Raw genomic sequence first — 56,255 nt, forward strand, 5'->3', positions numbered from 1 at the left:
AAGCGCAAGCAGGTTCTGACGCTGGACGAGGTGATGGAAAAGGCACGCTCGGGCCCATTGATCGCCAAGATGGCCGGGGTTGTGGCCGGAAGGCAGGAGCGTAAATCCGCACGCGGCAACAGATTTGCTTTTGCTCAGCTTTCAGATCCCACCGGGGCCTATGAGGTCACCTTGTTTTCGGAGACGCTGGAGAAAAGCCGCGAGTTTCTGGAAACTGGCGAGCAGGTGGTTCTGACCGCCGAGGCGACGATGGAAGCCGATCAACTGAAACTTTTGGGTCGGTCAGTAGGGCCAGTAGACTCGGTTGTGGCCGAAGCAGGTGCGACCGGATTGCGTATCTTTGTTGACGAGGCTGGCGTCCTGCCCACGGTTGCCAAGGTTTTGGAAGATGCAGCCAATGCCGCCAAAGGGACTTCAAAGGGGCCAATTCAGCTTTGCCTCCTTGACCCGGGGCTGCCCGGAGATGTCGAGATGGATCTGGGGCAGAGCTTTCCCATCAACCCGCAAATCAAAGGTGCCATCAAATCGCTGGACGGCGTTATGTCGGTCGAGGAAATCTGAACAGTCATTGGTTTGTTGCCAGAGGGTTAGCGCACGGTTAGGCTGAACGTATAAGTAATTCATTGGGTCACGTCATAGGAGGGCACCCAGATGACGATTGCTGGTACTGGATTCAGATTTTTCACTATCGCTGCGGCAACCTCGCTGATTTTGGCATCTGCGACCGCAGGATATGCGGACAACAAAAAGAAAAAGAATACAATTGAAGGCGCCCTGATTGGCGCAGGTGTTGGGGCGCTGGTCGGCGATGGCAAAGGTGCAGCGATCGGCGGTGTCGCTGGGGCCATTATCGGACATAACTGGAAGTGATTGCGATGCGGTTAAGTAAACTCAGAATGTCCGCTTTCGCCGTGATCTTTGCGGGTCCCAGTGTGGCAATGGCCGATGATGCAGCAGATCAGATGGTGCAGGATGCATTGCCCCTGATGCACTATACGTGCGCCTCGATTGCTGAAGAGGCGGATGGCGACGAAGAATTTGTAGTGGCGGTTGTTCAGAAGATGACGGCTTTGTCGCTCTACAATCGTCAGGTCAATATCGAAGATCATGCGACCACGGATGAAGAAAAAGCACAGTTGCGTGAAGCATTCATAGCCGCGCTGTCGGATGGATGCGCCGCAGACAAAAATGCCCTGTTGGGTGGAGTGGTCGACAACGCGGTGAAAACAACGCTGGGGTTTTGAACCGTCAGTAGTGAGGCGGGCGTTCGTCTCCGATGACAACGCCGCCTGACCCTTCCTGTGCCCGTTCAGCCTCGCGCTGCAGCAGCATTTCGACGCGACGGGTCAGGCGATCGATTTCGTCTTGTTGGCGTGTGACGACCGTGTTCAGCTCTTCGACCGTGCGGGTCAGATGGGCGATCTGTTCTTCCAGATGCTGCATTCGGGGCTCCTGTATCTGGGCCGGTCATAGCGGCCCTGCAATCTCATGACCAGAGAAACCATGCCCTGCGACAGAGGCTTGGCTTGCCCCGATCAGGGCCATGGGATAGACCGCGCGCGGAACATAAACCTCCCAAGGACGCCCCAAAATGGCCAAGCCCAAGAAACAGCCCCGCCCCAAGGCAATCACGCCGAAAGGGTTCCGCGACTATTTCGGCTCGGAAGTCTCGCAGCGCACTGAGATGCTGCGGACCATTGCTGGCGTCTATCATCGATACGGTTTTGATGCGCTGGAAAGCAGCGCTGTGGAAACCGTCGAAGCGCTGGGCAAGTTCCTTCCAGACGTAGATCGCCCGAATGAGGGGGTCTTTGCATGGCAGGAAGTTGACGAAAACGACAAGGGCGACTGGATGGCCCTGCGCTATGACCTGACCGCACCACTGGCGCGGGTCTATGCGCAGCACCGCAACGATCTGCCGACGCCTTATCGCCGCTATGCGATGGGGCCGGTCTGGCGCAACGAAAAGCCCGGACCAGGTCGCTACCGCCAGTTCTATCAGTGCGATGCCGATACGGTGGGTACGGCCTCGATGGCCGCGGACGCCGAGATTTGCGCGATGCTGTCTGATACGTTGGAGACCGTCGGCATTCCGCGTGGCGACTATCTGGTGCGCGTCAACAACCGCAAAGTTCTGAATGGCGTGCTTGAGGCGATGGGCCTTGGCGATGACCTTGCCGCTCGTGACAATGTCCTGCGCACCATCGACAAGTTCGACAAGGTGGGCGAGCAGGGTGTGCGTGAGTTGCTGACCAAAGGCCGTTTGGACGCATCGGGTGCGTTTATTGACGGAGTTGGCCTAAGCGACGATCAGGCAGAGCCGGTGATTGCTTTCCTGACCTCGAAGGCGGCGGATACCGCTGGAACGCTGGCCAATCTGCGTGCCGCTGTGGGTAATAGCAAGATCGGCGTGGACGGAATTGCCGAGTTGGAGCAGATCGGCGCACTGCTCGATGCAGGTGGGTACGGATCGGACCGGATCGAGATCGATCCATCCGTCGTGCGTGGTCTGGGCTACTATACCGGTCCGGTTTACGAGGCTGAACTGACCTTCGAGATTTTTGACGAGAAAGGCCGCAAGCGGCAGTTTGGGTCAGTCTCGGGCGGTGGACGTTATGACGATCTGGTCAAGCGGTTCACCGGACAGGAAGTTCCAGCGACGGGTATTTCTATCGGCGTCGACCGTCTGCTGGCCGCCCTGCGTGAGAAGGGCAGGATCGCCGCGAAAGCGACCGGTCCGGTGGTCGTTACCGTAATGGATCGCGATCGGATGGCGGATTATCAGGCGATGGTGGCCGAGCTGCGTAACGCGGGTATTCGGGCCGAGGTCTACTTGGGTAACCCCAAGAACTTTGGCAATCAGCTGAAATATGCGGACAAGCGGAACTCTCCGATTGCGGTGATCGAAGGCGGTGATGAAAAGGCCAATGGCATCGTGCAAATCAAGGATCTGATCCTGGGCGCGAAGATTGCCGAAAGCGCCACGCTGGAGGAATGGAAAGAACGCCCCAGCCAGTTCGAAGTGCCACGTGGTAATCTGGTCGCCAAAGTGCGTGAAATTCTGGACAGTCAGGACTGATCCATGGCCAACCGTTCTCAGATACAGGCCCGCGCCGCGATGATGCGTGTCCGGTTCGAGGCTGCTGGCGCGCAGGTTGTCGATACGCCTTTGCTGCAACCGGCGGAAACGCTGCTTGATCTCTACGGCGAGGATATCCGTGCCCGAGCGTATGTGACCTCAGACGCTCTGCGGGGCGAACAGATGCTGCGTCCCGACTTTACGCTGCCCGTTGTGCAGATGCACATGATGGATGGGGCCGAGCCTGCACGATATACCTATTCCGGTGAAGTGTTTCGCCGTCAGGAGCATGATCCGGACCGGGCCAACGAGTACATTCAGGTCGGGTATGAGGTCTTTGACCGCGATGATCCCGCAGGGGCAGACGCTGAGGTCTTTTCTCTCTTTGCTCTGCAATTGCGCGGTTTGCCTTTGCGCGCAGCTACCGGGGACATTGGTATTCTGATCGCTGCGGTACAGGGCCTGCGCACGACTGACCGTCGTAAGTCCGCTCTGATGCGGCACTTGTGGCGACCCCGCCGTTTCCGCATTCTGCTGGATCGATTTGCTGGACGTAAGCCTGAACCGGAATTGCGCAACGAATTGCTGTCGGCGGCTAACCCTATGGCTTTCGAGGCCCCGATGATCGGAAAACGACGTGCATCAGAGATTGAGGCACGCATCGAAGCGTTACGCGAAGATCGGGACACGCCACCCATTTCCGATAACGAACTTGCGGGCCTTGAGTCGCTGTTAACCGTGCGCGAGACAATGCCTTTTGCGCTTGAGCAATTGCGCGATGTGGCCGTCGATCTTCCTCAGATCACACCAGCCCTGGACCGGTTGGAGACGCGGATCGCTTCACTGCAGGCGCGCGGTGTCGATGTAGAAAAGTTGGATTTCGAGGCTGCCTATGGGCGTACATCGATGGAGTACTATGACGGGTTTGTCTTTGGCTTCTACGCCGAGGGTCGACCTGATCTGCCTCCTATCGCCACAGGTGGACGATATGACGCCCTGACCCGGCAACTGGGTAACGGCGCGGAAATACCTGCGGTTGGTGGTGTGCTGAGACCGGACCTGATGCTCGAGATCGAGGAGGCGGCACAATGAGCCTGAAACTGGGTGTGCCCTCGAAGGGCCGGTTGATGGAAAAAACCTTCTCATGGTTTGAAAAACGCGGGATTATTCTGTCCCGCAGCGGGTCTGACCGCGAGTATGCCGGCAAAGTCGAAGGGATAGACGGTGTCTCGCTGATCCTGCTTTCCGCTGGTGAAATCCCGCGCGAGCTAGCGGCGGGGCGCATCCACATGGGTGTAACGGGTACCGATCTGGTGCACGAAAAACTGCCCCGATGGGAGCAGCAAGTCGAAGAAGTATCCCTTTTGGGCTTCGGTCAGGCTGACCTGATCATTGCCACCCCAGCCTGTTGGGTGGATGTCGATACGCTGGATGATCTGGATGGCGCTGCGGCTGCATTTCGTCGAACCCACGGGCACCGGCTGCGCATTGCAACAAAGTATCACAGGCTGGTGCGGGAATTCCTGACCGATGCAGGGGTGGCCGACTACACATTGGTGGATAGTCAGGGGGCAACGGAAGGCACGGTAGTCAACGAAACTGCCGAGGCCATCGCTGACATCACCTCAACCGGTGAAACGTTACGGGCCAATCACCTGAAGATCTTGTCTGATGGTTTGATTCTGAAGTCGCAGGCGACCCTGTGGCGCAGCCGAGAAGCCAGCTATAGCCCGGCTGATAAAGCGATACTGTCTGAGTTGATGGATCGGCTGAGCTGATCTTAAAGGACGCCGATCTCAGCCAGCGCTCGGTTCAGATCTTCGGGCAGAGCATCATCCTGCGACTTGCCTTTGGGCAGGTCTGCGGGGGTATCTTCGGGCTTTAAATAGCGCCAACCCTGAAACGGTCGTTTCTGGGCGTTTTGGGTGCGATGCACTTCGGGTTCCAACACGATAGCGCAACGGCGAATGCCGTCGTCGCCGATAACCTCATCCAGCCTCAGGATACGCTGGCGGCATTGCACGACGCCTTTGATCACCCAATAGATCGACCCGCCCTTCAGAATCTCTGCCTCGCGCTTGGGCCACATACGGGTGACATGGCGGGGCAAGCCGTCCTCGAACCGCTGGCGGTAGGTATCCTGCCACGCGATCAGGGTGTCGACGCTTTCCGATCCGACCGATAGTTTTATGAGATTTACGTACTTATCCACAGCTTTCCCACAGAGTCGTCCCTAGGCCCACCTTTATATTGTAGCTCATGTGCGATTGTCATCAAGCTGTTGTGGTCGGGCGTTGAAATGGTCTAATCTGGGTGCCTCTTTCAAGACAGGGAATCACCAATGAGCCGCTTTGCCGCCCCCATCGCCGAGCAGATCTGGGACATGAAATACCGCTTTAAACAGGCGGATGGCACACCCATTGACCAGACGGTCGAGGATTCGTGGCGTCGCATCGCGCGCGATCTGGCTCAGGTCGAAAATGATCCCGCACATTGGGAGCAGAAGTTTTTCGAGGCTCTGGAAGATTTCAAATATCTTCCTGCAGGGCGTATCACCGCCGGAGCGGGGACCGCCCGGCGCGTTACCCTGTTCAACTGCTTTGTCATGGGGACGGTTCCGGACAGCATGGGCGGCATCTTTGACATGTTGAAAGAGGCCGCATTGACGATGCAGCAGGGCGGCGGAATCGGTTACGATTTCTCAACCATTCGTCCGCGCGGCGCGGATGTGCATGGCGTGGCCGCTGATGCCTCGGGGCCGCTGTCGTTCATGGATGTCTGGGACGCCATGTGCCGCACGATCATGTCGGCTGGTTCGCGCCGAGGTGCGATGATGGCGACCATGCGCTGCGACCACCCGGATATCGAACATTTCATTACCGCCAAATCCGACCCAGCCCGCCTGCGTATGTTCAATATGTCGGTGCTGGTTACCGATGCTTTTATGGAGGCAGTCAAGGCTGACGGCCCATGGGAGCTGGTTTTCGGCGATAAGGTCTATCACACCGTTCAGGCGCGTGATCTTTGGAACAAGATCATGCAGGCAACCTACGATTATGCCGAGCCGGGTGTAATCTTCATTGATCGCATCAATCAGGCCAACAACCTGAGCTATGTCGAGACAATCGCGGCAACAAACCCCTGCGGTGAGCAACCTTTGCCGCCCTATGGTGCCTGCCTGTTGGGTTCGGTTAATCTGGCACGTCTGGTTGCAGATCCGTTCGAAAAAGACGCCCATCTTGATGAGGCGGCTATGCAAGAGCTGGTCGCAACCGCAGTTCGGATGATGGACAACGTCGTGGATGCGTCGAAGTTCCCGCTGCCGGAGCAAGCAGCTGAAGCTCAGGCTAAGCGCCGGATCGGTCTGGGTGTCACCGGGCTGGCAGATGCCTTGCTGATGCTGGGCCTGCGCTATGGCTCGGACGAAGCGGCGCAACAGACCGAGCGCTGGCTGCACGCAATCGCCCGCGCCGCTTATCTGGCGTCAGTAGATTTGGCCAAGGAAAAGGGCGCCTTCCCCCTGTTTGACGCTGAGAAGTATCTGGACAGCGGCACGATGCTGCAGATGGATGACGACGTGCGCGATGCGATCCGCAAGCAGGGCATTCGCAACGCCTTGCTAACATCAATCGCGCCAACCGGGACGATCTCGCTCTATGCCGGGAACGTGTCGTCTGGGATCGAACCTGTCTTTGCTTATGCCTATACCCGCAAGGTTCTGCAGAAAGATGGCTCACGTACCGAAGAAGAGGTCGTGGATTATGCGGTTCAGATGTGGCGTGACAAGTTTGGGGATGTCGAACTGCCGGACTACTTCGTCAACGCGCAAACGCTGTCTCCATCTGATCACGTCAAGATGCAGGCCGCTGCACAGAAGTGGATCGACAGTTCGATCTCCAAGACCATCAACTGCCCTGAAGATATCAGCTTTGACGCGTTCAAAGACGTTTACATGCAAGCATGGGATCTGGGCTGCAAGGGTTGCACCACCTATCGACCAAATGATGTGACGGGTTCTGTTCTGACGGTTTCTGAAAGCTCGGACAAAGTGCCCGGCGAAAGCGCGGATGCGCCTCAAGAAGTTGATGGTGGCGATGTCATCTACATGTCCGAGCCACTGGATCGACCACAATCGCTTGAGGGGTCGACATATAAACTGAAATGGCCCGATAGCGAGCATGCGATCTATCTGACCATCAATGACATCGTGATAGGCGGGCGTCGCAGACCATTCGAGGTTTTCATCAACTCGAAGAACATGGAGCACTATGCTTGGACGCTGGCCCTGACGCGTATGATCTCGGCAGTGTTCCGTCGTGGTGGTGACGTGTCATTTGTGGTTGAGGAACTGAAAGCGGTGTTCGACCCGCGTGGTGGTGCCTGGGTTCAGGGCAAGTACATCCCATCAATTCTGGCCGCAATTGGTGGCGTGATTGAACAGCACATGGTCGCCATCGGCTTTCTCGAAGGAGAGGGGATGGGGCTGAAATCCGATCCGCAGGCGCAGGTTGTCAACATGGATGCTCCGCGTGGCAAGGCATGCCCATCCTGCGGACAATACGACATGGTCATGATCGAAGGGTGCATGACTTGCCGAAGCTGTGGTCACTCCAAGTGCGGCTGACCATCAGCCTGATTTGAATGTTGTGGTGCGTCAGGTGACACGGCCATTATGGTCACCAATTGACCTCATACTGCGATCTGGCAATCTGCTGACGGAATCTAGGAAGAGCTGACTGCTAGAATCGCTTGTCCAAAGGTTATTGAGTGGAATTGTCGACCGAAGCGACTCTGACGAGTTGCTTCGGCTTCCTTAGTACGACTTAATTCTTAAAGTTTGTTCCGAACATCTGATTTGGAGTACTGCGTAGTTTTTCAAGCGTTAGGTGCAGGTTCAAACAAAGAATATATTTATAGAACAGAACTTTAAATTCGTTCATCGAAAGGCATCGCGGCTGCGACAGCTTTTAAGAACTGCTCCGGGGAAATGTTGAGTGCACGCGAGAGGATAACAAGTTCTGGTACATCTATGCGCCTTTGACCCGTCTCTATCCTGGCAACAAATGACTGATGACACTTTAGCTTCTCGGCAAGCTTCGCTTGCGAGTAACCTTGGGCCTTGCGGGCAGAGATGAGTGCGGAGATTAGCGCGAGATGCCCTGGCGAGCGGAGAGATTTCGTCACTTTGGTGTCCGTTTAATGCTTCGGACACTTCCAATAATCTCGTTTTCAGATTATCTAAAAATCAGATTAAATATATAAGAGCGGATGATGAGAATTGTTAAACATATAATCAGCGCAGTTTTGCTCCCCTGCACCGCGTTTGCCCAAGAACCCCTCACGCCAACTCCGGACAAATATGTGCCTATCGAGCCCGTCTACTCGATCCTTGGCATTACACCCGGTTGGACCGCCGATGAAGCTAGAGAAGCATTTTTAGCGCATTTAGATCAACCACTTGCCGATGAAGTGGTGGCTCTAAATGTGCGCAGTTCTAATGGACGCGAATTCCAACACGAGTATACCCAGCGATTGCTATCGCCTTGGGTGACGCCGTTTATGCGTATGGGGCAGGAACCATATGAGGAAGTGACCCTGTCTCTGGCAACCGGAGTTCTCGAAGGGCGGCTCTTGGGTGTTCAGAGAGCCATCGTTGAGATTGGAAATGATCGCCCTTCAGCAGAAGCAGTGTTTGCCCAGGTCAAAGAGATTTTCGGTCCACCGTCTTATGAGAAGTTGGACAGCTTTGAATCTCATCTCTTGTATCTGCATAGTTCGGATGGTTTCATTTCAAGTTTAAGGGACCTGGACACTCAGATCGTCGCCCAATCTGGTCAGGGTAATCTTCGCTCGTCGACTGGAGTGGCGGGTGGCCAGTTTGACAACGAAACACCTTGCGTCACAGCGATCGGTCAGCCTGCAATCTACCAGTTCAAGTCACCACGCACAGATGATCCGCTCGCTGGTTGCGATCTCGTGTTCCATGTACAGGTGCAGGCTGCAGACGGAAAAACCACTGTTCGCTTCGAGTTAGTCGACTATGCGCTGGTTCGATTGAACCGCGACGAAACGGATCGCCAAATCCTTGAAATACTCGAACAACCACAGTCGGAAAGCAAAATTAAACTATGACGGAGCGATCAAAGGTTACCGTGCAGGACTTGGAGACTAGGTTTGCACCCGTTTTTGCGCTCAAGGCGGAAAGCAAGGTGTTCGATCCCGATGATCCTGTATTGACAGCTTCGGACCTGCGTGCTGCCTGGAGTGCACTGAACGACGCCGTTCCTGCCGTGGTGGCTCATTGTCAGTGCTTCAGTACGAAGCCAGAAGATGACGAACAATCAAAGATGATTTCATTGTGGGATTTCATGAGCGGTCGCGAAGTGTGGATCAGTGCAAATAAGCGCGGTGGCTACGATCTGCGTGTGTTGGCTGAGCATGGGGAATGGTCTGAAACCCAGCTGTCGTTGGATGTGTTGTTGTTGAAGCTGCTGGCGTTGGACTATTTGCCCGAGCAATTTCGAGCTTTCTCCTGTTAGGCGCTGATGAGGTGGGTCGATGACGATCTGGTACACGGCCGATACTCATTTTGGCCACGATAACATTCTTCGTTTCTGCAGTCGTCCGTTCTCATCCGTCTCCCAGATGGATGCGACCTTATTGGAAAACATGTGGAAACTGGTCAAACCCGACGACCATCTATGGATTTTGGGTGATTTCGCTTTTGGTGCCAAGGCGAAAGACAGCGCTTATGTCGAAACAATCTTCAATCAACTTCCAGGAGCAGAGCGACATCTGGTGGTTGGGAACCATGATTTGGAGCCAACACTCGAATTGCCTTGGGATTCTGTCTCGAACTACAAGGAGCTTCGAGATGGCCCGCAAAACCAGCTAAATACACTTTGCCACTATCCGATGGTCACATGGAACCACGCCCGCAGAGGAGCGTTGCAGTTCTTTGGTCATGTCCACGACAACTGGCATGGCACGCGCAACTCGGTGAATGTCGGCGTTGATGTCTGGGACTTCCAGCCCGTTACGTTCGACAATGTCGCGCGACGGGCGAAAAGACTGCCGCAAAATAAGCATTGGGCGGACGCAGAGCCAAGAAACGCCAGTTCTAGCGTAGTATGTAACAGGCTCTAAAGACCTGTTCGAGGAAGTCCCAGAGAACGTCCGTAGTGAGCCCAAAGCGGATCCATCATTTGGAAACAGATAACATTTCCGTGGCATCAATTAGGAATGCGTTGAAAATCGACTGCGCAAACAACTGTAACTTTGGTTGGAGGTGCTAACTAGGACTCTACTTTGGCCGATATCTACTGAGTGTCTTCAGTATCATATTCCGTGTATTTACGTCGTTGTCGAAAATCCTGTCGGCGAGAAACTCGGACGGAAACTCCGGCCATGTTTTTCGCATTTCAGCAACGAGCTGTCGTGCTTCTTCTGAATTTCCCAACTGATCGTGCGCAACGGCTTGGAATAAGAGCGAAGGAGCACTGACTGGCGCTCCAGCAGCAGGCGCTCCCTGAAAGGCTTCAACAACATTTTCGTAGTTCCCGAGCATAAGTTGCGAAACGCCCCATATGTTTCTCGCGCCAAACCTACCAGATCCTGATTTGGGTCTCTCTGGGTAGCTAACCTCGGCGGCAAGTTCCGGGGCGTTAGCCAAAATGGCGGTGATACCTGCAAGGTCGAGAATATGGCCATCATTCGGCGCTAGTTCGACGGACATTCTTGCGTATTTCAATGCCTCATTTGGCTGATCTTTGACAGCCAGCACCCAACCGTTTGCGCTGTTTGCCCACGCATCGGCCGGGGATAATTGAAGCGCTTTTCCAGACATTTCTGAGGCTTGATTGAAGAAATCATCCCTCTGTGCTTCATCCGGCGACAATACCGCCAGGATCGCCAGGACCTGCGCTGATCCGGCATAGCCGTCAGACAGAGCCGGGTCGAGTTCAATCGCGTGCTGGAACATTCCCAGTGCTATTTTCTGACGTTTGACATCAAAAACGGGAAAAAACATGCCTCGGGCTTGATCCGCAAGGTTCGCCGCCTGGAGTCTTGTCAACGATTGTTCACCAAGCGCCACACGTTCGGCTTGTTCGATGGATCGAGTTGTTGGCACAACCTCCCTGTTATCCTGGCTCATCCAGATGCCGAGCACAGCGACTAATCCAAGAACACCCAATCCGGCTGGCAGCAGTTTCAGCGAACGCCGACGCCCATCAGGCTCATCGCTGTCCCACGCACTTGATGTGCGGTCTTCAATTATAGGTACGTATGAAAACCGCGGCTTGTATCCGCCGGGGTCAACAAAAATGCGAACTCCATTGCCGTCCCAGTGATCTTCATAGAACTGATGCAAAAGACGACGCAGTCGCCTAGCCTCAACGCGGACCAGGTTTTGACCACCAGTACCATCAATGCGCCGCCCATAGACCTCAACAGCGATAGCTTTGCCTCGAATCTGAGTGCTTCGACCCGATAGAGATTCCTCGACTATATAGGTGAGAAATTGCGTGAGTCGGGGTGAAGCTTGAAACCCGTCGCTTGATACAATCCGACTCAGGGCTTCCCGGATGAGCTCCGGGGAAGGCTGTCCAACATGTTGATTTATTGGCAATTCGTTGGATTCGTTCAATTTCAACTCACCCCCAACTCACGGTGACTCACTTGGCCTTTGCGGTCAACCGCACTCATCTTGATTTGAGAATAGATAGTGGGTGTCGGGATTTTTCCAGTGACGGTGGACCTGATTGAAGAAATTCCAGAACTTTCCGATGTGCTGTCGAGGCACATCGAAACGGATGCGTTACTCGGCGAGGTCATAGAAGACCTGAAGAAAGCATCTGCGTTTTCGAAAGACGCATCGATCACAGCCTCAGAGCGCGCCGAGTGGGCCCACATCAAATCTGAACTCATCAACGAGCTTCGCCGGATGTTGAAACGCAACCAGTGAGATACTTCTAACTGAGGACCAATCCATGACCAAGGAAGACAATAGAAAAGACCAGGACGACAAACAGGTTCAGGCGTCAGATCAAATTGAAGACCCGTCGCGGCGGAGTGTTCTTAAAGGCTTGGCGACCGGAGCGGCTGCGACAGGGGCAGCTGGGTTTGCGGCAGGAAGTGCCGAGGCCCACGAAGGAGACGGTCCACTAGGAGAAACACTCAAGAACCCATACGGTGGTCGACCCGCAGGCGGCGTATCTTTGCCGGAGTACTTCCGTCCTACGAAATACATGACTGGTTCAAACGCGAACTATTTTCCACTGAGTGAGGAATTGGGGCCAGATGAGATGCGAATCTCATTCTGTGGTTCAACACCATATCCGCCGCGCGAAGATCAGGCGGGTACTTGCATCATGGTGGAGTTGGGAAATGGAAAACGTTTCTTCTTCGATTTTGGATCTGGTTGTGTCCGCAACATCATTGCCATGCAAGTGCCAGGGCAACTGATCAACGACATCTTCATCTCTCATTTGCATGTCGACCACTACGCCGACATTCCTTATATTTATCCGTTCCGTGCTTGGTCGGGTGGTTACACGCCACTACGCATCCATGGTCCCTCTGGTCGGACACCCGAACTTGGGACAGCTGGAATGGTCAAAGGCATGCAGCAGATGCTCAAGTGGCATCTGGAGGCCTTTGATGTGTTCCCGATTGGTGACGGCTACGAGATCGAAGTCAACGAGTTTGATTTCCGTCAGGAAGGCGGAATCGTTTATGACGAAGATGGCGTGACTGTTCGGTCTTGGCCTCGAAGCCATGCCAAGGACGGTGCGGTTGGCTATCGGCTCGATTGGAACGGGCTGAGCTTTGTATGGACCGGCGATGGTCGCCCGGATGAGCTTTCACGGAAATACGGCGAAGGCGTTGATGTCTTTGTAACCGAAATGTCGGGACAGGATATTGGTCAGCTGATGACCTACAAATACGGTATCCCACAGGATCTCTTTAACTACACTATCGATACGCATCACACCTCCCACTATGCCGTGGGTAAGCTCTTTGCTGACACAAGGCCGCGTTTGGGAATGGTGACACACTATACCCAGGACGAAGACATCGATGCAGAAATGCTGGCTGGTATTCGCGCCCACTACGACGGTCTTTTCCAATGGGGTCTCGATGTAGCCGTTGTGAATGTGACCAAGGATGCGATCTGGTACAGAAAAGCTGCACTGCCCGGAAAATCCGGCACTGTACCACCATTTCGCGAACTGGCTGCGGCAGCCGAGGCCGGGCGTATTGAGCTTCCGGATGAAATAACACTACCGAATCCGAGGCTCACCCGAGCCGATCAGCAAGACCAGAAGTACCGTGATATGGAGATCGATCCACGCGAATACTACCCAACTGACGTTTTCCGAGCACCCGGCGGGGACTGGCCGCAGGACTTTACCATCAAAGTTTCGGATGTAATCGGCTCGCGTGATGAAGATTGAGAGGAGATCGAACAATGATTGAATTTGGTTCGACTTCTGCGATCCCTGTCACGATCCTTACCGGCTTTCTTGGAGCCGGTAAGACAACACTTTTGAACCGGATCCTAACAGGCAATCACGGGTTGCGGGTTGCGGTTCTTGTAAATGACTTTGGATCCATAAACGTCGATGCAGACTTGGTGGTCGGCCTCGAAGATGACGTTATGAGCCTGGCAAATGGGTGCGTTTGCTGCTCGATACGAGATGACTTGATCGAAACGGTGGAAGCCGTTCTCGCCCGGCCCGAGAAACCGGAATACATCGTCCTTGAAGCAAGTGGAGTGTCGGATCCGTCATCAATTGCGATGACATTTACCGATCAGAAGTTTCGGGACATGATCCGCTTGGACAGCCTTATGTGTCTGGTCGATGCGGAACAGCTTTTTGCTGCGCCGGAACAAATGGAACTGAAACTCCGTCAAATCGCATTTTCAGATATGGTTATTTTGAACAAGGTCGATCTTGTCGACAGGGCCGCTGTTCAAAGGGTGCACGATTGGCTCGGGTCTCGCTTCCGTCGCTATCGTTTGGTCGAAGCTGTCAATGCGGACGTTCCACTGGATATACTTCTTTCAGTCGGTCGCTTTGCCGCCGAACAGCTACAAACAGAAATACCCGATCATCACGAACATGGACCGGATTGTGGTTGCCACGCCTCTGATCACTCAGACAGCTTCTCAACAACCATGATGAAAGCTGAACGCCCGATAAGCTTATCTTCGCTCCGGAGCGCAATTCGGAAGCTTCCAGGCGATGTCTATCGCCTCAAGGGTTTTGTTTTTAGTGAGGAGGATCCAGATCACCGTATTCTTGTTCAGGTCGTTGGAAAACGTATGGACATCGCACGGGATGGAGCATGGGGTGACCGCAAGCCCGAAACAAGGCTTGTCGCAATAGGCGCACCGGGGGCGCTCTCCGAGGATGTGCTTTCGGATACGCTTATGGAGACAGTCTGAGAGCCAGATTCGATCAAGTATTTTGGCTATAGGTCAACCGTGCTGGACAATTTCATCCAGTTCGGCGGGGGACGGTTAGTGAGTGGACCGTTCCCCAATTTATGGCATCGGACCTATTGGATGGGCTTAGCTTCAGGGAGCGGCGAAATTGCAAATTAGCACCGAAAATAAACGCCTATCTTGTTTGCATCGCGGTCACTAACACTATTTCTTGGAATAAGTGGGCTGAGCTGGAAGAGGACTTTCAGAATTACTTGAACGAGGCAGTTTCTAGAAGACTGATGGCATCGGGAGAACAGCGATGTGTTTCGAGGCATCTATGCCTTATAGTTCGAGTTTTTTGGCGTTTGTAAATGCGATCGGGAACTGGCGTTGTTTCGGAGGTTAACTGATGCTCATCGTCTTAAGTCTTTACTTCGGCTTGATTTGGTTGGTGTTTTCCAAACTTAAATGGCTCCCGTGGAACGGGTTTTGGAAAACGGTTATCTACGCTGGCGCAGCAGCGATTACTCTTGTCGTAATAGGAGCTCTCAATCACACGACACCCACTGGCCCAGTTTCAGTTCAAGGGATTGAGACAAATATTGCACCTAACGTATCGGGAACAGTTGTCGAGGTAGCTGTTGAGGCCAATCAATCGGTTAGCGAAGGCGATTTACTCTTCAAAATTGACCCTGACGTATTTGCCTCTGAAGTATCACGCCTTGAGGCTTCTCTAGAAACGGCTAAGTCTTCAGCAGACCAATTAGTGACTGACCTCGCCGCAGCCGAGGCAGAAATCGAGTCTTTGAATGTTCAGCTTCTCTTCGGTCAGCAGAGGCGTGATGATATCATTCAATTAGAAGAACGAGGCGCATCGACAACTTTTCAACTTCAAGAAGCTGTCGCAACGATTGATCAACTAACGGCCAATATCCGAGCAGCTGAAGCGCGCAAGCAGGGATTAGAGCGTCGAATTTCTGCTACTATTGATGGGCGAGACGCAGCAATTGTCGAAGCTGAAATGGCGTTGGAACAAGCCAAATGGAATCTTGAAGAGACTGAGGTTCACTCACCAGGAAATGGTGTCGTTTCTGCTGTCACTCTAAGGCCTGGAAACCGCGCCACCACTTTCCAAGGTGCGATAACCTTTGTTGACCCATCGGATTTCGCCATTGTGGCCTCCCTCCCGCAATCCAGTCGTCAAAATGTTAATATCGGAGACGAAATCAGGCTGGCGCTGCGTACGCAGCCCGGCACGGAGCTCTCCGGCATCATTGTTGCCATGCCGGTCGGATCCGCTGAGGGGACACTGGATCTACGTACAGGTCTTCCTTCAATACGCGAGCTAGCCGGTATTTCTAGCTACCCGGTGTTGATCGAGTTAGCTGACGGTTCCGATTTTGAAGCTCTACCTTTTGGTACATCTGGCATAGCATTGGTAATGACTGACAAAGCAGGCGCAATCGGGGTTCTTGCCGAAATCCTATTCTGGGTAACTAAACAAATGAACTATTTGTGACTGGTAGTGGGTGCCATGCTGCAACGAATTGCAGCGTTGTCCGCTGCCCTGCCACCTGAGAAGCGTGTAGGAATGTCCGGTTTGCGCGGTTCGCCGCTTGCTGCATATGCGAAACCATAGATGGGGCGAACGGCTGGTTAGGGCTCGAAGCGGCTGATGTTGTGGCCACATTAGACCCATCCGAGCTAACCGCAGTGAATAGCAGCAGAGAGCCCTTAGCGGTCATTGCCTCGCAATTGGGCTGCTGCAGTTGCATTGGGCAGCTCGCAGCCCAAAACGGACATTCACAATTAGACTTTGCAATTCCCGAGAAGCGTAACAGATCAACCATTTGCTCGCGCTGCTAGTGCTTGCACAGCATCAGTTCGCAGGAGCGGCACGAATGTCTCTGCGTTGCTGCTGATGGCGTCAGGCCAGTCATTCATAGCCACGAGGAAACCTTGATCACGTACCGCTCTTTCGCCGCACCCAGGCCTGACAAGAGCGATGCGGAATAAAGCTGGTATTCGCTGCTGGTCCGGCCTCAAAATCTCTATAACGACAGATTAATGCCAGATAATTTCTTTCGGTGGTTCACCAGGCAACTTGGTCACCGGCAGTTTCAAATACTACTAGCCTTAGCGGTGCTACCATTGCGACGAGGGAAACTTCCTTGACTCTATGCTGGCTAAGAACCACAAAAGTGTATTGGTGAAATTTACTCGTCGCCGCGATGCTGCCGGTTACGATAATCCAATAGCCTTCAGACTAACTGTAGCATGTGCCCCAGCATAGGAACGGGTTTCGCTGGGGTCTTCGCTATGAGCTCGTTCCTCGCAAGCATTTGAAACTGTCACCCGACATGCACCAGTCATCGCGTGACCCATGAAAGAAGGCGCCGTATGAACAGCACATGGCTCATAAATTGCGTGCTTGATGACTGATAGATCAGGTCTCAGGCTCCGTTTCAATCAGTCATTCATCGTGTTTACGCGCTGCATTCTTTGTTTGATCCCGGCACTCTTGGTGTTGCTCTCAGGAACGCAGCTTCCTGCTCAAATCGCAGGCACTGTCGATGGATCGGTTTGTGACGAAGGTTTCGAAAACAAGAACGGATCCTGCCAAAGAACAGACTTTCCAGAAAACGCATATTTGACGGGTAGCTCCTTTGGTAGCGGCTGGGAATGCAATCACGGTTTTCAGAATGTCGGAGAACTCTGTGAGGAAATAAGGGTTCCTGAAAATGCCTATCTTGCATCAACCGGAGATAAGTGGGAGTGCAATCGGCTGTTCCAGCGTGTCGGGGAAGAGTGCCAAGAACTGATTGCACCTCAAAATGGATACGTCGAATCTCGGTTTGGCGTGCAGGAAATACACTGCAACTGGGGATTTCGTAAAGAGAACCAGGATTGTATTGCAATACAAGTCCCAAAAAACGGTCGTCTGAGCGACAAAAAAAGCTCGGATGGTTGGGTATGCCTAAGGGGTTACAGGGCAGCGGAGAGCGGCTGCGAGCCCGTGGCTGTTCCGAAGCATGCATATCTTGCCCCTGAAACTTATTCCGGGTGGAAATGCGAACGTGGTTTTCGCGCCAACCGGCACAGGTGCGTTGCGATCCTTGTCCCTTCAAATGCTCACTTAAATCGTAGGGGTGATGGTTGGGAATGCAATCGGCCGTTCACACGACAGAACGATACGTGCACCGAAAATGTGCCGCGACAATAGGTTGGTGGAAATCAATAGTGCCCGACATATCCAGAAGGACTAAGCCGTGAACCATAACTCGATTGATGAAAACCTGGGTAAAAGCATCAAAGCCGAAAAGGCTCGTCGCCGGTCCTACGGGATTAAAGTATCTGTGGCGTCGGCGGTGTTTGTTGCGGTGATAATTGTAGTGGTGTTTCTCTGATGCGTAAAAATACCCCTCAAGTAACCCTCCCGGACTCAAAGATGTCAGCTCATGGTCTGGAACAAAGAGCATTTCAGGACCGCAGCGTTCGTAAGACGCGGAACGCTGACGTATCAGGTGTGGTTGAAGTGGAGTTTGGGAAGTACTTGATTAAAGCTGGCATTCTGAGCGGTAACAGCGTTGCGCGCGCATTCCCCAAGCCACCAGCGAAAACGCAGGCAATGATTGCCGATGCAGTCGGCGAAACACCGGCATTGGCCATTGAAGCCTTAAAAGAAATTCTCGAAGAACGAGACAGGAAGCGTAGCGGTCAACGCCGCTTGGAGGGAAACTCCGGCACCCTCATTCCCAGTGAAAGAGAATATGCCGAGGCATTGCGCCAGATCAGGTTCTCCCCTGCGCAGCTCACAATGCTCAAAGCACTTACAATTGCTGGCAAGGAGGGTCTGACTATTGGCCACCTGTCTCAGGCGGCCGGGTACAAATCACGCGAAGCGTCCATCAAGGTCTTTAAGAAAATCGGACTATTGATTGCGGAGTATCTAGAGCTCGAACTTCCCGAAGCCGGATCGGCACAGAATGATGGAGCCGCGCAGGTCCTGGCATTTTCTCACATCGAAAGTGACGATGAGCCAGCAACTTGGATTATGCATAAGGAATTGCGCGACGCTGTTCGTTCGGTTCTATGACGTGCGTTATAGCGCCTGCTTTTGAAGCGAACTCCAAACCGAGATAAATGCAAGAAAGGTTGCACACATAGCTTATGTTGGAAAAACGATCATATCCGCTAGAATTGATCTATGTACCTGTTAAACGTGCAAAAACACTTGATCAGCAAAAAGTCCTGACGTTGGCCGAAGATATCCTGAAGAACGGCCAGAAGACCCCGATCCAGATACGCACTGACAACAAAAGGTTCGTGCTGATTGAAGGCCTTCACCGATTAGAGGCCATTCGCGCCTTAGGTGGTGATACTGTCGAAGCCTTTTTGGTGCGCGCCAGATTACACTAAACTTTTGTTGGGATTGGCGTTCGACAAAGCCTGAGAAAACGTCATCAAGCGCTGACTTTCTTCATCCCAAAGATGCAATCGTGCGCAATGAAAGCTCTCATATAGAGTAATACGCTGGCAATTTTCCAACTCGGAATGGTCACGCAAAACCTCGTTTAGCCGATAAAACGGTATGCGGCTGGCAAGGTGATGAACATGGTGCACACCAATATTGGCAGAGAACCACCGAAGGATGCCTGGCAGGGCATAGTGAGAACTTCCATAGAATGCGGCGTTCTGAAGATTCCACACTTCTTCCCGCTCCCAGGTCGTGTGTTCAAACTGGTGTTGAATATAGAATAGCCAAATACCAATCGATGCGGCGACGATCATGGTTGGCAGGAATACAAAAACCAGTACATCTAGGCCTCCGGTCCAAAAAATCAGAGCCAGGACCACCGCAATCGCGGCGTTTGTTCCCATTGCACTTACCCAATACAGCCAGCCTGACCGCATGAAACCAAAGGGCAAGCGATTTTGAAGAAAGAACGTGTAGACCGGTACGATACAGAACAGGAAGAAGGGGTTCCGGATTAATTTGTAAGCGGCACGACCGGCCCACTTTCGTTTCAGGTATTCCTCTACAGTCAACGTAGGGATATCGCCCATCCCGCGCCGATCAAGGTTGCCGGTTGAGGCGTGGTGAAACGCATGGCTTTGCCGCCAGACGTCATAAGGTGTGAGGGCGAGAACACCCAGGACCCGGCCTGTCCAATTGCAAACGGCGCGATTTCTAAAGAAAGATCCGTGACCACAATCATGCATGATGATGAAGAGACGCACCAGAAATGCGGCGTTCAGGATGGCCAGTAGAACAGCGACCCAGACACTAAAAGATAACGCAAACCACGCTGCGCCCCATAGCGCGAAAAAGGGGATGACAGTGACTGTCAGTTCAAAAACGCTACGCTTCGTATCGGGCACACGGTATTGCGCGAGCACCCGGGTCAATTCCTGCTGTTGCAACTGACTTGTTCTCCAACGGCTCTTAGGAACCCTCTGAGCAAACGGGCACCCCAGAAGGGTGCCCAAAAGAGGTCAAGCGAGTGCTAGGTTGGCGGCGCTGTCGCGTCCGTCACGGCCAGCTTCGATGTCGAAGGTAACCTTCTGGCCATCCTTCAATTCGCTGATGCCGGAACGTTCAAGTGCTGAGATATGCACGAACACATCGCGCTTGCCATCTTCAGGCTCGATAAAGCCAAAACCTTTGGTCGAATTGAACCATTTTACTGTGCCATTTGCCATGGTGAAGGTCTCCTAATACTTGCCGCCCGCATCATTGCGGCGACTCGGCGTGGTCGGTCTGAATCGAAAGACTGAACGCCGAATTGAGGAGACAGCAGGTCGAAAAAGAAAAACGTAAGCCTTGTGTATATGGACTTCGAATACCCACGATACAAGCCTTGGTGCTTTGGAGGACAACAGTGGATCAGAGGCTGTCCGGCCTAGAAGCAGGCAAGTAGAGGCGAGAATGTTGCTATTCGATCCAAACTTAAAGGCGGCTTGGGTCAGCGGCTCAGAAGACTAACGACCACTTTTAGGAATTTATCCTGCTACATACGAGATAGCGATAAGCGTCCGTTTTGGCGCCTTAGCGAGACTTTGCAAAGTCCGGTTTCTGCGCATTCCTGCCATCTGAAGTGATCAGTGTTTCGACCGCAGCGAACGGCAGCTCTGTGGCCATTGTGAGTTCCGCGAAACCTCAATATTTCGCATGGTGCGAACGGCAGCAATGCGGGCCTGCAAACGCAGCATTTCAAAACGGCGCTCAATGACGGCTTTGGGCCGTTACGCGAAGTGCTTTGCACCGGCCACGCAAAGCACGACGAAAACCGTTGCCCAGATCATCGAAGGCGCGACCGGTTCCGCTAGTAAGGCCGCCGCAAGGATCAAGCCGAAAAACGGTTGAAGCAATTGTAGCTGCCCAACACCTGCTGTGCCCCCGCGAGCCAGACCGCGATACCAAAACACAAATCCAACCAGCATCGAAAAAATGGAGACGTATCCCAAACTGAGCCAGACAGGCATGCTCAAATCGGCAAATGTGTCAGGCCATGTGAAGATTGCGAGAATGACCATGAACGGTGATGACAAGACAAGCGCCCAGGAAATCACCTGCCAACCGCCCAATCTACGCGAGAGCAGCGCCCCTTCGGCGTAGCCCAATCCACAGGCGAGGATTGCCGCCAGCATCAACAGGTCTCCGATCAGGGACACTTCCGCACTTTGCGTGAGGGCAAAACCAACGACGGCCGCACTCCCCAAGACGGAAAACACCCAGAACATTCCGGCCGGTCGTTCGCCGCCGCGCAACGCGCCAAATGCGGCGGTGCTCAAGGGCAAAAGCCCGATGAAGACGATCGAATGCGCAGCCATGATGTGCTGGAGGGCTAAGGCTGTTAGCAGTGGAAAGCCGATCACGACGCCCAAGGCCACTGTTATAAGGGATCCAAGATCCGACCGCGACGGCTTCAGCTCTTTGAATAAGACCAGTAAACCCAGTGCCAGAGCTGTCGCCAGCACGGCACGAGCTGAGGTCAGAAAAAGGGGGTCAAATCCACTTACGGCCACTCGTGTTGCGGGCAAGGATCCACTGAAGATCAGCACACCGACCAATCCACTGCCCCAACCCGAAAATGAAGACGTCATCGCCACACAATCCTTTTTGGATTTTGTAGTGGAAGCGCTGTGGAAAACGCAGATACAGAACAGTACAATTCATTCGAACTGTATTGATGGATGAACCCAAACAGATTGATAGTACCATGGTCAAAGCGACCCGTCGCACCCTCGTGATGGATCATATCACACGCAGGATACGGTCTCGTACATATAGCGCAGGCACCAAGCTGCCGTCTGTCCGGTTGCTCGCGCGTAGATTGGGTGTCTCGCCCTCGACCGTAGTTGAGGCCTACGACGTCTTGGCCGCTGAGGGCGTTATCTTTGCCCGACGCGGTTCTGGTTTCTTTGTTTCCGACCGCGTTCAGCCCTTTGTCGTGTCGCAAACCGGACCACAGCTTGAGCGAGAGATTGATCCGCTTTGGGTCGCTCGGCAATCCATTGATGCAGAAGACTGCATGGAGAAGCCCGGATGCGGGTGGATGCCGTCAGACTGGATGCCTCTGGAGTCATTGCGTCGGGCCATGCGCAATGTGGCACGGGGCAACAGCACTGTGTTGACCGATTATAGCAATGCAAAGGGGCATGCGGGCCTGCGCCAACACGTAGCACGCATGTTGGGCGATCAAAACATAGACGTCGACCCAAACACCGTTTTGCTTACTAATTCTGGGTCACAAGCGCTTGATTTGATCTGCAGATTGCTGCTCAAGCCGGGTGATACAGTTCTGGTGGACGATCCGTGCTATTTCAATTTTCAAGCCCTCTTGCGTGCGCATCAGGTCGCACTTGTTAGTGTGCCCTACACGCCCAATGGTCCCGATCTCACGATATTCGAAAGCGTCCTACGCAAAGAGCGTCCCCGGCTCTATCTGACCAACTCGGCATTGCACAATCCAACTGGCGCGACGCTCTCAGCAGCGACCGCGCATCGTGTGTTATCTCTGGCCGAGGCCCATGATCTGCTTATTGTGGAAGACGCTATCTTTGCTGAGTTCGAGCCGGACCTGTCTCCGCGTCTAGCCGCGTTGGATGGGCTGGACCGTGTTCTTACGATTGGCAGCTTCTCCAAGACGCTTTCGGCGTCGCTACGATGCGGATACATAGCTGCCCGGCCTAGCTGGATTGCCGCCCTGACCGACCTTCAGGTTGCAATCAGCTTTGGTGGGCCGAGCCCGATGGTAACAGAATTGCTGCATGCAGCCCTCACCGATGGAAGCTACCGCAAACATATGGACGCGCTGAGGGCCAAACTGGATCGCGCCCGCGCGCGTTCTATCGCTGAGTTGGGCACCCTGGACATCAAGCCGTTTGTGAATCCCAAGGGCGGATTTTACCTATGGTGTGAGCTGCCAGACGGAAGGGAGGCTGCCATGCTGGCACGGGAAGCTCTCAAACAAGGCGTTGTGCTTGCCCCTGGAAATGTCTTCAGCCCGACCCAGTCCAAGAATTCGTTTATGCGCTTCAACGTGAGTCAGATGACGGGAGTGACGCATAAGAAACTGCTTCGCGAGCTGATGAGTGCGACCAGGCCTCAATGACCGCTTCGCGGAATCCCAAAATCGAAATCAGAAAGCTCATCCATCATCAGGTTTTTGATCGCTCGCTTGCTGCTGATTTCAGAGAACCCAACTCTGTCCGGATCAAAAGCACGAATGTGCCGCGCAACGATGCGTGTTCGATCCGCGTTGTCGCCTCGAAATTTTCAATGTTCCAGAATAAAGCTTTAATGCCCATGAAAAATTCTCATTAAATTTGAAAATTTAACTGCGCTTCGGGTTCAACCTCGGCGCGAGATCAATCGAATTTGCACCGGTAAATGATCGCTTACGCCACGACCTGTTCCTGGATCAAATCTGCGAGGCTCGATGTATCCTTTGTTATCCTCGTCCACCATAATTTGCTCAGGAGTCACGATCAGCGTTCCGAAGCTTCCTAAGTCTGCAAACCAGTTTTTATCGGAAGGTTGGGATGGGCTGAGAGTCGAAGACACAAGGATCATGTCTAGAAACGACCAAGTGTTCCAATTGTTGATAAGCCTATCAACAAACTTGCTGGAACCGGGTGCATCGCAACCTTGCCTAATGAGAGGTGAAGCATACCAGTTTCCGAGACGCAATAGTCTGGTGAAGCTGTCTGTCGGCGTTTCATTGCAGTTTACATTAAAGTCACCGGCAGCTACCGCTAACGAACCTTCCGGGAGTGCTTTGACCAGATTGTTGAGGTTATTCAGAGCGCGAATCCGGCATCGAAAAGGGCTCGCTCCGGATGGAAAATGTACCCCAAATACGTGCAGAGTTTCACCGTCTGGCAATGTCAGTGGAACTTGAAGGATATCGCGGGTTTTACCGCAGGTTTCAGCATCTCTGTCGAAATCAATAACATGCGCCTGCGCTTGCCCGGCAAGTGGAAGGGTCGTGAGAATACCTACATCTATCCCTCGGCTTTCGGGTTCGTCGCTGGTATCAAGCTGAACTACTGTGTAACCAGCTTGGGGAATGAAGGTCTCAATCAGGTCGTCAAGGACGTCTTTATTCTCGGTCTCCGGAATAACCACTACTTGGGGTAGAACGGGTATTGCGGCAAAGGTTTCGGCTATGCGAGACAACTTCTGTGCATAAACCTCGTCACTCCAGTCGAGGGTCTTGCATTGGTTTACGTAGAAATCACTCGAGCCATTCCAAGTTTCACATTTTTCATCGTGAGCCGCTTGATCAACTTGCTTGACGGACAGCGGCAGATAGGTGTCATCTCTGGGGTTTCCGGGGTCATCGGCTGTATCGAACAGGTTTTCGACGTTGAAGGACACGATTGTTACAACATCGGAGACAGCTGGTGTTGCTAGGCAAAACGACAGCAAAAACAATGCAGAAGCACGCATAGGCTTTTCCAATCACATAAAAAATATCTGCCTATGATAGCAGAAGTGATCAAGAATGATAGGAGGCGGTATGTTAAACGGCGTCAGTAGTTTCGCAACCTTGGTTCGATCAAGTCGTCGAGCGGCCTGCTCTGGTTACTAGGTCGTCAACGAAGAGGTTTATTTCGCCAGTGCCCAATTCAATTCTTTCAGAAGAAATTGCCCCGGGCACGCAAGGAGATTGAGTTAATCGACAAGTGTTACCTTGGGTTGAACGGCCTCACTTGACTGGTCCAATTTGATTGTTAGTGCATCATCCACCTTTGATCCATCGGGATGATGGTTTCGGGCCTATCATGTTCCTTGTCGTCAATGTGATCTTGTTGATCGGAGGACAGTTCATCGAACCCCCGGGCCTTCTGGTGGTCGTCGCACTGCTCGTGTTTCCGGGTGCCATTGAGCTTGGAATAGGTCCGATTCACTTGGGCATCATCTTGGTGGTCAATATGGAAATCGATATGATTACATCACCGGTCGGGCTGAATCTCTTTGTGACATCAGATGTTGCCGGTATGCCAACGATGATTGTGGCTCGAGCAAACCTGCCGTTCCTGGCGGTTTTGTTCGTCTTCCTGATCATGATGACCTATAACCCTGCGATAAGGGTGTAGGGCAGGCCCATCTCTGCAATCGATAAGGAAACTTTCCAGCCATTGGGCGTGGGCCAGAAATAAAGGTCAATGGGATTAGCCATCGGGGGGTACTCCTTTCAGCGACCAGATCAGAGATCCGTCAGAGTGCCAGTAAATGCCTCGGCAGCCATTCCCAGCGTTTCAGACAAAGTCGGGTGGGGGTGAATTGTCAGGCCGATATCATGGGCATCAGCGCCCATTTCGATGGCCAGCGCCGCCTCTGCGATCAGTTCACCGGCGTTTTTTCCGACGACTCCCGCCCCCAGAAGTTTTCCGGTTTCCGGATCATAGATTTGTTTGGTCACCCCTTCGCCGCGAGCCAGTGACAGGGCCCGGCCCGATGCCATCCACGGGAATTTCGCGGTCTTGATCTTTCGACCTTCGGCCTGGGCTTGCGCTTCGGTCAGTCCGACCCATGCCACTTCAGGATCTGTGTAGGCAACCGAAGGGATCGCAGCCGGTTCAAACGCGGCCCTCTCGCCGCAGGCGACTTCAGCCGCCACTTTGGCCTCGTGAACGGCTTTGTGCGCCAGCATCGGTTGGCCAACCACATCACCAATCGCAAAAATATGCTGCTGTGTCGTGCGCATTTGCAGATCGACCGGCAGAAAGCCGTTTTCACAATTGATCCCGGCCATATCGGGGGCGACCCTGGCCCCGTTTGGTACGCGGCCGACAGCGACAAGGATACGGTCGTACTCTGCAGTTGTTTCTCCGTCCGGTCCCTCGAATGTCGCGGTCAGCGATGCGTCGGCCTCTACGCCGGTTACCTTGGTTCGGGTGCGGATCGCAGCGTATTTTCCGCCAATCCTATCGGCGAGCGGTTTGACGATATCGGGATCCGCACCGGGGATAATCTGATCGGCCAGTTCGACGATTTCGACCTGAGACCCAAGTGCATGATAAACCTGCGCCATTTCTAACCCAATGATGCCACCGCCGATGACCAACAGCCGATCCGGCACATCTTCCAGGGCCAGCGCGCCTGTGGAGTCAATAATTCGCGGATCATCGGGAAGGAAGGGTAGGCGGACAGGTTGAGAGCCAACGGCGACAATCGCCTGATCAAAGCTTAGCTCCGTTTGGCCTTCCTCTGTTGTGACGGACAGGCTATGCGTGCCGGTAAATGCGGCGCTGCCCCGGATCATCGTGACTTTGCGCCGATTGGCGAGACCTGACAGCCCACCGGTCAGTTTGCCCACAACGCTGTCGCGAAAATCGCGAATGGTCGCCAGATCAACCTTGGGCGTGCCAAAGTCCAGACCATGAGCCGCAGCGTCCGCCGCTGCCTCTTTCAGATCGGCCAGATGCAACAACGCTTTGGATGGAATGCAGCCCACGTTCAGGCAGACGCCGCCAAGTGTAGCGCGTGGGTCGATCAAAGTGACTTTGCGGCCCAGATCAGCGGAACGGAACGCCGCAGTGTAGCCGCCAGGACCAGCCCCGATGACAACCAGATCGGCATGGTTTTCTGATATGGCGGCGGGCGCAGGTGCGGTGCTTGGCGCGTCGGACGACACGGCGCTCGCTGGTTTGAACCGCATGACCACGGTTCCGGCAGACACGGGATCGCCTTCTTGCACCAATATCTCAGCCACTTCTCCGGCAAAGGGCGCGGGAATATCCAGCGTCGCCTTGTCGGATTCCAGCATGAGGATCGGATCGTCTTCGGCAACAGTATCACCAACACCTACAGTGATCTCGATCACCGGAACATCTGCAAAATCCCCGATATCGGGAAGTATCACATCATTGAGCATTCGGGGCCTCCTTACACCGATATCCGGCGGAAATCATTGAGCGTCGCTGCGACGTGTTTGAGGAAATGTGCGGCTGCGACACCGTCAATCACGCGGTGATCCCAGCTCAGGCTCACAGATTGGATCAGACGCGGCTGAAAGGCTGTACCGTCCCAAACAGGCTTGGTCCCGGCGCGGGTCATGCCAAGAATGGCGACCTCTGGCGCGTTGATGATCGGGGTGAAGTTCGTGCCACCGATGCCACCAAGCGACGAGATCGTGAAGGTCGCCCCCTGCATATCACCAGGTTTCAATTTTCCGGCACGTGCCTTTCCTGCAAGATCACTCATTTCGGCGGCAATCTCTCGCAAGCCCTTTTGGTCGGCGTCTTTCACCACAGGCACGACCAACCCTTCCGGCGTGTCAGCGGCGACGCCGATATGCCAGTAATTCTTGACCACAAGCTCGCCGCCATCCAGCGAAGAATTGAATTTCGGGTAGGCCTTCAGCGCGGCGACGACCGCCTTGACAGTGAAGGCCAGTATGGTGAGTTTTGCCTCGCCTTCGCGCGCTTCACCATTAATCGTTTTGCGGAAGGCCTCAAGGTCGGTCACATCCGTCTCATCGAAATTTGTTACATGCGGGATCGTGATTGCATTGCGTTGCAGGGCCGGACCGGAAATCCGTGCAATACGGCTAAGTGGTTGGCGCTCGACGGGGCCGAATTTGGCAAAATCCACCTGCGGCCAGTCAGGGAGGCCCGGAATGTCGCCGCATTGGCCCGCAGGTTCGGAGAGCTTTCCCTTCACATGGGTCTCGATATCCTCGCGGGTGATCCGCCCTTTGGGACCACTGCCTTTCACCTCTGCGATTGTTACGCCAAGTTTGCGGGCGAAAGCTCGGATCGAGGGGGAAGCATAGACCGGCTGACCTGCTGCAGTCGCTTTTGGTGGAACGGGCGTGGGCTGGTTTGGCGTTGGCTTGGTCGGCGCGGCGGCCAAGGGCGCGACGGTTTGAGGCGCGGTCTTTTTGGCAGGGGCTTCAGGCGCGACTGTGCCCTGACTCACCTCAAGCATCAGGATCAATGTGCCCTCGCTGACCACATCGCCTTCGGCAACTTTGATTTCGGTCACCACCCCGGGTTGTTCGGCGGGAACATCCAGCGTGGCCTTGTCGGATTCCAGCACGATCATCGTGTCGCCGTCGACAAGCGTGTCACCCACCGAGATCGGGATTTCGACAATGGGAACGTCGGAAAAGTCGCCAATGTCAGGAACATGTATTTCTATCTTGGTTGTCATCAATGCACCCTCCTTTAAACGGACCACGGCGCGGGAGCGGCCGGATCAACGCCAAGATCATCAACGGCCTTCTTCAAGACCGCTGGCTTTAACGTGCCGACGCGCACCAGCGCCTCGATTGCCGACAACGCGATATGTTGGCTGTCAACCTCGAAAAAGCGGCGCAGTGCTTTGCGATTGGCAGATCGGCCAAACCCGTCAGTGCCCAGGATACGCGTGGGTGCGGTGATATAAGGGGCGATCTGTTGGGGCAGTGCGCGTACGTAGTCGGTGGCAATGACAACGGGATCGCTTCCCGCCAGAAGGGTTTCTACATGCGATATTTCCGGCTTGGCTGCGCCGGACAGGCGGTTGCGGCGCTCAACCTCAGCTGCGTCGCGCGACAATTCGGTGAAGGAAGTGGCCGAGAAGACGTCAGTAGCGATTCCGTAATCCCGCTCAAGAATCTCGGCGGCGGCCTGCACTTCGCGAAGTATGGTGCCAGCGCCGATCAGACGGGCCTTTGGCGCTTTCGCCTTGCCGCGTGTACCAAGCTTGTAAAGCCCGCGAATGATATCTTCGCGCACGCCCTCTGGCATCGACGGTTGGGCGTAGTTTTCGTTCATCACCGTGACATAGAAGAACTCATCGCGTTTTTCGTCCAGCATCCGCACCATGCCATGATCCATGATCACTGCAAGCTCGTAAGCGAAGGCCGGATCATAAGCGCGGCAATTTGGGATCGCGCCTGCCCAAAGATGCGAGGACCCATCCTGGTGTTGCAATCCTTCGCCCGAAAGCGTAGTTCGCCCGGCCGTCGCGCCCAGCAGGAAGCCGCGCGACCGCTGGTCAGCCGCTGCCCAGATCAGGTCTCCTACGCGCTGAAAGCCGAACATCGAATAGTAAATGTAGACTGGCAATAGTTCGGTATCATGGGCGGAATAGGCGGTGGCCGCAGCTGTCCACGAACTGATTGCGCCCGCCTCGGTGATGCCTTCCTCAAGCAGCTGCCCGTCCGCAGATTCCTTGTAATACATCATCGAACCGGCGTCCTCTGGTGCATATTTCTGTCCGTCGGGGGCGTAGATGCCGACTTGCCGGAATAGATTTTCCATTCCGAAAGTGCGCGCCTCATCTGCCACGATGGGAACGATGCGGGGGCCAAACTCCTTGTCCTTTAATAGACCGCCCAGCATCCGCACCGCGGCCATGGTGGTCGACATTTCCTTGCCATCCGCTTCAAGCGCGAATTTTGCATATTTCTCTGGTAAGGGACGCTTTGGCGCGTCGGATGAGGCATTTCGTGCGCGTTTGGGCAGATAGCCGCCAAGATCAATGCGCCGCTGCTTCAGATAGGAAATTTCTTTGCTGTTTTCGGATGGTTTGTAGAACTCCAGCGCCTCGACCGCCTTGTCTGTCAGCGGCAAGTTGAAACGGTCGCGGAAGGCCAGAAGAGCTTCGACGTCCAGCTTTTTCGCCTGATGTGCAGTCATGCGGCTTTCGCCCGCACCGCCCATTCCATAGCCTTTTTTGGTCTTGGCTAAGATCACCGTTGGCTGACCTTTATGGGCCTTTGCCGCAGCGAAAGCAGCATGAAGCTTCTTCAGATCATGCCCGCCGCGTTCCAGCGCGTGTATATCGGCATCGGACATATGCGACACCAGCGCTGCCGTCTTCGGGTCTGCGTCAAAGAACGTCTGACGGTTATAGTCACCATCTTTGGACCCGAGATCCTGATAGGCCCCGTCAACCGTTTCCGCGAACCGGCGCAACAGGACGTTGTTTGTGTCGCGGGCAAAAAGATCATCCCATTTTGAGCCCCAGAGAACCTTAATCACATTCCAGCCTGCCCCAACAAACAGCGACTCAAGCTCTTGAATGATCTGTCCATTACCACGCACCGGGCCGTCCAGCCGCTGCAGATTGCAATTCACGATGAAAGTCAGGTTATCAAGACGCTCCCGCGCGGCCAGCGTCAGGCCAGCGATGCTTTCAGGCTCGTCCATTTCACCATCGCCAAACACGCCCCAGACATGACGTTCCTGAGTGTCAACCAGCCCACGCGCCTGAAGATACCGCATGAAGCGGGCCTGATAGATCGCAGACAGCGGCCCGATCCCCATTGATCCGGTCGGGATTTGCCAAAATTCATCCATAAGCCAGGGGTGCGGATAAGAACACAGGCCCTGACCTGGCACTTCCTGGCGGTAGTTCTCGATGTCAGTCTGGCTCAACCGCCCTTCGAGAAAGGCCCGCGCATAGATACCCGGTGCAGAATGCGGCTGAAAATACACCAGATCACCTGCGAAATTTTCATCCCGCGCGCGGAAGAAATGGTTGAACCCGACCTCAAAAATCTCAGCGGCGGAGGCGTAGGACGCAATATGACCGCCCAGTTCGCCATAGGCACGGTTGGCACGTACAACCATCGCCAATGCGTTCCAGCGGATGATTGAGGTGATCCGCTCTTCGAGTTCTGCATCGCCGGGGTAAGCCGGTTGCCGACCCACCGGAATGGTGTTTCGATAGGATGAATAGGGCAGGCCCTTGGTTGTCACACCCAAGCGTCGGGCGCGTTCCTGTACCTTGCCCAGCAGAAACTGGGCGCGCTCGGGGCCTTGCGCTTGCTCGACAGCCTGGAGAGCATCCAGCCATTCGTTTGTTTCAATTGGATCAATGTCGTTCTGAGTGAGGGAGCGTTGAGATGTCATGAGAATCCTCCAGTGTTGCCTTCAGGATGCCAGACATCTCGCGCTGAATGTCATTGAAACCCCGCACGAACTTCGGCAGTGTTGATGGATTCAAGCGAGTAACGGAGAAATAGCGATGAAAGTAGCTAATGATGGACGAGGTTGATCTTAAAATCCTCAAAGAGCTACAACGAGACGCGCGGCTGACTCATCAGGATCTTAGTGAGCGGGTCGGCCTGTCGCCATCCCCAGTGGCTCGTCGTATACGGGCGATGGAAGATGCAGGCGTTATAAAGGGCTACACCGCGAATGTGGATGAGGCGCAAATGGGCTTTGGGTTTTCGGTCTTTGTGTCGGTAAAGCTTGACCATCAGATTGATGACCGGTTGGTGAACTTTGAACGCGCCGTTGCCCACTATCCAGAGGTCATGGATTGTTGGCTAATGACCGGAAGCCGTGACTATTTACTTCGCGTGGCGGTATCAGGTCTCGATGAGTTTGAAACGTTTCTGACCGGACGATTGACCAAGGTAGTGGGCGTTGCATCCATCGAAAGCTCCATCCCCATTAGGAGGATCAAAGGGCAATTGTCGCGCTTGGTGTAATTATTTCGATATCGCAAATAGTAAATTAACCCTGAGTGTGATTATTTGAACTATCTTGAATAGTACCTTCCGAGAATCTGGAGTTGCCTGCACTTCTGCGCGCATTCCGTATCTGGGAGGATAAAATGAAAAACACCCTAACTGCGTTTGGCATTCTTGCTATCTCAGCAACATTCGCCTCGGCCGATGGACATGGCCCCAAAACGGCTGAACTGGTCGCAGAATTACCACAATCGGTTGGCAACGTAACCTTCACACCCACTAACCGCGTGATCTTCAGCCATCACCCGTTTTTCAGTCCGGATGTTCGCGTTGCTGAACTGAATGGCGATCACCAGTCATTTACCCCATTTCCCAACGCCGCCTGGAACACGCCGCGCGAAGGAACTGATCGCTATCTAGATTCCGTTCTTGGTCTGCGTGGTGATGAAAACGGTATCGTCTGGATGCTTGACATGGGCCAGCGCACCGGTCTGACCCCGAAGCTGGTGGGCTGGAACACCTGGGAGGACCGGCTAGAGAGGATTTACTATATTCCCGCCCCCGCATCCCGCCCTGAAAGCCAGCACAACGATTTCGTCGTGAATCTCAAGGACGGCGTTTTTGTGATCGCGGATGAAGGTATCGGGCCAGGCGGTGACGGTACTACAGCTGCATTGGTGATCGTCGACATGGAAACCGGCACAACGCGGCGCGTTCTTCAGGGACATGCCTCCACCCTTCCTGAGGACGTTCCAATTACCGTGGACGGCAGGGATCTGACCGTGCCGGATGGCAGTGGTGGCCAGGTTGTAATCAAGGTTGGTGCTGATGGCATCACAGCCGACACAGACTTCGAATGGCTGTACTATGGTCCTTTGAACGGCACCGCACTTTACCGGGTGAAGTTTGCTGATCTGCTGGATGAACGTCTGAGCGATGAAGACCTTGGCGCACGGGTCGAGCGTTACGCTGACAAGCCCAACAATGGCGGCTTGTCGATTGATCAGGATGGCAATCTTTATCTTACCGAGGTGGAAACCAACGCCGTGGGAATCATCCCCGCCGACACGCGCGAATACCGCCGCTATGCTGAGGCCGACGATCTAAGTTGGCCCGATGGAGTCAGCTATTCCTTAGACGGGCATATGTATGTCTCAGCTGCGCAGATCTCACGGGCGGACCTTTTCAATGACGGCGTTGCTAAAAACGCAGCACCCTATCTGATCTATCGGTTCACCCCGGAAGCCCCCGGTCGTATCGGGCACTAAATCCTCCCTGAAACTGGTTCGCGTGCAATCTGCGCGGGCCATTTTTTTTGAATAGAAAGGCTCAACATATGAAATCCGCGATTGCTTTCGGCCAAGGGGCCGCAAAAGACAGTTTCCGTATCGAAGATCTCCCAGTGCCCCAGCCCGGTCCCGGTGATGTGCGTGTGCGCATCCATGCCAGCGGGATCAACCCGTCGGACTACAAGGTGCGTTCCGGTGCCCAAGGGCCGTTGCCTGACGGTGACGTCATTCCTCATTCCGATGGCGCAGGTGTGATCGAGGCCGTGGGAGTGGGAGTTGATGTCAATCGCGTCGGCCAACGTGTCTGGCTTTACAACGCCAATCGAACTGAAGACGGGCTGGCGCAGGGCAACCGAGGCACCGCAGCGGAAGAAATCCTGATTGCTTCCAAATACGCCGCCCCCTTGCCTGATGGGATTTCTTTCGAGACCGGGGCAGGATTGGGCGTGCCCGCGATGACCGCGCACCGGGCGTTGACCGCCGATGGATCAATTGAAGGTCAATGGGTTTTGGTGACAGGCGGGGCAGGTGCGGTTGGATTGTCTGCCATAGCCCTGGGTAAGCACTTGGGGGCAAACATCATCACCACGGTCAGTTCTGAAGAAAAGGCCGCCGCTGCACGCGCTGCCGGTGCCGACCACATCATCAATTATCTTGACGAGAATCTTGCCGACGCCATCTTGCGGATCACGGGCGGGACAAAGATCGACCGGATTGTCGACGTGGCACTATCCGATCACATGGAGGGCGCGTCAGCCTATCTGAAGCCGGGCGGTGTAATTGCACATTACGCGACCACCGATCCGACTGCGCCGCTGGCCTATCGTTCTCTGCTGGTCAACAACACGGTGCTTCGTTTCGTTTTTGTCTATGCAATTGATCAGGATGCACGTGACCTGGCGATCTCAGACATCAACGCATGTCTTGAAGCAGGGGGGCTGTCCGGTATCACTCACAAGAGCTTTCCGCTTAATCAAATCGTAGAAGCTCATGACTGTGCTGAGGAGGGCGGGTTCATCGGAAAGGTGTTGCTCACCGTCTGAAAGCAAGGGCGTAGGAGTAAGACCCTGCGCCCAAACTCATTTCTCGATCTATTCAATACGTCTTTGACACCTTCTGCGGTAGGCAGAAGGCGTCTCGCCGGTCTCCCGCAGAAAGACTGTGCGAAACGCCCCGGTGTCCCCATATCCCACCGACCAGGCGATTTCCTCAACGGGCATGCCTTCCTGTTCCAGCAGACGTCGCGCCTGTTCCACCCGCAGCTTTTGTAGATAGGTCGTCGGCGTGAGCCCAGTTGCCGCCTTGAAGCGCCTCAGAAACGTGCGTCGGGTTAGCCCCGCATCGGCAGCCATGTCGATTATGGAATGCGGGGTCGCCAGATTTCTCTGTAACCCCTCCTGAACAACCCGCACCGGGGTATCGCCATGGCTGAGGTCCGTTTGAAAGCTGGCATAGGCCCGTTGATCGCGCGCGCCGGGATCAGCCAGCATAAACCGGGCGGTTTCGTGCATGATCTCCGGCCCGAGAAATCGACGTACAAGCGCCAGACCCAGATCGACCCAAGCCATCAGTCCGCCCGCGGTGATAAGGTCGACCTCGTCGATCAGGGTCTGCGTAGGATCCAAAAAGACCTTGGGGAATGCCGTTCGAAACCGCGCCTCGGCGCTCCAATGTGTAGTGGCGCGTCGGCCGTCCAACAGACCTGTCGATGCCAGTCGGAAGGTGCCGACGCAGACCGATCCCAAGAGCACATTAGCGCAAGCTGCAGCCCTCAGCGCATCTTGTGCCGCGCCAGGCAGAGGGAAGTCGTCGCCGGGCAATACAATGATGGCCTCCGTATTTATCCAGTCGCTGACATCGCTTTCGGGATCAACAACGCGTATCCGCAATCGACGACTCGCGGCATCCATGCGGGACGCTGTTTCCAGAAAATCAAGCAATCCGTGTTGCACAGAAAGACGGGTGCCCGTGCCGGCAAGAAGGAGAATGTCGCCCATATGACACTTATACCACTGAGATTGTCATATATGCCACTCCTTGTATCAATCCGCATTGTTTATCCTGTGGTAAGAAACATATGGAGGACGAAAATGAGTGACATCGAAACGGCGGCCAAAGCCGCCAGTGCCGGTTGGAAAGCCGCTTTCAATGCAGGCAATGCCAAGGCATGTGCTGCCTACTACGAAGAGGACGCGGTGATGACCGCGAAACCCTTTGGCACCTTCACTGGACGCGCCGAGATTGAGGGTTTTTGGGAAAAAATCATCGGAGATGGGTACACCGAAGTCGATTATCTGGACCCGCAATTCTCACCGGTGGACAACACCAGCATCCGATTGGCCTCGAGCTGGAAAATGAACAAGGCGCATGGCGTCATTACCAACGAATTATGGGTCATGCAGCCGGATGGCTCCTTGCGGCTGCGCACGGATGAATTCGAAGTGCAGGGGTGATATATATAGCGGTCCGCAATCTGCGGGCCGCTATATTTCAAATTATTGCATTTTAATCAGCGCCCAGTCGCGCCATCGGCCAATGCGGGTACGCGGATCAGATCAAACTTGCCAGTACCAGTCTCTGTCCCACCATTCAGCGCCGCAGATCGTTCGAGCTGGTTAAGGGTAGCATAGACAAAGCCGTCGCCACCGAAACTGATTCCATCAGGCCAGCTTTGACCTTCAGGCAAATTGGCAATGATTTTGTAGTCATCCGATGTGGTTACACCAATCGCGTGTGCCTCGATATCGTTCACGTAGACATTTCCGGACCCGTCCACAGTAATGCCGTCAGAATAGGGTTTCGGACCATAAGCCATGATCTGACCGGCAACGTCACCACCTTCGTCAAACGCAACAGCCGGAACGCGGTACAGCGTGTGGCCGTGCATTGCACCAAAGTATACCCATTCGTAATTGGGATCGATCGTGATCGGGTTGAGCGCAAATCCACCTTCCATCTCGGGCATCAAGGCAGGGTGGCTTTCGGCGATCCGTGCTGCCGCACCGGTTTCGAGATCAACCGTGACAAAAGCGGGAACAGGTGCGCTTTGCAGATCACCTTGCGTCATATCCGCAATGATGACGCGGTTACGCTTCTGGTCCAATGCGAAATCCTGCACGAAACTGGTGGACAACAAGACATCTGCGGGAATTGCAATACGCGCGACTTCCTGATTGATGTTTGTATCCCAGCCCCAGATTTCACGGGCACCCAGATCAACAATCCATGCGACGCCGGTATCATCAGTTCGCACAGATAGGGGGGCCTTGAAAGCAGAACTATCGCCCGTCGCGATTGCGGCGTTTGGATAGGCGTTCTGCTGCCCGGTTGCGGTGATCTCGATCATCTTGGTGTCGGGGTGCGCCAGTGGATGCACCGTCATAAAGATGCGGCCATCTGGCGTGATTGATGGATTTCCAGGCCGGGTGTCGAAGCTCGCGACGATTTCAGCGGTGGCTGGATCAGCAAGCACAACGCTTGGTGCCGCGGCGATCGCCAAAAGAGCAACGGCGGTGGAGCGAAGAAGAGCTATCATGATATTAGGCCTTTGTTTCTGACGGCAGTGCAACAGCGGGGAAATCCACGTCGGTTTGAGCGATCAAGTTGGTAAAATTGGTGAAGGTGTTGGCGGTTATGACGGCAATCACTTCGATGATATGACCATCGTCAAAACCGGCCGCGCGGAAGGCCGCGATGTCTTTGTCAGTTGCTTGCCCGCGCGCTTTCAGGATCGCCTGCGCAAAATCAATTACGGCCTGAATGCGTGGGTCTGTCGCCTGACCATGCAAGAAATCATGTGCGTCTGTAGCGGAAACACCGGCTCCTTTCGCGATAGCGGTATGCGCCGCCGAACAATAGGGGCATCGATGGAAGGCGGCTTGGCTCAAGGCAATCGCCTCGCGCTCACTGGCTGAAAGGCGGGTTTCGGCTAGCGCGCCGTTGAACGCACCAAATGCTGCGGCAATGGCAGGCGCGTGGGCAGCCGTGGCGAAAAAGTTGGGTACCTTGCCAATTTTTTCTTTGACCGCAGATAGGTAAGCCTTTTGCTCCGCATTTTTTGTTTGGGGGGATACTGGGTTAATTCGTGCCATATGAGGGCTCTCCTTTTCATTGGTTTAGTGGAAATGGAGCGCTTGGCTTGATTGAACAATTCCATTGTTCGTGTAGACTTAATTCGCTAAATCCAAATAATGGTATTTGATCTAAAATCCCTCGACCTGTTCCAACGTGTGGCCGCCCTTGGGGCTATTGGTCGAGCAGGGGCAGAGTTCGGCCTGTCCCCGACCGCGGCGACACAGCGCATTCAGGCGCTTGAGGAAGAGCTTGGCGTCAAGCTTTTCAACCGAACCACAAGAGCGGTGGCGCTCACTCCCGATGGCGAGCTACTTCTTGATCACGCACGAGCCATACTCGAGGCGGCTGAAGATGCGCGGACAGCGCTTTCGACGTCTCATGAAAACGTATCCGGCCATTTGCGCGTGACCGCATCGGCCTCATTCGGGCGTACGCAAATTGTTCCGCATGTTGGCGAGTTCTTGGATTTACATCCGAACATATCTTTGTCCTTGAACCTTAGCGATACGATTGTTGATATCGTTGACCAAGGGTTTGACTTGGCAATCCGCGTGGGCACGCTGACGTCTTCTTCCCTTCTGGCTCGTAAGTTGGCGGACAACCCTAGGGTTCTGGTTGCATCACCTTCATATTTGAAGAGTGCAGGAGTTGTTACGACACCAAAGGATCTGAAATCCCATTCCTGCATAGTCCTTGGAAGTACAGGAATCTGGACACTGCAAAACGATGTTGAACAGGATATCAAAGTTCGAGTTTCTGGTTCGTTTACCACAAACTACGGCGAAGCTGTGACTGACGCAGTTCTTCAGGGTGTTGGAATTGGGCTAAAATCCCTTTGGGATGTCTCCCATTTTTTGGAGACGGGCCGGATGATACGGGTCTTACCAGACTACCGCATCGTTCCCGATTGGAAGATATGGGCAGTCCGCCCTCCTCATCGTGTTGTTCCTGCAAGGGTCAAGGCATTTACCCATTTTTTGGAAGGCAAGTTTAAAGACAATGATTTGATCTGATGGAAAGTGGGGTAAGGCCTGAGAATGCCGCCCTGTTCTCAGATGGTTAGGGCCAGGTTTTATTGATTTTCGTATCGCTGTGTGACTCACGACTCTAGAATCGGAGCAATGACATGAACGACCTTTATTGGCTGACAGACGAGCAGGTGGCCAAGCTTTCCCCTTTCTTCCCGAAGTCGCACGGCAGGCCGGGGGTCAATGATAGAAGGGTACTGTGCGGGATTATCTTCATTAATCGCAATGGGTTGCGTTGGTGAGATGCATCCAGGGAATACGGACCTCACAAATCGCTCTACAGCCGGTGGAAGCGTTAGGGCGAGAAAGGCATCTTCACACGATTGAGGGCTGGTCTGGCCGCTGAGCACGGTGAGAAGAAAACGGTCATGATTGACGCCACGTATCTAAAGGCCCATCGTACGGCGTCCATCTTGAGCGTCAAAAAGGAGGGCGTGGCTGCCTGGTCGGCAGAACCAAAGGTGGCATGAATTTAAAGCTGCACGCTACCTATGATAGCCATGGTCGCCCGCTCCACCTGTTCGTTACCGCCGGACAAGTCAGCGACTATATCGGTTCTCGGGTTCTTCTCAGCAGCATACAAAACGTGGATTGGCTACTCGGGGATCGTGGCTATGACGCCGACTGGTTCCGAGATGCGTTGAAATACAAAGGGATACGCGCCCGCATCCCCGGTCGAAAGCAATGCAAAGCGCCGGTCAAATACGACAAACACCGGTACAAACGGCGCTACCGGACTGAGATCATGTTCGGTAGGTTCAAGCATTAGGGGCGCGTGGCTACACGCTACGACCGTTGGTCGGCCATCGCACTCGCGGCAACATTATCTACAGGTCATAAATCCTGACCCTAAGGCTTTTTGACAACTGAGAACAAGCGCGGTGCTGTGTCAATCTGAACAAGTGTTTCAATTTCAATAAAACCTTGCTTTTTATACATATTTCGCACATCCACCTCGCAAAGGAATTGGACAAATGGAGCTTTTCCAACTGCCTCCATTAGGCGGATAAGCGTGCGTACATACCAAGGACTCTTACGTAGCAAAGTTGTTTTTGCTATCAGCAAACCGCCGGGGGGTAGAGCCTCAAAAACCTCCCTTAGAACGGTTTCCAAATCCGGAAGCAGATGAAACACGTTAAGGGCAAGCACTACATCAAAGCTGCCAGAAGGTAGATCGGCCGCTTCGGCAACTGAAAATTCCAGATGCATGTTGAATGACCGGTTGCGTTTTTCGCAGGCGATTTGGATCATCCTTTTTGAGAAATCGGTACCATGATATCGACTAACCTCTTCAGCAAGCTCCAAAGCCGTTGATCCGGTCCCGCACCCAAGCTCTAGGACGTTGTGGTGTGGCTTTAGTCGGGCACGAATTAGGGCGAGGGATTGTTGATACGCGTCCATGTTGCCGATTGATGATTTTGCGTATTTGGTAGCTGCATTGTTCCAAAATGAGGTGCTGTCCACAATGTGTCTCCGGTTTGCGATGAGGTGCTGCGCAGCTTGGCTTGTTATACAGATCTCGGATTTGCTTGTGGCGTTGCAGTGCATTCTGTCATTCCGCCCAATTCTGGTGTTCAATGCTGTGGGTGTGGTCACAAAAGAAATTAGGCTAAATCAGCAAAAGTCATGATCTGAAAATGCCAATTCTTACGCAAAGACATAAAAGTACTGTCGAAAGTCTGCGCATCACCCATCTGTACCTGAAGCAGCGTATCCTGGCGTACTGAGTGATGCGCGTTCTGAGAAAAATTGGTTCGTTCTAGAACTGGTAGGCTAGACCAAGTCGCACAACGCCTAGCACGATACCTCTGTCGTTATCGCCGGCGATATCGATTGTATCTCCGGTGCCAGTGTATTCCAGGTTGGCTAACAGCTTGTCGCTGATCTGATAGCTGGAACCGATCCCAAACAATGGCGCTGCGCCGCTGTCAGATTGTTGCGATCCAGCTAGAGTCACGTCGTAGTCAAAGTTGGCCACCCCGAGGATCGCGTACACCGATGCACTTTTCCATTCGTAGCCAAAGTGAGCTTTGAGGCCATACTGGTCGCCAAACGAGATTTTGTCCCCGCTGGTAAAGGTCTGGCTCATTGAGGTCTCATTGTAGAAAGCTTCGCCGCCGACAAACCAGTTTTTGTATACTTTCTGTTTGTAGCCGACAAAGGCACCGATGGAGCCACTTGAAGTGTCTCTTTCGGAAACACCTGCGCCTTCTTCTGTGAGACCGCCTGAGCCGACGATCGCGAGACCACCGTAAAAACCGTCTCGGAGATCATTCGCATTTGCATTGGATGCAGTTGTCAGCAAGGCAATAGTCATCCCTGCAAACAACGCGATGGGCGTGTGTTTGTTCATTGTTAAGTCCAGAATTGTTGAAAATTTATGATGCTGCTCGGCTAGGCCGAGTCGTCGGGTTGATATTCTAAAAGATCGCCAGGTTGACAATCCAACTCGCGACAAATTGCTTCCAATGTCGTAAAGCGGATAGCTTTGGCTTTTCCCGTTTTTAGGACGGATAGGTTTGCAATCGTGATGCCGACGCGCTCCGAGAGTTCAGAGAGACTCATCTTACGTTTCGCCAACATTACATCGAGGTGAACGATCAAACTCATCCGTAAACGCTCCAATCAAATTGTCATATCAGCTTCCTCCTGCATTTTACTCGCTCTTTCCATGATGGTTCCGATCAAAAGGAAAAATAATCCGGCTGTTAACAAATCTAACTCGCCCAAGAAGATAAGGGAGATGTCCCAGTCGGCCATCCCGTCAATGATATCGCGGCTGTACAAGTACCAAGAGACAATCGGAACCAATATTGTTTGCAAGACGGCCATCGTAATCAGAGCACAACCGATCCCGACGAAGCACATGCTGTTCTGACGTGTGAAGTACTGGCTGTCCTTGTACAGCTTTGCTAAGCGCCACATGTTGAACAGGGCCCAGAACCAAGACAGGCTGGCCACTTCTATCAAAGCGAACACAACAATCCGGTCTGTCAGTGCAAAGTCGGACACTTTGCGCGTCCAAACCTCATCGTCAATCATCAAGGAGATCGGAAAATCGCTCTGGAAAACAAAGATAGTTTCCACGATTGATAAAACAGCCGTCGCAGCAATCAACGAGAAGAGCAGGTTTATCATATGGGCTGTTTTCATTGTGCGGCTCCTTTGAGGGCCAGAAAAGTCCTAAACATATTCAGTTTGAAGGCTTGATAAGCCGACGAGAAGATGAGGTCAATAAATTAATCGAAAAACGATAAAAAATAATCGATAAACGGTGCGCAATGCGTCATCGTGATGCCTCTTTGGGAAGCCGACAATTCTTAAAAAAATCTGGCGCATACCCCAAAAAGCTGCACACACAAGAGTGCGGCGATGGGTAAAAAGCACCTCAGAATGATCGCACCCTCAGGTCACAAAACGACAGCCAGCCCATCCGCCCTGAGCTCCGCATGGATCCCGTGCCTGCGATCGGAGCACATTCGGTGCACCTGTTGGCAGAACTTGGCTGTTAAAAAAGCGAAATCTCCAGATTGGGAGAACAGGTGATCTGATGCCTGATCTGAAGTCAGCCCGCAGCTATCTCTTCGTTCCCGGGGACCGGCCAGAGCGCTTTGCCAAAGCGGCTGCGTCCGGTGCACACGCCATATGCAAGTTCCCGAGGAGCCGATCCTGTTCTTCAAGGCGACAAGCGTCATGTCGGGTCCGAACGATCCTGTGATGACCCCGCGGGGATCGAAGAAGACAGACTAGGAAGTGGAGCTTGGCGTGCTGATCGGCAAAGAAGCTCGAGATGTCGCCGAAGCGGCTGCGCTATTGACCATCAGATTTTCTACAATTGGAACTTTTTAGAGAGTAGGGCAGGCGTTTTTCTAGCTGCATTATTTGCTTGGCTTTGCCTTCAAGAAATATCGGCTATTGCTTTCTCAAAAACAGCAAGAGATTTCGGGAAATCCGATGTACCAAAACCAATTCGGAAATGTCGCCGACCGAATTTGAACTTCACACCACTTACTATCAAAAGATTGTGTTGCAGAAGCATAATGTGTGAGAGAGACTCAGCATCCATGGACCCGTGCCAACGAAGTATGGCGACGACGCCAGCATTTGGTATAGAGGTGCTGCTAACTTTGTTTTCGCGGCTCACAAACTCACGAAGTACTTCGCGGTTTTGTTTTGCGGTTTTTTGACTATTGGTCAGAATGTGTTCCGCCCTTGCGATTGCAGCCAAAGCCATAGCTTCAACTGGTAGCGACACGTAAGAGTTTAGGTAAGCCTGTGTTTGCATGCACCTTGCTATGATTGTCGCGTCCCGGCATGCCAACCAACCAACGCGCAACCCGGGTAGTGCAAATGCCTTCGAGAGGCTTCCGACGACAATTGATCTTGCGCTGAAGCTCAAAGCACTCGTTGATGGAGTACCATCATGATTAAGCCCCGAGTAAACTTCATCTGAAATTATTCTGCCGCCGCGGGATTCAACGATGGTGCAAATCTCTTGCAGCGTGTCTCGATTTGGGCTCCAGCCGGTGGGATTGTGAGGTATGGATAGTATCAAATAGTCCACTCCGTTCGCGCACAAAGCTTCGAGCTCTGCTAGACAGGGAGCCCACCCTAAACTTTCCCTACATGACCATTTGCTTACCTGTGCCCCGCGCCAGTGCGGAAGGGCGATCATCGGAGTGTAGCACGGGTGTAGAACAACCACATGATCTCCCGGTTGGATCAAGGCCAGAGAGATAAGAGAAAGTGCTTCATCCGCCCCATTGACTAGGACAATGTCTTCGGTGGTGGCCGGTGTCTTGAGCAAACCCGCTACGGCTTGTCGGAGCGCGTTTCCTCCATGCAGCCCAGGATACGTACGGCAGGCTTCATAGCTGAGGTTTGCACTCGGTAGGAACGGCGCTCCATCGATATCTGGAAGTCCTTCGGCAAAGGATTTGCTCAGATTGAAAGCCGTTTCAGAATGGGCAGAGTTTAGAAAAGACTTGAGTTCGAACGGCTCGATCACTTTAAAAGTCCCCGGTGACACAACACAGAGTTTTTGCTTTCGCCGCTTCTATGTGTTGGCATCGGCGGTTGCGCCGTTTAGCCAGCGAAGATGGCTTGCGAGTAGTCGGAGCGGTTAAGTAGGTGTTAATCAGCATTGACCTACAAACTCGGTCAGTACATCCATGCCTTCACGCCAATTCCCACGCCGCCCAAAACCTAGGCGAAAATGGTGATCAGGAGTAGATTGAAGCTCGGACCGATATAGCGAAGAAGGAAGTAGTAGAACCCCCTTTTCCTCTACTAGCCTGGTGCAGAAGTCTTCGACGCTGCCCGAACCGTTGTATTCGATAAACCCAACACATCCTCCTTGAGGTTTGTGCCAGCTTAAGACACCTGCTGACTGCTCCATAGCAGCAATGGTGAGTGCAATGTTATCCGCTATAAGCTTCCTGTTTTTGGCAAAGATTTCCGCGCGATTTCTGAGGGCTATAATGGCCAATCTTTCTGAGGGTGCAGAGTTGCAGATAGAGAGGTAGTGTTTGAAATGCTCAATTGAAGCAAGCAACTCTCGGTCCTGGCAGGCTATCCAGCCTATTCTCAAACCGGGCAAACCATAGGATTTTGAAAGTACATTCAGAGAGAGACCCTTTTCATAAAGGTCAGCGACTTGAGGAGACTGCAGCGTGCTGTCAAGCTCCACTCCTCGATATACTTCATCGCTAAACAAGTAGAGGTCATGCTTGCGGCAGAGTTCGACGAGGGCCTTTAGCCTGTCTGCGGGCAAGATCGCACCTGTCGGGTTGTTCGGGAAATTGATCGAGATAAGTTTCGTTGTCGGCCGAATGGCCGCTGCGATTTCGTCGATATCGAGTAACCACCCTTCAGCCTCTCTAAGGGCGACGCCGCTAACTTGACATAATGACAGGGGAACTGTCTCTACACTTTGGTAGTTTGGCGTAACCACAATTGCGTGGTCGGTCTTTGTCAACAAAACGTTCATCGCAGCGTAGATGCCTTCCCCAGCGCCAGCAAAAGTCAGCACATTTTCGGCGGCCACTTGTTCGTATGTACTGGCGATGGCTTCGCGCAAGTCCGGTGACCCCCAGGTCTCGGTATACCCCAGCCAACCCTTTTCAAAATCTGAGCGCTCTTCAGGTGTAGCCATTCCCAGTAGGTCGTTTGTCGACATGCTTTCAATGTCCGAAGCTGTCATATGGAACCGGGCGTTGAATTCCCACTGCGCCAGATACACTTCAAGTGCAAAGTTTCTCATGAGATTGGTCTACTTCTTTTGTTCTTTGTGTTCTTTGAGCATGTCATAAAGTGTTGCGCGTGAGACGCCGATGACCTGAGCTACATAGTCCGCAGAATTTCTGATCTGAAACACACCTGCAGCATCAACTTCAGCTACGATTTGCAATCGTGTATCACGTTTGGCAGCTTGAATCGAAACTCTGTGCCTGTGTAGTACCGCTTGAACACACTCGTTCACTCTTTCTCGCCAGTCTTGAATCAATAAGCTTTCGGCCGCAGTTTTTTCTTGAAACTCAAATAGTCGATCAAAAAGCCCTCTCATCTGGTCAAACTTTTGCAATCGCAAGTTCATGCACATCAGAGTCTCGGGTTGCCCGGAAGGATCGCGAAGAACAACACTAATAGATTTGAGACGCGATCCATCAGAATTTGTTCGAGTGTAAGGGCCCAACACATCGGATGATCTGGCATCTTTCGTCAGTTGTTTAAGGTCAATTAGAGATTCTTCGCCAATTCTCCGCACGGATATCGGGTTTTCGACGTGAGCCACCGTCTCCGTTTTTAGATCATGGAGGACAACTTCAATCTCGCCTGGAAAAAGCTGAGTAACTGCTTGGCAAATTGAAATGTACTGTTTTTCTAAATCCATCAATCGGCCATTTTTTGCTTATACTAAATATCCAGTTCTGGACAACTCGTCTGGGCGTTGTATTCCACCTCTTAAAAGAAATCAACAAGATTGAGGCTCTAATGAACAGACTTGTGAAACACACATCCATAGTGCTTGCCGCTTTCACGGGTATAGCTTTGGTGACACCAGTATGGGGGGAAGGTTTCTGGGATCAGACTCGAACAGGGGCGAATGCTTTCAATAAAGTCCAGACCGAGGACTGGTTCGAGGATGCAAGTGAACTTGGTGTATCCTGGGTTCGACTTGCCTTTGACAAATGGGAAGGGCGCGGGCGGGATTTCCTAGTTGGGAATGCTGGTGATTACAAAGGTTTGGTCGCTGAAGACCTCGCGACGCTTGTTCAGGCACTGGATTGGGCGCACGAAAATGGTTTGAAAGTAGTTGTGGCACCTCTGACGTTACCCGGCGCAAGATATAGTCAGAACAATGGCTTCGAATATGATAGCCGGCTATGGAAGGATACAGCCTATTGGGAATCGGCGCAGAGCTACTGGCAAGATTTAGCCAGCGCGATTAAAGATCACCCGGCGGTTTCTGCATACAATTTGCTCAATGAGCCCGCTCCAGAGCTTCATACGGATATTCAAGAGCATGCTGCACCAGGGAGCACCGATCGCTTTGAGCCATGGTATCAGGAGCACCGCAGCACATCAGCTGATCTGTTTGCATTCTACAATGCCGTGATCCCGGTTATTCGGGAAGTCGACAATTCAACTCCCATCATGGTTGATGCAGGTTGGTACGCACAGCCATCGGCGTTTACCTACTGGCCGGGACCACTGGATGACGAGAATGTGCTTTACGCATTTCACATGTATGAACCCTATGCTTTCACCTCTCACGGAAACTTCAAAGATGAGAAAGGTTTAAGCTATCCCGGTTTGATCCCTTTTGCTGGCGAAGAAATCTACTGGAGCAAGGAAACTGTCCGAGAATACCTTCGCCCATTCTATGAATGGGCAAAAGAAAACAACATTCCACAAAACCGCCTAGTAGCAGGTGAGTTTGGTTGTTATCGCCGCAACACCGGCTGCCAACAGTATATTTCTGACGTGATTGACGTGTTGGAAGAGAATGAAACTCATTGGGCGTTCTATTCGTTCCGAGAGGATGAATGGGATGGGTATGACTACGAAGTGGGCACCGATGGCCTGCCATGGGAGTATTGGAAGGCGGTAGATCGAGGTGAAAAGCCAGAGGTGCCGCGCCATGAGACAGACATTTTTTTGGCGATTAAGTCGCGCTTAAGGTAGCCGCGAGTTGTTCGTCTGATCTCTGACTAACTCTTGCAATCATCATCCCAACTGTTGTTTGCTGGGTTAGTCAGACTTCTAAGATACCGAAACGCGCGTCGTTGCCAGGCTGACTAACGTAGGGACCTAAACGTAGGGACCTATATGTCTAACGTCAGCGCCAATGGGACAGTTTAGGGTGATCATACCGTCTTAGATGTGCGGCCACTCGAGCTCTTTGCCCTCAATGCGATTGTACGTCACTACGAGTCCTGTACCTTCCCACACGATCAGCTTGAGACGATCTGCCTGATTCGAACGAAAGATAGAGATGGCACCACTGAAGGGGTCGGGCTCAAATTCGTTCATCAAAATTGCGGCCAGACCATCCATATTCTTCCGAAAATCGACAGGCTTGGTTGCGACGTAGAATTTGAAGTTGCCCGCTGGAAAGATCATTGGTCGCGTTCGAACGCGCTGATCAACTGAGCCAGCTGATCGATTGGAAAATTCAGCTTTAGTAGAACTTCGCAGCCTGCGCGCCTGAAAACAATCCGACGTATCTGAGGCGGCACGACCGACTCATCACGTTGAACTTTGATTTCGGCAAACGTCGGAACTGGCCTTTGACGAAGCCACTGTTAAAATTAGTACAGTCGCCCGGAGACCCGGGCGACTGGTGCCGTGAGTGGCTTAGCGAGTGTAGACAGCTGTAATATCTGCAGAACCCAAAGAGTTCGCGCCGGTCATGAAGCCCACCAGAGCAGCGCTGGCGTTTTCATCAAGGCCAAGGCTTTCAACGCCCAGAGCGTGAACCGTGAACTCATAGCGGTGTACTTCGCCCGGAGGAGGACACGCGCCGCCAAAGCCGGTGGCTCCAAAGTCAGTACGGCTCTGAACTGCGCCGTCAGGCATGTCGCCACCTTCGGAACCAGCGCCTTGGGCGAGCGCATTAACGTCTGCAGGGATGTCAAAGGCAACCCAATGCCACCAACCGGAGCCTGTCGGCGCGTCTGGGTCGTACGCAGTGACGACGAAGCTCTTGGTGCCTTCGGGAGCGTTGCTCCATTCCAGAGCGGGCGAGATGCTGTCGCCCTCACAGCCAAAGGCGTTCAAGACGAATGTGTTGTCGAGCTGCTGCCCTTCGGCGATGTCAGGGCTGGACAGGGTGAAAGCTTCGTTTGCAAAAGCCGGGGTAACGAGGGATGCAACCAGTGCTACCGTTGTGATCAGGTGTTTCATTTTCGATCTCCATCAGAAGTAATTCGGATGATCGTTATGTGCCACTCTGGCCGCACCTTTTATCTCCGGAATCGATCAAGCTTTTACGCTATTCGATTAAGTTGAGCCTCAGACGCCCGTAATTTTCCCGGTGTGATATCGAATCGTGCTTTGAACGCTTCGCTAAAGCGCGATTGAGAGCTGAACCCGCATTCAAAAGCGATCTCGGCCAACGAATGCTGTGTTGTTTGAATACGCATCAGCGCAAACGACAGCCGCACATCGCGCAGCATTTCGGTGAACCCGGTGCCTTCCTTGCTGAGCGTCCGGCGCAATGTGGCTTCGCTCATACCAAGCTCTCGGGCGGCTTGCGGAGCCTTCCAACTACGCTCCAGATCACCCTCAAAGAGCATCCGCAATCGATCCTTTAGACCTTCACAACAGTGAATTCGGTGCGCGGCACCCTGCAGCTGCAGCCACATGAGCAATTCCTGCGTTCGATATGATAAGATGCCATCACAGAGATCGGGATCACCCAGGCTTGCGACAACGCGCGAGAAGGCGTCATTGAAGCCGTTCGGCATGATCCCTTTTCTGACTTCGCGCGCAGTGCTTGGGTTTGGATGCAGTTGCAGGAAATCAGAGATAACGCTGTCGTCAATCACCAGGCCTTCCGAGAAGTAGAGGCCAGTTTCACCGATGATATTCCCGATCGTCAGGTTTTCACCACGGCGCAGATAGACGAACTCACCTTGCTCAACCGTTGTCTCAGCACCCGCAAAGGTCCGCACCGTTTTACGCCCGGAGCGGATACGTAGAATGCAGGTTTTGGAGATGTGGAGTTGATGAAAATCGGCGCTGCAGCGTTGGCGGAATTCGACATACCCCACAGGCCGGTTCGTGATATGTGTCTCGGGCAGATGTGAACCGTCCATTCGGCTATCTCCTTGCAGCGCACAAAGCCTTTTATTCGTACACTGAAATCTCGACCAGATTCTGATCCGGATCGCGCAGATACACGGACTTGATGGGTCCGGTTGCGCCTGTGCGCGGAGCGATACCTTCTTCAATCTCGACGCCACAGTTGTCGAGATGCGCGACAACTTCAGCAATCGGGACAGCCGAGATAAGGCAAAAGTCGCCGCTGCCAGGTGTCGGTGTCAGGGATTTGGGCTCAAATTCGTTGCCATGTTGGTGAAGGTTGATCTTCTGCGCCCCAAACGAAAGCGCCTTACGTCCTCCCGCAAACTCCGTCACTTCCATTCCCAGAACCTTTGAATAGAAGTCACAGGTCGCATCGATCGAGGCGACTGTCAGGACGAAATGATCCACGCGATCAATTTGCATTGCTTGGTCTCCTTACTTTTGCAGACAAAATAGGTGTTTGCCCTCGACCAAAACCATTGATTAATGACGACAGACCCCATCTCAATCCCAGATGCCGGGACTAAGAGGCCTCGGGGAACTCACTGGTCAGATGGACCATCAGCGATCTAATGGGCCGCGACAGTGCTTCAGCATCACGCACGGCCACCTTCAACGTGCGTTCAGCCCAGCTATCCGCCACAGGAGCCATCCGCAGGTTAGAGGCCGTCAGGTATGGCTCCACGGCTCCAAGCGGTAATATCGCGATGCCAAGACCCGCTTCGACCATGCGTCGCACTCCATCGAAGCTGAGGACTTCAACCCGTGCTCTCAGCTCCAACTCCTGCTCTGCGGCGCGCTTCTCGATGAAGGCCTGCAGAGAGCTTCCCTTCTGAAGGCCGACAAGATCATGTGTTGAGAATTCGTTGAACGAAACTGGCCCATCTGTCCCAAGCGGATGACCTTTCGGCGTCAGGACAACAAGCGTATCCCTGCGATAGGTGAACACGTCGAGATCCGGGTTTGGGATCATGCCGGAGAAAATGCCGACATCTGCAATACCATCGCGGACGGCCATCACAATTTCATCTGATGTTTGCTCGGTGAGATCGATCCGCATATCGGGATGATCCGCTACAAACAATGCTAAATCCTCGGGTAAAAACTGTGTAATCGCAGACGTATTGGCCGCGATCCGCACAGTTCCACGCAAGCCTTGCGCAAAGTCGCTCATATGATCGTCGATACGATCTAACAGACGCTGCAGGTCTTTGGCATGACGAAGCATTTCTTCACCCGCTGGTGTCAGGGACACACCTTTTTGCTGTCTGTAAAAAAGAGCCGTGCCAACCTGGGCTTCAAAGTCGGATATCCGCTTGCTGATGGCGGACGCGGCGATGTTCTCAGCTGCAGCAGCTTGCGCAATGCTCTTCGAGGTAGCGACGGCCAGGAAGAGTTCGAGGGTAACGAGGTCAAATCTTTTCCGCATGGCTCGGGTACTCACTTATCTCAATGAGATTGCCGTCCGGATCGTACAAATACAGCGAAAGGATTGTGCCTTGAGCGCCGACGCGCTCCACCGGTCCTTCTTCTATGCGGAGACCTATCTCTTTTAAGCGGGATTCTACATCAGAAAGGCCTTGCTCGACCAGCAAACAAATATTTGCAGACCAAGACCTTCCAGCATTTTTAGGCGGCCCATAGTGCCGGTTGTTGGGCTGAAGGTTGAGCTTGCAGCGCCCGAACGTCGCTTCGACACGGCCATCATCCAACCGGTTGATCGCCATGCAAAGCCCGCCGCCATAAAAGGCGACGGACTTTTCGATGTCGGCGCAAGTGATCACTGCGTGATCCAGTGCTGCCCACGCGATGCGGTGTGGCTTCCCCATTAGAACAGCCTTGGCAGGATCAAGACGATCTGCGGGAAGAACAGCACCAGCAGGATGGTTGCAAGGATCGGGATCAGGAACGGCAGGACCGATAGCACGACCTTTTCAAACCGCATTTCCGTGATCGGAACAAGAATATAGAGGACCGTCCCAAATGGCGGCGTTATCACCCCAACCGATAGTGTGATCACCATAAACACGCCAAAGAACAGCGGGTCCACTCCTGATGCGGCGACGGCCGGAACCAGAATAGGCGTCAGGATCAACACACTCTCGATCACAGACATGAAGCAGCCGACCAAAACGAAGAACACCATCAGGATCAGCAGAAGAGTCGTCGTGTGCAGATCCATAGCGACCAGACCGGCAGCCAAAGCTTGTGGCACCTGCAGGCGCACCAGCAGCCAGCCATAGAACCCTGAGATCGCGATAATCAGCAGAATGACGGCACTGAACTCCATGCTTTGCACAAAGACCTGGAACAGCTCTTTGAGCTTTACATCGCGGTAGACAAACACGCCGAGCGCGATCGCGTAGGCACAGGCTACGGCACCCGCTTCGGTGGGTGAAAAAATGCCACTCCATATGCCCCCTACGATGATCAACGGCGTCAGCATCGGCAGCACGGCCCGGTGGCCGGTTTCAAACACCTCACGCGCTGTTGGCAGCGGGCGCGTCGGCATGTCGATTTTGTATGACATGATGAACGTCGTCGCCATCAACAACACTGCCATCAGCACACCAGGTACAAAGCCAGCAAGAAACAGATCCCCGACGCTCACATCTGCCTGCCAGCCATAGACAAGCATGGCGACGCTTGGCGGAATGATTGGCCCAATCACGCTGGATGCCGCTGTGATGCCGGTGCTGTATTTCAGGTCATATCCCTTTTCCCGCATGGCCCGGATTTCCAGCGCGCCAAGGCCGGCCGCGTCGGCGGACGCTGTGCCCGACATGCCGGCGAAAATCATTGAAGCCACCACGTTCACGTGCCCCAGCCCCCCACGGACAAACCCGACCATGACATTGGCAAAGTCAAAAATCCGTGTCGTGGCGCTGCCTCGGTTGAGCAGGTTTGCCGCGAGGATGAAGAGCGGGATTGCCAACAGTGGGAAACTGTTGAGCGTCTGCGTAATCTTCAGAGACATCAGCTCCACCGGTAAGCCACCGGACGCGGATGTCATCGCCAAGGCGAGAAGACAGGTTGCCCCAAGTGCAACAAAGACCGGCAGACCCAACGCCATGAAAAAGATCAGGCCACCAACAAATGGTAAGAAGATTTCCATGATCTCTACCCTTCCTGTTTTGGCTTGTCGAAAAAAACACCGACAAGACGGAGAAGGGATGCAAAGACCATGCCTGCGAAGGCGAGCAGCAGTCCCCCATAGTAAATCAAAAAACTCATTGAGAGAGCCGTTGTGCGGTTGTTGGCGCTCCGCTGCATCATCTCGGCAGCTCCCCATGCAGCAAGCACGAGGAATACAATCGACAGAATTTGCAGAAAGAGCGCATACCGTGAATGCCAGACACCTTTTATGGCCATAGGCACCAGCTCAACGGCAATGTGGGCCCCGCGAGACCACGCGCCGATCGAGGCGAAGGCAACGGCGTAGATCGTGATCAGCGTAGCGATTTCTTCGAGCCACGGAACGGGAAAGCGAATGACATCGCGCGACAGGATCGACAGGACTAGCAATCCAACAAGCCCCATCAGCATGATGCCCGAGAACAGATCTGTGATCTGTACCAACATCCTTTCGACGCGGCCCACGTTGCGTGTCGGGATCGCCGCAGCGCCCGTGTTTTCATGTTCAAGCTGCATGTGGTTTCCCCCTGCGCTTATAAAAAAACGCCCGCCATAAAGACGGGCGTCCAGTTTCAGGGAGGTTACGAATTTGCTGCGATCGCGTTTTGTACGTCTTCGATCACACCGTCAGCCAGCGATGACATTGCATTGTCGATGGCAGGCTGTGCCTTGGCTTTGAATGCAGCCACATCAGGCTCAACCACGGTCATGCCTTTTTTCTTGAGCTCTTCGAGATAGAACACATCCTTCTGTGCTTCGACAGCAGTGCCTTCAGTACGCGCAATCTCGACGGCGGCGCGAACAACGGCCTGGTCTTCATCGGACAGGCCGGAGAACCAGGAGTTCGAAGCAACCCAATGCCAAGGGAAATGCACGTGACCCGTCATGATGAGATGCGACTGCACCTCATAGAGCTTGCGCGAGAATGGCGAGACGAGAGAGTTTTCATGGCCATCGACCTGACCGGTCTGCATTGCAAGGTAGATCTCCGTAGCGGGCACAACGACAGTTTGCGCGCCCAGACCGCTCCATACATCGACCCAGACAGGAATGCTCGGCAGACGCAGGCGGAACCCGTCGAGGTCTTCTGGTGTCGTAATGGCCTTGTTTGAGGTCATATGGCGCGGTGCGCGCATCTGAGCGCCCATCTCTACGATACCACCCTGATCGATGCCGCGCTGCTGTAGAGCCTTACCAGAGTCACTGGCCATGAAGGCTTCGACAGCCGCGCCATTCGGGAACAGGAACGGGATCGAGATCGGATCATAGTCAGGTGCGTACTGAGAGCGCCAGTTGCCACCTGTCAGGGAGATCTGGGTCTCACCGATGTTCAGCAGTTCCAGGACGGCGTTTTCGCCGCCCAGCTGACCACTCAGGAATGGAACAACCTCAAACCGGCCCGGTGCCAGTTCCTCAAGCGCAGCCTTGAAGCGCGTAATACCGGTTTCTTCCGAGCCGCCCGGCTTCATGGTCGTATTGACCTGTATTGTGATTTTGTTTTGAGCAAGAGCGGGTATTGCCAGTGCGGCCGTTGCTGTTGCTGCTGCAAGAGTTTTGATCGCAGTGCGTCGTGTGAAGTTCATGGTTTCCTCCCGAGAATTCTATGGTCCCAGAAGGATCAGGCGAAACCTGTTATCTGCCCAGAATTGGTTCGATAACGGAGCCATCGCGTTTCGCGATGAACATAAGCTTTGTTTCATCCTCTTTGCTAAGGAGCCTTTTTGGGGTCTTTCGCTTCTGGATTGGTTAAGCAAACCTAGAATCATTAGAACCGGCGAATGACGGAACTCTTCAAGAGCTTTGTGCTTGACGCGCTTCGAGAATTTGTTGCGCGTGGGCAAGCACCGGTTTGTCAACCATCTGGCCACGAAACTGGAAGCTGCTCTTTTCAGTTTTAGAGGCTTGGAGAACAGCATTTGCCCATTCGAAGTCACTGGAACTCGGGGAAAATGCAGTATGAACAATTTTTGTTTGGCGCGGATGAATACACATCATACCACCCATTCCAGACGCTCTCGCATGCTCTGCTACACGTTGAAGCCCGATTTCGTCGTTCAAATCCGTAAAAACACCATCGACCGGCGGAGGAAGGTTGCCCAGCCGAGAATTTGACACAAGCATGAACCGGGCTGTGTCGAGTGTGGATTGGCTGGCAGCATGGGATATATCCACCCCCAAATCTAGGGACAAATCAATTGTACCAAGCAGAAGACGCCCAAGGTTTTGTAAAGCCACGATCTCCTGCAGGTCGACGAGGCCATGCACGGTTTCAATGAGTGGCCAGACAGGCGTTCCTGACCTTCGTGTCAATTCCGAACAGCTCTTTGCTTCGGCTTTGGGGAGTATGATGCCTGCCAGGTTTTTGTGACTTGCCAGTGCAAGATCTTCATCGTGGAACTCGCTGTCAGTGCCATTGATCCGGATCAGTATGTCCTGGCTGACCGCCTTGTCCAGAAAGCTTTGCGCATGATAGCGTGCTTTCACTTTGGTCTCGGGTGACACCGCATCCTCAAGGTCAATGATAATGGCATGGGCACCTGCGGCTGCCGCTTTGGCAAAACGCTCTGGCCGGTCCCCGGGAACGAAGAGAAAGCTGCGGGCAGACTTCAGATCAGGCATCAGATCACCCTTTCTTTTTGCAACTTTGAGATTTCGCTACCTGAGCAGCCAAGCTCTGCAAGGAGATCAGCGGAATGTTCACCTAGCGCAGGTACGGCATCCATACGGGGCTCTGATCCAATTCCACCTGGGGGAAGCAGCGCAGGAATTGACCCCATAGGTGTTTGCACCTCGCGCCAACGATTGCGGGCTTCAAATTGCACATGATGCCAGACGTCGGACATGTCATTCATGTTCGCATTGGCGATACCGGCCCGGTCCAACCGCTCGATCACCGTTTCGGTTGTCAGATCATCGAAACTGGTTGTGATGATCTGGGTAAGTGCGATCTTGTTCTCGGCGCGCAGGCTGTTCGATGAAAATCGCGAGTCTGCTGCAAGCCCTGGTGCTTCAAGCACCAGTTCACAGAAGGCTTTCCATTCGCGTTCATTTTGAAGGCCCAGAATGACCGTGCGCCCGTCCCCGACAGAAAAGGGACCATAGGGGAAAATAGTGGCATGGCAGGCACCGGCACGCGCAGGAGGTTCAGCCCCCTCATAGGCGTAGTAGAGCGGAAAACTCATCCATTCTGTCATCGCATCCAGCATCGACAGATCAATCTCGCAGCCCTTGCTGGTTTTTTCACGCTGCATGAGCGCTGTCAGGATGTTCGTATAAGCGTACATTCCGGTCGCAATATCCGCGATTGAGATCCCGGCTTTACTTGGATCATCCGGCGTTCCGGTCGTGCTCACAAAACCGGCTTCCGACTGGATCAGAAGATCGTAGGCCTTGCGGTTTTCGTCCGGCCCACCTTTGCCGTATCCAGAGATGTTGCAGACGATGACACCGGGGTTGAACTTGGACAGCTCTTCATATCCAAGACCAAGCCGCGCCGCTGCACCTGGGGCGAGGTTTTGGACAACAACGTCCGCTTTCACGACCAGCTTTTGCAGAATCTCGGCCCCGTCAGGGTGTTTGACATCCAGCGTCAGGCTTTCTTTGGACCGGTTTGTCCAGACGAAATGCGAAGCCATCCCGTTCACGCGCGTGTCGTAGCTGCGCGCGAAATCTCCTACGCCAGGTCGCTCAACCTTGATCACGCGTGCGCCCAAGTCGGCAAGCTGGCGGGTCGCAAAAGGTGCGGCAATCGCATGTTCAAGACTTACGACTGTAATTCCTTCAAGTGGGAGCATTAGAATGACCTCGGCAGGCCGAGGACATGCTCGGCGATGTAAGACAGAATGAGATTGGTGGAGATTGGAGCGACCTGATAAAGCCGGGTTTCGCGGAATTTTCGCTCCACGTCGTATTCGTTGGCAAAACCGAACCCGCCATGAAATTGAAGGCAGGCATTGGCGGCTTCCCAGCTGGCCTTCGCTGCCAGATATTTGGCCATGTTGGCTTCAGCCCCACAGGGCTGGCCCGTGTCAAAGAGCTGGCACGCTTGGAACCGCATGAGGTTGGCGGCTTCTAGTTCGATTTTAGCTTCTGCAATAGGGAACTGAACGCCCTGGTTCTGACCAATCGGCCTGCCAAAGACTTCGCGCTCTTTGACATAGGCGCTCACCTTGTCGATGAACCAATGGCCATCACCGATACACTCAGCCGCGATCAATGTGCGTTCTGCATTGAGCCCGTCCAGTATGTAACGAAACCCCATGCCTTCTTCGCCTATCAGGTTCTCAGCGGGGATCTCCAGATCGTCAAAGAAAAGCTCATTGGTCTCGTGATTGACCATGTTGGGAATGGGGTTCACTTCCATGCCGTTGCCGATCGCATCTTTGAGATCGACCATGAAGATCGACATGCCAAGCGACTTCCTCTTGACCTGATCTATCGGGGTGGTGCGTGCCAGCAGGATCATCAGGTCCGAATGTTGAATACGACTGATCCAGACCTTTTGGCCGTTTACAACGTAGCGGTCCCCCTTCTTAACTGCGATCGTCTTGATCTTGGTGGTATCAGTCCCGGTTGTGGGTTCTGTCACCCCCATGGATTGCAGTCGCAACTCGCCACTGGCGATCCGGGGCAGATATCGCTGCTTTTGCGTGTCCGAGCCGTGGCGCAGCAACGTGCCCATATTGTACATCTGGCCGTGACAAGCGCCTGAATTGCCCCCAGCCCTGTTGATCTCTTCCATGATGACGCTGGCTTCGGTGAACCCCAGGCCCGAGCCGCCATATTCTTCCGGGATCATGGCGGCAAGCCAACCAGCCTCTGTCAGGGCGTTGACAAAAGCCACTGGATAGCCGCGCTGTTCGTCGATTGTCCGGTGATACTCTGGAGGAAATGTGGCGCAAAGTGCCCTAACGGCTTCACGGATGTCTGTGTGGTCGTACTCCATGCCAAACCTCAAGCAATTGTCGCTTTGGCGTTCAT

At 53.6% G+C, this 56,255-nt stretch carries 57 protein-coding genes and 4 pseudogenes (2 of these 61 cut by a window edge); 26 read left to right on the forward strand and 35 right to left on the reverse strand.

Translation table 11 applies throughout. The features are described 5' to 3' along the window. The 3 genes from dnaE to ACR0IO_RS18835 all read left to right on the forward strand — a co-directional run. A protein-coding gene (gene dnaE / locus ACR0IO_RS18825) for a DNA polymerase III subunit alpha (RefSeq protein WP_480743624.1) crosses the window boundary here: on the forward strand, positions 1-561 show its 3' end. 2,940 nt of this gene lie to the left of the window's left edge; 561 of the gene's 3,501 nt are visible here — the last part of the coding sequence; its start codon lies beyond the left edge, outside the window; its stop codon occupies positions 559-561. Positions 562-651: 90 nt separating this feature from the next. After that, positions 652-870, forward strand: coding sequence for a hypothetical protein (locus tag ACR0IO_RS18830; protein ID WP_155148081.1), 219 nt, complete (start codon positions 652-654; stop codon positions 868-870). Positions 871-896: 26 nt separating this feature from the next. After that, a complete protein-coding gene (locus tag ACR0IO_RS18835; protein ID WP_480743627.1) occupies positions 897-1,244 on the forward strand; it encodes a hypothetical protein in 348 nt (115 codons plus the stop codon). Positions 1,245-1,248: 4 nt separating this feature from the next. Here ACR0IO_RS18835 and ACR0IO_RS18840 read toward each other — a convergent pair whose 3' ends face one another. Further along, positions 1,249-1,443: a SlyX family protein gene (locus tag ACR0IO_RS18840; protein WP_155148085.1), complete on the reverse strand. Its 195-nt coding sequence runs from the start codon at positions 1,441-1,443 to the stop codon at positions 1,249-1,251. Between the two features lie 148 nt (positions 1,444-1,591). Between ACR0IO_RS18840 and hisS the strand changes: the two genes are divergently transcribed. The 3 genes from hisS to hisG are packed head-to-tail and all read left to right on the forward strand — an operon-like array spanning position 1,592 to position 4,857. Continuing rightward, positions 1,592-3,079 (forward strand): histidine--tRNA ligase, encoded by a 1,488-nt coding sequence (hisS, locus tag ACR0IO_RS18845; protein WP_480743629.1) that lies wholly within the window; start codon positions 1,592-1,594, stop codon positions 3,077-3,079. Between the two features lie 3 nt (positions 3,080-3,082). Further along, entirely contained in the window at positions 3,083-4,171 is a 1,089-nt protein-coding gene (locus ACR0IO_RS18850) for an ATP phosphoribosyltransferase regulatory subunit (protein ID WP_480743631.1), read from the forward strand. Further along, positions 4,168-4,857: an ATP phosphoribosyltransferase gene (gene hisG / locus ACR0IO_RS18855; protein ID WP_480743633.1), complete on the forward strand. Its 690-nt coding sequence runs from the start codon at positions 4,168-4,170 to the stop codon at positions 4,855-4,857. Before ACR0IO_RS18850 ends, hisG begins: the two co-directional genes overlap by 4 nt. 2 nt (positions 4,858-4,859) lie before the next feature. Here hisG and ACR0IO_RS18860 read toward each other — a convergent pair whose 3' ends face one another. After that, positions 4,860-5,291, reverse strand: a complete 432-nt coding sequence (locus ACR0IO_RS18860; RefSeq protein WP_170335446.1) for a DUF1489 family protein — start codon at positions 5,289-5,291, stop codon at positions 4,860-4,862. A 129-nt stretch (positions 5,292-5,420) separates the two neighbouring features. Here ACR0IO_RS18860 and ACR0IO_RS18865 point away from each other — a divergent pair, with 129 nt between their 5' ends. Beyond that, positions 5,421-7,703: an adenosylcobalamin-dependent ribonucleoside-diphosphate reductase gene (locus ACR0IO_RS18865; protein ID WP_480743635.1), complete on the forward strand. Its 2,283-nt coding sequence runs from the start codon at positions 5,421-5,423 to the stop codon at positions 7,701-7,703. A gap of 302 nt (positions 7,704-8,005) precedes the next feature. Here ACR0IO_RS18865 and ACR0IO_RS18870 read toward each other — a convergent pair whose 3' ends face one another. Continuing rightward, entirely contained in the window at positions 8,006-8,263 is a 258-nt protein-coding gene (locus ACR0IO_RS18870) for a helix-turn-helix domain-containing protein (protein WP_480743639.1), read from the reverse strand. Positions 8,264-8,350: 87 nt separating this feature from the next. On the opposite strand from ACR0IO_RS18870, the gene ACR0IO_RS18875 reads away from it, so the two are divergent. From ACR0IO_RS18875 to ACR0IO_RS18885, 3 genes are all read left to right on the forward strand, one after another. Then, the gene (locus tag ACR0IO_RS18875; RefSeq protein ID WP_480743641.1) at positions 8,351-9,211 is read left to right on the forward strand and encodes a hypothetical protein; all 861 of its coding nucleotides are present in this window, start codon (positions 8,351-8,353) and stop codon (positions 9,209-9,211) included. Between the two features lie 77 nt (positions 9,212-9,288). Then, complete coding sequence (locus ACR0IO_RS18880; protein WP_480743644.1) at positions 9,289-9,618, forward strand: hypothetical protein; 330 nt, start codon at positions 9,289-9,291, stop codon at positions 9,616-9,618. Positions 9,619-9,637: 19 nt separating this feature from the next. After that, positions 9,638-10,225 (forward strand): metallophosphoesterase, encoded by a 588-nt coding sequence (locus ACR0IO_RS18885; RefSeq protein ID WP_480743647.1) that lies wholly within the window; start codon positions 9,638-9,640, stop codon positions 10,223-10,225. A 157-nt stretch (positions 10,226-10,382) separates the two neighbouring features. Here ACR0IO_RS18885 and ACR0IO_RS18890 read toward each other — a convergent pair whose 3' ends face one another. Beyond that, the gene (locus ACR0IO_RS18890; protein ID WP_480743649.1) at positions 10,383-11,726 is read right to left on the reverse strand and encodes a tetratricopeptide repeat protein; all 1,344 of its coding nucleotides are present in this window, start codon (positions 11,724-11,726) and stop codon (positions 10,383-10,385) included. Between the two features lie 99 nt (positions 11,727-11,825). Here ACR0IO_RS18890 and ACR0IO_RS18895 point away from each other — a divergent pair, with 99 nt between their 5' ends. The 6 genes from ACR0IO_RS18895 to ACR0IO_RS18920 all read left to right on the forward strand — a co-directional run bounded on the left by ACR0IO_RS18895 (position 11,826) and on the right by ACR0IO_RS18920 (position 18,932). Further along, complete coding sequence (locus ACR0IO_RS18895; RefSeq protein WP_480743651.1) at positions 11,826-12,044, forward strand: hypothetical protein; 219 nt, start codon at positions 11,826-11,828, stop codon at positions 12,042-12,044. Positions 12,045-12,069: 25 nt separating this feature from the next. Further along, positions 12,070-13,536 (forward strand): guanitoxin biosynthesis MBL fold metallo-hydrolase GntH, encoded by a 1,467-nt coding sequence (gntH, locus tag ACR0IO_RS18900; RefSeq protein ID WP_480743653.1) that lies wholly within the window; start codon positions 12,070-12,072, stop codon positions 13,534-13,536. A gap of 14 nt (positions 13,537-13,550) precedes the next feature. Further along, entirely contained in the window at positions 13,551-14,531 is a 981-nt protein-coding gene (locus ACR0IO_RS18905; protein WP_480743655.1) for a CobW family GTP-binding protein, read from the forward strand. A gap of 391 nt (positions 14,532-14,922) precedes the next feature. Further along, the gene (locus ACR0IO_RS18910; protein WP_480743657.1) at positions 14,923-16,032 is read left to right on the forward strand and encodes an HlyD family secretion protein; all 1,110 of its coding nucleotides are present in this window, start codon (positions 14,923-14,925) and stop codon (positions 16,030-16,032) included. 1,887 nt (positions 16,033-17,919) lie between these two features. Further along, complete coding sequence (locus ACR0IO_RS18915) at positions 17,920-18,609, forward strand: hypothetical protein (protein WP_170335036.1); 690 nt, start codon at positions 17,920-17,922, stop codon at positions 18,607-18,609. Positions 18,610-18,683: 74 nt separating this feature from the next. Further along, positions 18,684-18,932, forward strand: coding sequence for a ParB N-terminal domain-containing protein (locus ACR0IO_RS18920; protein ID WP_170335034.1), 249 nt, complete (start codon positions 18,684-18,686; stop codon positions 18,930-18,932). On the opposite strand, the gene ACR0IO_RS18925 is transcribed toward ACR0IO_RS18920, so the two are convergent. The 3 genes from ACR0IO_RS18925 to ACR0IO_RS18935 all read right to left on the reverse strand — a co-directional run bounded on the left by ACR0IO_RS18925 (position 18,924) and on the right by ACR0IO_RS18935 (position 21,620). Further along, the gene (locus ACR0IO_RS18925) at positions 18,924-20,003 is read right to left on the reverse strand and encodes a fatty acid desaturase (protein ID WP_480743660.1); all 1,080 of its coding nucleotides are present in this window, start codon (positions 20,001-20,003) and stop codon (positions 18,924-18,926) included. The two genes, ACR0IO_RS18920 and ACR0IO_RS18925, sit on opposite strands and share 9 nt — an antisense overlap. Positions 20,004-20,009: 6 nt before the next feature. Then, entirely contained in the window at positions 20,010-20,216 is a 207-nt protein-coding gene (locus tag ACR0IO_RS18930) for a cold-shock protein (protein WP_170335032.1), read from the reverse strand. A gap of 543 nt (positions 20,217-20,759) precedes the next feature. Beyond that, a complete protein-coding gene (locus ACR0IO_RS18935) occupies positions 20,760-21,620 on the reverse strand; it encodes a DMT family transporter (protein ID WP_480743664.1) in 861 nt (286 codons plus the stop codon). Positions 21,621-21,706: 86 nt separating this feature from the next. Between ACR0IO_RS18935 and ACR0IO_RS18940 the strand changes: the two genes are divergently transcribed. Beyond that, positions 21,707-23,131 carry an aminotransferase-like domain-containing protein gene (locus tag ACR0IO_RS18940; RefSeq protein WP_480743666.1) on the forward strand — a complete coding sequence of 475 codons (1,425 nt, stop codon included), beginning with the start codon at positions 21,707-21,709 and terminating at the stop codon, positions 23,129-23,131. 239 nt (positions 23,132-23,370) lie between these two features. Here the strand turns inward: ACR0IO_RS18940 and ACR0IO_RS18945 are convergent, their stop codons facing one another. Continuing rightward, entirely contained in the window at positions 23,371-24,471 is a 1,101-nt protein-coding gene (locus ACR0IO_RS18945) for an endonuclease/exonuclease/phosphatase family protein (RefSeq protein WP_480743668.1), read from the reverse strand. Positions 24,472-24,791: 320 nt separating this feature from the next. On the opposite strand from ACR0IO_RS18945, the pseudogene ACR0IO_RS18950 reads away from it, so the two are divergent. After that, a pseudogene (locus ACR0IO_RS18950) lies at positions 24,792-25,121 on the forward strand (TRAP transporter large permease subunit); the annotation flags it as partial. Here ACR0IO_RS18950 and ACR0IO_RS18955 read toward each other — a convergent pair. The 4 genes and pseudogenes from ACR0IO_RS18955 to mdeB all read right to left on the reverse strand — a co-directional run. Further along, positions 25,115-25,204, reverse strand: a pseudogene (locus tag ACR0IO_RS18955) (glutathione S-transferase family protein); the annotation flags it as partial. The pseudogenes ACR0IO_RS18950 and ACR0IO_RS18955 sit on opposite strands and share 7 nt — an antisense overlap. 27 nt (positions 25,205-25,231) lie before the next feature. Further along, the gene (gene lpdA / locus ACR0IO_RS18960) at positions 25,232-26,902 is read right to left on the reverse strand and encodes a dihydrolipoyl dehydrogenase (RefSeq protein ID WP_480743670.1); all 1,671 of its coding nucleotides are present in this window, start codon (positions 26,900-26,902) and stop codon (positions 25,232-25,234) included. Between the two features lie 11 nt (positions 26,903-26,913). Continuing rightward, positions 26,914-28,182 carry a 2-oxo acid dehydrogenase subunit E2 gene (locus ACR0IO_RS18965; protein WP_480743673.1) on the reverse strand — a complete coding sequence of 423 codons (1,269 nt, stop codon included), beginning with the start codon at positions 28,180-28,182 and terminating at the stop codon, positions 26,914-26,916. A gap of 14 nt (positions 28,183-28,196) precedes the next feature. Further along, positions 28,197-30,872 (reverse strand): alpha-ketoglutarate dehydrogenase, encoded by a 2,676-nt coding sequence (mdeB, locus tag ACR0IO_RS18970; protein ID WP_480743676.1) that lies wholly within the window; start codon positions 30,870-30,872, stop codon positions 28,197-28,199. Between the two features lie 131 nt (positions 30,873-31,003). Here mdeB and ACR0IO_RS18975 point away from each other — a divergent pair, with 131 nt between their 5' ends. The 3 genes from ACR0IO_RS18975 (at position 31,004) to ACR0IO_RS18985 (ending at position 33,770) form a co-directional block, all read left to right on the forward strand. Beyond that, the gene (locus ACR0IO_RS18975) at positions 31,004-31,456 is read left to right on the forward strand and encodes an Lrp/AsnC family transcriptional regulator (RefSeq protein WP_480743795.1); all 453 of its coding nucleotides are present in this window, start codon (positions 31,004-31,006) and stop codon (positions 31,454-31,456) included. A 125-nt stretch (positions 31,457-31,581) separates the two neighbouring features. Further along, positions 31,582-32,706 carry an L-dopachrome tautomerase-related protein gene (locus ACR0IO_RS18980; protein ID WP_480743678.1) on the forward strand — a complete coding sequence of 375 codons (1,125 nt, stop codon included), beginning with the start codon at positions 31,582-31,584 and terminating at the stop codon, positions 32,704-32,706. 68 nt (positions 32,707-32,774) lie between these two features. Next, a complete protein-coding gene (locus ACR0IO_RS18985; protein ID WP_480743680.1) occupies positions 32,775-33,770 on the forward strand; it encodes an NADPH:quinone reductase in 996 nt (331 codons plus the stop codon). A gap of 48 nt (positions 33,771-33,818) precedes the next feature. Here ACR0IO_RS18985 and ACR0IO_RS18990 read toward each other — a convergent pair whose 3' ends face one another. Continuing rightward, the gene (locus tag ACR0IO_RS18990; RefSeq protein ID WP_480743683.1) at positions 33,819-34,724 is read right to left on the reverse strand and encodes a GlxA family transcriptional regulator; all 906 of its coding nucleotides are present in this window, start codon (positions 34,722-34,724) and stop codon (positions 33,819-33,821) included. 93 nt (positions 34,725-34,817) lie between these two features. On the opposite strand from ACR0IO_RS18990, the gene ACR0IO_RS18995 reads away from it, so the two are divergent. Next, positions 34,818-35,180: a YybH family protein gene (locus tag ACR0IO_RS18995; protein ID WP_480743685.1), complete on the forward strand. Its 363-nt coding sequence runs from the start codon at positions 34,818-34,820 to the stop codon at positions 35,178-35,180. Positions 35,181-35,236: 56 nt separating this feature from the next. On the opposite strand, the gene ACR0IO_RS19000 is transcribed toward ACR0IO_RS18995, so the two are convergent. Further along, a complete protein-coding gene (locus ACR0IO_RS19000) occupies positions 35,237-36,262 on the reverse strand; it encodes an L-dopachrome tautomerase-related protein (RefSeq protein ID WP_480743687.1) in 1,026 nt (341 codons plus the stop codon). Between the two features lie 4 nt (positions 36,263-36,266). After that, positions 36,267-36,818 (reverse strand): carboxymuconolactone decarboxylase family protein, encoded by a 552-nt coding sequence (locus ACR0IO_RS19005; protein ID WP_480743689.1) that lies wholly within the window; start codon positions 36,816-36,818, stop codon positions 36,267-36,269. 99 nt (positions 36,819-36,917) lie between these two features. Here ACR0IO_RS19005 and ACR0IO_RS19010 point away from each other — a divergent pair, with 99 nt between their 5' ends. Further along, positions 36,918-37,814, forward strand: coding sequence for a LysR family transcriptional regulator (locus ACR0IO_RS19010; protein WP_480743691.1), 897 nt, complete (start codon positions 36,918-36,920; stop codon positions 37,812-37,814). A 113-nt stretch (positions 37,815-37,927) separates the two neighbouring features. Beyond that, positions 37,928-38,595: pseudogene (locus ACR0IO_RS19015) on the forward strand (IS5 family transposase); the annotation flags it as partial. An 83-nt stretch (positions 38,596-38,678) separates the two neighbouring features. Here ACR0IO_RS19015 and ACR0IO_RS19020 read toward each other — a convergent pair. From ACR0IO_RS19020 to ACR0IO_RS19035, 4 genes are all read right to left on the reverse strand, one after another. Then, entirely contained in the window at positions 38,679-39,293 is a 615-nt protein-coding gene (locus ACR0IO_RS19020) for a class I SAM-dependent methyltransferase (protein WP_480743693.1), read from the reverse strand. Positions 39,294-39,588: 295 nt separating this feature from the next. Continuing rightward, positions 39,589-40,182 (reverse strand): outer membrane protein, encoded by a 594-nt coding sequence (locus tag ACR0IO_RS19025; protein WP_480743695.1) that lies wholly within the window; start codon positions 40,180-40,182, stop codon positions 39,589-39,591. Positions 40,183-40,223: 41 nt separating this feature from the next. Then, positions 40,224-40,439 carry a helix-turn-helix domain-containing protein gene (locus tag ACR0IO_RS19030; protein WP_480743697.1) on the reverse strand — a complete coding sequence of 72 codons (216 nt, stop codon included), beginning with the start codon at positions 40,437-40,439 and terminating at the stop codon, positions 40,224-40,226. Positions 40,440-40,454: 15 nt separating this feature from the next. After that, a complete protein-coding gene (locus tag ACR0IO_RS19035) occupies positions 40,455-40,982 on the reverse strand; it encodes a DUF2975 domain-containing protein (RefSeq protein WP_480743699.1) in 528 nt (175 codons plus the stop codon). A 495-nt stretch (positions 40,983-41,477) separates the two neighbouring features. Here ACR0IO_RS19035 and ACR0IO_RS19040 point away from each other — a divergent pair. Further along, positions 41,478-41,642 (forward strand): annotated as a pseudogene (locus ACR0IO_RS19040) (fumarylacetoacetate hydrolase family protein); the annotation flags it as partial. A gap of 85 nt (positions 41,643-41,727) precedes the next feature. On the opposite strand, the gene ACR0IO_RS19045 reads toward ACR0IO_RS19040, so the two are convergent. The 3 genes from ACR0IO_RS19045 to ACR0IO_RS19055 all read right to left on the reverse strand — a co-directional run bounded on the left by ACR0IO_RS19045 (position 41,728) and on the right by ACR0IO_RS19055 (position 44,721). Then, positions 41,728-42,837 carry a pyridoxal phosphate-dependent aminotransferase gene (locus ACR0IO_RS19045; protein WP_480743702.1) on the reverse strand — a complete coding sequence of 370 codons (1,110 nt, stop codon included), beginning with the start codon at positions 42,835-42,837 and terminating at the stop codon, positions 41,728-41,730. Between the two features lie 129 nt (positions 42,838-42,966). Continuing rightward, complete coding sequence (locus tag ACR0IO_RS19050) at positions 42,967-44,091, reverse strand: aminotransferase class I/II-fold pyridoxal phosphate-dependent enzyme (RefSeq protein ID WP_480743704.1); 1,125 nt, start codon at positions 44,089-44,091, stop codon at positions 42,967-42,969. 9 nt (positions 44,092-44,100) lie between these two features. Continuing rightward, complete coding sequence (locus tag ACR0IO_RS19055) at positions 44,101-44,721, reverse strand: helix-turn-helix transcriptional regulator (RefSeq protein WP_480743706.1); 621 nt, start codon at positions 44,719-44,721, stop codon at positions 44,101-44,103. Here ACR0IO_RS19055 and ACR0IO_RS19060 point away from each other — a divergent pair. After that, entirely contained in the window at positions 44,694-46,016 is a 1,323-nt protein-coding gene (locus ACR0IO_RS19060; protein ID WP_480743709.1) for a glycoside hydrolase family 5 protein, read from the forward strand. The genes ACR0IO_RS19055 and ACR0IO_RS19060 overlap by 28 nt on opposite strands. A 192-nt stretch (positions 46,017-46,208) precedes the next feature. Here ACR0IO_RS19060 and tnpB read toward each other — a convergent pair whose 3' ends face one another. The 13 genes from tnpB to ACR0IO_RS19125 all read right to left on the reverse strand — a co-directional run. Beyond that, positions 46,209-46,454: an IS66 family insertion sequence element accessory protein TnpB gene (tnpB, locus tag ACR0IO_RS19065; protein WP_480743711.1), complete on the reverse strand. Its 246-nt coding sequence runs from the start codon at positions 46,452-46,454 to the stop codon at positions 46,209-46,211. 234 nt (positions 46,455-46,688) lie between these two features. Beyond that, positions 46,689-47,237 (reverse strand): kinase inhibitor, encoded by a 549-nt coding sequence (locus ACR0IO_RS19070; RefSeq protein WP_480743714.1) that lies wholly within the window; start codon positions 47,235-47,237, stop codon positions 46,689-46,691. A gap of 83 nt (positions 47,238-47,320) precedes the next feature. Continuing rightward, positions 47,321-48,151 carry a helix-turn-helix transcriptional regulator gene (locus tag ACR0IO_RS19075; RefSeq protein WP_480743716.1) on the reverse strand — a complete coding sequence of 277 codons (831 nt, stop codon included), beginning with the start codon at positions 48,149-48,151 and terminating at the stop codon, positions 47,321-47,323. A 31-nt stretch (positions 48,152-48,182) separates the two neighbouring features. After that, entirely contained in the window at positions 48,183-48,563 is a 381-nt protein-coding gene (locus ACR0IO_RS19080; protein ID WP_480743719.1) for a VOC family protein, read from the reverse strand. A gap of 100 nt (positions 48,564-48,663) precedes the next feature. Continuing rightward, the gene (locus ACR0IO_RS19085) at positions 48,664-49,569 is read right to left on the reverse strand and encodes a LysR substrate-binding domain-containing protein (protein WP_480743721.1); all 906 of its coding nucleotides are present in this window, start codon (positions 49,567-49,569) and stop codon (positions 48,664-48,666) included. Then, on the reverse strand, positions 49,553-49,969 hold the full coding sequence (locus tag ACR0IO_RS19090; protein ID WP_480743723.1) for a VOC family protein: 417 nt from the start codon (positions 49,967-49,969) through the stop codon (positions 49,553-49,555). Before ACR0IO_RS19090 ends, ACR0IO_RS19085 begins: the two co-directional genes overlap by 17 nt. Beyond that, positions 49,969-51,255 (reverse strand): TRAP transporter large permease, encoded by a 1,287-nt coding sequence (locus ACR0IO_RS19095; RefSeq protein WP_480743725.1) that lies wholly within the window; start codon positions 51,253-51,255, stop codon positions 49,969-49,971. The genes ACR0IO_RS19090 and ACR0IO_RS19095 overlap by 1 nt, the downstream gene beginning before the upstream one ends. A gap of 5 nt (positions 51,256-51,260) precedes the next feature. After that, positions 51,261-51,791 carry a TRAP transporter small permease gene (locus ACR0IO_RS19100; RefSeq protein WP_480743728.1) on the reverse strand — a complete coding sequence of 177 codons (531 nt, stop codon included), beginning with the start codon at positions 51,789-51,791 and terminating at the stop codon, positions 51,261-51,263. Between the two features lie 65 nt (positions 51,792-51,856). Next, positions 51,857-52,858 carry a TRAP transporter substrate-binding protein gene (locus tag ACR0IO_RS19105; RefSeq protein WP_480743731.1) on the reverse strand — a complete coding sequence of 334 codons (1,002 nt, stop codon included), beginning with the start codon at positions 52,856-52,858 and terminating at the stop codon, positions 51,857-51,859. Between the two features lie 208 nt (positions 52,859-53,066). Next, on the reverse strand, positions 53,067-53,894 hold the full coding sequence (locus ACR0IO_RS19110; RefSeq protein ID WP_480743733.1) for an HpcH/HpaI aldolase/citrate lyase family protein: 828 nt from the start codon (positions 53,892-53,894) through the stop codon (positions 53,067-53,069). Beyond that, positions 53,894-55,069 carry a CaiB/BaiF CoA transferase family protein gene (locus ACR0IO_RS19115; protein ID WP_480743735.1) on the reverse strand — a complete coding sequence of 392 codons (1,176 nt, stop codon included), beginning with the start codon at positions 55,067-55,069 and terminating at the stop codon, positions 53,894-53,896. Before ACR0IO_RS19115 ends, ACR0IO_RS19110 begins: the two co-directional genes overlap by 1 nt. Continuing rightward, positions 55,069-56,220: an acyl-CoA dehydrogenase family protein gene (locus tag ACR0IO_RS19120; protein WP_480743738.1), complete on the reverse strand. Its 1,152-nt coding sequence runs from the start codon at positions 56,218-56,220 to the stop codon at positions 55,069-55,071. Before ACR0IO_RS19120 ends, ACR0IO_RS19115 begins: the two co-directional genes overlap by 1 nt. A gap of 8 nt (positions 56,221-56,228) precedes the next feature. Further along, positions 56,229-56,255, reverse strand: the final stretch of a protein-coding gene (locus tag ACR0IO_RS19125; protein ID WP_480743740.1) for an HTD2 family dehydratase. Its footprint extends 846 nt past the window's final position; the window shows 27 of its 873 coding nt (coding positions 847-873); its start codon lies off the right edge, out of view; the stop codon is at positions 56,229-56,231.

Source organism: Ruegeria sp. CE12 (assembly GCF_056537525.1).

Bases quoted from the DNA above. Each gene is read 5' to 3' on its own strand.
- ACR0IO_RS19010 (WP_480743691.1), top strand. From the start codon at position 36,918: ATGGTATTTGATCTAAAATCCCTCGACCTGTTCCAACGTGTGGCCGCC.
- ACR0IO_RS18965 (WP_480743673.1), bottom strand. From the start codon at position 28,182: ATGACAACCAAGATAGAAATACATGTTCCTGACATTGGCGACTTTTCC.
- ACR0IO_RS18875 (WP_480743641.1), top strand. From the start codon at position 8,351: ATGAGAATTGTTAAACATATAATCAGCGCAGTTTTGCTCCCCTGCACC.
- ACR0IO_RS19115 (WP_480743735.1), bottom strand. From the start codon at position 55,069: ATGCTCCCACTTGAAGGAATTACAGTCGTAAGTCTTGAACATGCGATT.
- ACR0IO_RS19025 (WP_480743695.1), bottom strand. From the start codon at position 40,182: ATGAACAAACACACGCCCATCGCGTTGTTTGCAGGGATGACTATTGCC.
- ACR0IO_RS18980 (WP_480743678.1), top strand. From the start codon at position 31,582: ATGAAAAACACCCTAACTGCGTTTGGCATTCTTGCTATCTCAGCAACA.
- ACR0IO_RS19100 (WP_480743728.1), bottom strand. From the start codon at position 51,791: ATGCAGCTTGAACATGAAAACACGGGCGCTGCGGCGATCCCGACACGC.
- ACR0IO_RS19110 (WP_480743733.1), bottom strand. From the start codon at position 53,894: ATGCCTGATCTGAAGTCTGCCCGCAGCTTTCTCTTCGTTCCCGGGGAC.
- ACR0IO_RS18850 (WP_480743631.1), top strand. From the start codon at position 3,083: ATGGCCAACCGTTCTCAGATACAGGCCCGCGCCGCGATGATGCGTGTC.
- ACR0IO_RS19085 (WP_480743721.1), bottom strand. From the start codon at position 49,569: ATGCGGAAAAGATTTGACCTCGTTACCCTCGAACTCTTCCTGGCCGTC.
- ACR0IO_RS18935 (WP_480743664.1), bottom strand. From the start codon at position 21,620: ATGACGTCTTCATTTTCGGGTTGGGGCAGTGGATTGGTCGGTGTGCTG.
- ACR0IO_RS18985 (WP_480743680.1), top strand. From the start codon at position 32,775: ATGAAATCCGCGATTGCTTTCGGCCAAGGGGCCGCAAAAGACAGTTTC.
- ACR0IO_RS19000 (WP_480743687.1), bottom strand. From the start codon at position 36,262: ATGATAGCTCTTCTTCGCTCCACCGCCGTTGCTCTTTTGGCGATCGCC.
- ACR0IO_RS18995 (WP_480743685.1), top strand. From the start codon at position 34,818: ATGAGTGACATCGAAACGGCGGCCAAAGCCGCCAGTGCCGGTTGGAAA.
- ACR0IO_RS19075 (WP_480743716.1), bottom strand. From the start codon at position 48,151: ATGGACGGTTCACATCTGCCCGAGACACATATCACGAACCGGCCTGTG.
- ACR0IO_RS19095 (WP_480743725.1), bottom strand. From the start codon at position 51,255: ATGGAAATCTTCTTACCATTTGTTGGTGGCCTGATCTTTTTCATGGCG.
- ACR0IO_RS18835 (WP_480743627.1), top strand. From the start codon at position 897: ATGTCCGCTTTCGCCGTGATCTTTGCGGGTCCCAGTGTGGCAATGGCC.
- ACR0IO_RS18840 (WP_155148085.1), bottom strand. From the start codon at position 1,443: ATGCAGCATCTGGAAGAACAGATCGCCCATCTGACCCGCACGGTCGAA.
- gntH (WP_480743653.1), top strand. From the start codon at position 12,070: ATGACCAAGGAAGACAATAGAAAAGACCAGGACGACAAACAGGTTCAG.
- tnpB (WP_480743711.1), bottom strand. From the start codon at position 46,454: ATGATCTTTCCAGCGGGCAACTTCAAATTCTACGTCGCAACCAAGCCT.
- ACR0IO_RS18930 (WP_170335032.1), bottom strand. From the start codon at position 20,216: ATGGCAAATGGCACAGTAAAATGGTTCAATTCGACCAAAGGTTTTGGC.
- ACR0IO_RS19080 (WP_480743719.1), bottom strand. From the start codon at position 48,563: ATGCAAATTGATCGCGTGGATCATTTCGTCCTGACAGTCGCCTCGATC.
- ACR0IO_RS18990 (WP_480743683.1), bottom strand. From the start codon at position 34,724: ATGGGCGACATTCTCCTTCTTGCCGGCACGGGCACCCGTCTTTCTGTG.
- ACR0IO_RS18920 (WP_170335034.1), top strand. From the start codon at position 18,684: ATGTTGGAAAAACGATCATATCCGCTAGAATTGATCTATGTACCTGTT.
- ACR0IO_RS19050 (WP_480743704.1), bottom strand. From the start codon at position 44,091: ATGAGAAACTTTGCACTTGAAGTGTATCTGGCGCAGTGGGAATTCAAC.
- lpdA (WP_480743670.1), bottom strand. From the start codon at position 26,902: ATGCTCAATGATGTGATACTTCCCGATATCGGGGATTTTGCAGATGTT.
- ACR0IO_RS19035 (WP_480743699.1), bottom strand. From the start codon at position 40,982: ATGAAAACAGCCCATATGATAAACCTGCTCTTCTCGTTGATTGCTGCG.
- ACR0IO_RS18905 (WP_480743655.1), top strand. From the start codon at position 13,551: ATGATTGAATTTGGTTCGACTTCTGCGATCCCTGTCACGATCCTTACC.
- ACR0IO_RS18915 (WP_170335036.1), top strand. From the start codon at position 17,920: ATGCGTAAAAATACCCCTCAAGTAACCCTCCCGGACTCAAAGATGTCA.
- ACR0IO_RS19055 (WP_480743706.1), bottom strand. From the start codon at position 44,721: ATGGATTTAGAAAAACAGTACATTTCAATTTGCCAAGCAGTTACTCAG.
- hisG (WP_480743633.1), top strand. From the start codon at position 4,168: ATGAGCCTGAAACTGGGTGTGCCCTCGAAGGGCCGGTTGATGGAAAAA.
- ACR0IO_RS19030 (WP_480743697.1), bottom strand. From the start codon at position 40,439: ATGAGTTTGATCGTTCACCTCGATGTAATGTTGGCGAAACGTAAGATG.
- ACR0IO_RS19090 (WP_480743723.1), bottom strand. From the start codon at position 49,969: ATGGGGAAGCCACACCGCATCGCGTGGGCAGCACTGGATCACGCAGTG.
- ACR0IO_RS19005 (WP_480743689.1), bottom strand. From the start codon at position 36,818: ATGGCACGAATTAACCCAGTATCCCCCCAAACAAAAAATGCGGAGCAA.
- ACR0IO_RS18830 (WP_155148081.1), top strand. From the start codon at position 652: ATGACGATTGCTGGTACTGGATTCAGATTTTTCACTATCGCTGCGGCA.
- ACR0IO_RS18945 (WP_480743668.1), bottom strand. From the start codon at position 24,471: ATGCGTGCTTCTGCATTGTTTTTGCTGTCGTTTTGCCTAGCAACACCA.
- ACR0IO_RS18910 (WP_480743657.1), top strand. From the start codon at position 14,923: ATGCTCATCGTCTTAAGTCTTTACTTCGGCTTGATTTGGTTGGTGTTT.
- mdeB (WP_480743676.1), bottom strand. From the start codon at position 30,872: ATGACATCTCAACGCTCCCTCACTCAGAACGACATTGATCCAATTGAA.
- ACR0IO_RS19105 (WP_480743731.1), bottom strand. From the start codon at position 52,858: ATGAACTTCACACGACGCACTGCGATCAAAACTCTTGCAGCAGCAACA.
- ACR0IO_RS19070 (WP_480743714.1), bottom strand. From the start codon at position 47,237: ATGAAACACCTGATCACAACGGTAGCACTGGTTGCATCCCTCGTTACC.
- ACR0IO_RS18865 (WP_480743635.1), top strand. From the start codon at position 5,421: ATGAGCCGCTTTGCCGCCCCCATCGCCGAGCAGATCTGGGACATGAAA.
- ACR0IO_RS18885 (WP_480743647.1), top strand. From the start codon at position 9,638: ATGACGATCTGGTACACGGCCGATACTCATTTTGGCCACGATAACATT.
- ACR0IO_RS18975 (WP_480743795.1), top strand. From the start codon at position 31,004: ATGGACGAGGTTGATCTTAAAATCCTCAAAGAGCTACAACGAGACGCG.
- ACR0IO_RS18940 (WP_480743666.1), top strand. From the start codon at position 21,707: ATGGATGAACCCAAACAGATTGATAGTACCATGGTCAAAGCGACCCGT.
- hisS (WP_480743629.1), top strand. From the start codon at position 1,592: ATGGCCAAGCCCAAGAAACAGCCCCGCCCCAAGGCAATCACGCCGAAA.
- ACR0IO_RS19120 (WP_480743738.1), bottom strand. From the start codon at position 56,220: ATGGAGTACGACCACACAGACATCCGTGAAGCCGTTAGGGCACTTTGC.